Here is a 56,532-nt window from a genome sequence, read left to right as displayed (position 1 = left end):
TACCGGTCGTAGCCCTCGTCCTCGAGGCGATCGGCCAGCTCCGGCCCGCCCTCCTCGGCGATCCGGCCCTTGACCATGACGTGCACGAAGTCGGGCTTGATGTAGCGGAGGATGCGCGTGTAGTGCGTGATGAGGAGCACGCCGAGGTCGGTCTCGCCCTTGGCGCGGTTGACGCCCTCGGAGACGATCTTCAGGGCGTCGACGTCGAGCCCGGAGTCGGTCTCGTCGAGAACGGCGATCGCGGGGCGCAGGAGTTCCAGCTGCAGAATCTCGTGACGCTTCTTCTCGCCGCCCGAGAAACCTTCGTTGACGTTGCGGCTCGCGAACTTGGGATCCATGCGGAGGTTCTTCATCGCCCCCTTGACGTCCTTCGTCCACGTGCGGATGGCGGGAGCCTCGCCGTCGATGGCCGTCTTCGCGGTGCGCAGGAAGTTTGTGACGGTGACGCCGGGGATCTCTACCGGATACTGCATCGCGAGGAAGAGCCCCGCTCGCGCCCGCTCGTCGACGGACATCTCCAGCACGTCTTCGCCGTCGAGGGTGATCGAACCGGAGGTCACCGTGTACTTGGGGTGCCCGGCGATCGTGTACGCCAGGGTGGACTTGCCCGAGCCGTTCGGGCCCATGATGGCGTGGGTCTCCCCGGTGCGAACCGTCAGGGTCACGCCGTTGAGGATCGGGGTCGTGCCGGCGTCGGTCTCGACCGTCACGTGGAGGTCGCGGATCTCGAGAACAGCCATGTCAGTACCTTCTTCAGTTCACTTCTTTGGTGACGGTCGGGTCGATGAGGACGTCGTCGCCATCGATGGTCACCGCATAGACGGGCACCGGCTCGTAGGCCGGAAGGTTGAGGGGGCGGCCGGTGCGCAGCGAGAAGGCGGAACCGTGGGCCCAGCACTCCAACGTCTCCCCCTCGACGAAACCGTCGGCCAGGGAGATGTCGCCGTGGGTACAGGTGTCGCCGATCGCGTGCACCTCACCATTGCCGTCGAGCACGACGGCCATCGGCACGCCATCGATCTCGACGCGCACGGCGGCGTCCTGCTCCAGTTCGCTGAGCTTCAGCACCTTCTGCGCGGTCATGCCTGCACTCCCGCGGCGAGCTCGGCCTCGATCGCGGCGATGAGCTCCTCTTCGAGGGCGGGGATGCCGGTCTTCTGCACGATCTCGGAGAGGAACCCGAGCACGACCAGACGCCGCGCCTCGGTCTCGGCGATGCCGCGAGCCTGCAGGTAGAACAGCTGCTCGTCGTCGAATCGACCGGTCGCGCTGGCGTGCCCGGCCCCCTGGATGTCGCCGGTCTGGATCTCCAGGTTGGGGATCGAGTCGGCGCGGGCGCCGTCGGTGAGCACGAGGTTGCGGTTGGCTTCGTAGGAGTCGGTGCCGACGGCATCCGGCCCGATGAGCACGTCGCCGATCCAGACGCTGCGCGCGTCGGCGCCCTGCAGGGCACCCTTGTAGAGCACGTCTCCGACGGTGTGCGGACCCTTGTGGTGGAGGTAGACCTGGCTCTCGAAGTGCTGCCCCGCGTCGGCGAACGACAGCCCGTACAGCTTGCCGTCGGCGCCCGCGCCCGCGAGTTCCACCGAAGGGTTCACGCGGACGAGGCGACCACCGAGGGTCACGACGATATGCGTGAGAGACGCGTCGCGGTCGACGCGCGCCTGGTGGGATGCCAGGTGCACCGCGTCGTCGTCCCACCGCTGCACGCTGATGACCGTGAGGGCGGCACCGTCGCGGACGATGATCTCGACGTTCTGGGCCTGGTGCGCGGTGCCTTCGTGGCGGAGGACGACGGTGGCGCGGGATGCCGGCTGGGCCTCGATCACGACGTGGGCGTGGGCGAGACCGCCGCTGCCCGTGAGCCGCACGATGACGGGCTCCGCGAGCTCGACCCCGGCGGGGATGCGGATGAGCGGCGCGTCGGTCTCCTGCGTCCAGGCGATGGCGCTGGCGAGGTCTTCGGGACGGAACACCTCTCCGCGCGGTGCCTGGTCGGGACCGAGTCGGAGTTGCTCGACGCCCTCGGGTGCGGTCACCTCCACGGAGATGATCCCGTGAGGACCGGCCTCGTTCTGGAGAAGGGGCTGGGCGAGCGAGATCGGCGTGTGCTTCCAGTTCACCTCGCGCCCCGTCGGGGTGCCGAAATCGGCGGGATCGAACGAGGTGGGCCGCTCCGAGCGGGTCTGCACGGGGACGAACGCCGCCGCAGGGTCGATGTGGCCCTCTGCCGCGGCAGGGGCCTGAGTAGCGGTCGCCATCAGCCGACGGATCCTTCCATGCCCATCTCGATGAGCTTGTTGAGCTCGAGCGCGTACTCCATCGGGAGCTCCCGCGCGATCGGCTCGATGAAGCCGCGGACGATCATGGCCATGGCCTCGTCCTCCGGCATCCCCCGGCTCATGAGGTAGAACAGCTGCTCCTCGCTCACCTTCGAGACGGTCGCCTCGTGGCCGAGCTGCACGTCGTCGACGCGGATGTCGATCGCCGGGTAGGTGTCGGAGCGGGAGATGGTGTCGACGAGGAGCGCGTCGCAGCGGACGGTGTTGGCGGAGTGGTGCGCGTTGGCATCCACCCGCACTTCACCGCGGTAGCCTGCCCGGCCGCCGCCTCGCGCGATCGACTTCGAGACGATCGAGGACTGCGTATAGGGCGCCATGTGGATCATCTTGGCGCCGGCGTCCTGGTGCTGGCCCGGGCCCGCGAACGCGACGGAGAGCGTCTCGCCCTTGGCGTGCTCGCCCATGAGGTAGATGGACGGGTACTTCATCGTGACCTTGGAGCCGATGTTCCCGTCGACCCACTCCATGGTGGCGCCCTCGTGAGCGACGGCACGCTTGGTCACGAGGTTGTAGACGTTGTTCGACCAGTTCTGGATCGTCGTGTAGCGCACGCGGGCGTTCTTCTTGACGATGATCTCCACGACCGCCGAATGCAGCGAGTCGCTCTTGTAGATCGGGGCCGTGCAGCCTTCGATGTAGTGCACGTAGGAGCCCTCGTCGGCGATGATGAGCGTCCGCTCGAACTGGCCCATGTTCTCGGTGTTGATGCGGAAGTAGGCCTGCAGCGGGATCTCGACGTGCACGCCGGGCGGCACGTAGACGAAGGAGCCTCCCGACCAGACCGCGGTGTTCAGCGCCGCGAACTTGTTGTCTCCGGCGGGAATGACACTGCCGAAGTACTCCTCGAAGAACTCGGGGTGCTCCTTGAGCGCCGTGTCGGTGTCCATGAAGATGACACCCTGCTCCTCCAGCTCCTCCTGGATCTGGTGGTAGACGACCTCGGACTCGTACTGCGCGGCCACGCCGGCGACGAGGCGGGCGCGCTCCGCTTCGGGGATGCCGAGGCGCTCGTACGTGTTCTTGATGTCCTCGGGAAGGTCTTCCCACGACTGCGCCTGCTTCTCCGTCGAGCGCACGAAGTACTTGATGTTGTCGAAGTCGATGTCGGAGAGGTCGGCGCCCCACGTCGGCATGGGCTTGCGACCGAAGAGCTGGTGGCCCTTGAGTCGCGTCTTCAGCATCCACTCGGGCTCCGACTTCAGCGCGGAGATGTCGCGGACGACAGCCTCGCTCAGGCCGCGCTTCGCGCTGGCACCCGCGGCGTCCGCATCGTGCCAGCCGAACTCGTAGACACCGAGGCCCTCGAGTTCCGGACGGTCGATCAGCACATCCGACATGGTTTTCCTCCTCTTCGGCCGCAACGGTGTCATCCGCTCCGGCATTCCCCCGACCCCGTCGTTCTCACGCTGGAGGGTCGTGGACGTGGAGAGGGATGCCGCTTTCAGGGCCGTTCGTGTTGTCGCTCCTCCCGGACGGACCGGGCGGAACCGGCGCTGACGACGCGCCTAGACTTAGGGGGACAGCACGCGCATCGCGCGACTGTTCCAACCCTTCGAGTCTACAGGCAACGCCCGACCCCGTGGCGTGGCCTCACGCCCTTCCGGGCACCATCACAGGAGGCGACGCGCATGTCGGGTGCGACCAGCGGCGTGGAGATCGACCAGCGCCCCGCGGGCGAGGAACGACTCCGGAGCCGCTTCCGTCTCCCCGGACGCATCGGCCGCGCCACGCGCGTGCTGGCGTGGCTCGTGCTGGCGAGCAACGTGCTGATCGTCGGAACCGGCGGGCTCGTGCGCCTCACCGGGTCGGGCATGGGGTGCGAGACGTGGCCCTACTGCACAGCGGACTCGCTGGTGCCTACACGCGAGCTCGGCATCCACGGGCTCATCGAGTTCGGCAACCGCACGCTCACGGGCGTCCTCGTCGTGGTCGCGCTCCTCGCGTTCCTCTCCGTCGTGCGCCTGGCCGCGCCCCGCCGCGACCTCGTCGCCCTGACACTCGCCGTCGGACTCGGCATCATCCTCCAAGCGGTGATCGGCGGGATCACGGTGTGGATGCACCTGCACCCGAGCATCGTCGGCCTGCACTACCTCATCTCCGCCGCGCTCGTCGCCGTCTCCACGGTCTACGTGCACCGCGTCCACGCCGCCCCCGGGCCGCGCGTGCGTCGCGTGACTCCGGCGTACGCCGCTCTCGTCCACGCGACGAGCGCCGCCGTCCTGGTCACGGTGGTCGTCGGCATCCTGCTCACGGGGGCAGGCCCCCACGCCGGCGACGACGCCGCCGCGCGCAACGGTCTCGATCCCGTCTTCTGGCAGCACGTCCACAGTTGGCCGGCCTATGTCACCCTCGCGCTGACCCTCACGATCTTCGCGCTGTCGTTCCGGATGCCGGGAGAGCTGCGCCTGCCCCGGTGGACGGGACTGCTGCTGCTCGTCGAGTTGGTGCAGATCGGGGTCGGCCTCTGGCAGGCGCGGACGGGTCTTCCGATCGTGCTCGTCAACATCCACATGGTGCTCGCGGTGTGCCTCGTGGCCGCGATGACGGCGGTCGTCATGAACCTGAAGGCGAGCGACGAGTCGGTCGTCACCCCGAAGAGCGCGTACACAGCGGTCTCATAGGCGTCGCATCGGCCCCGCACGGGTCGGTCCCGCACAGTGTCGGAGGCCGCGAACCCGCGGCACCGGCGCTCCGCTTTCCTGCGGGGCACGGTTGCGACACCCGAGGAGCACCCATCCATGTCCACTCGTCCCCGTCTGACCCACAGCATCCCGTTCTGGGCGCTCGTCGCCTTCTCCCTGGCATCCGGTCTGACCGGCGCGTACCTGCTCGTCGAGAAGCTCGGCGGTATGGACGCCCGCCTCACCGACGGCACCGCCACGAGCAACGACGTGTATGTCGGTCAGATCTGGGCTATCCTCGGCGCGATCCTGATCGGCGCGGGTGTCGTCGGCCTCACCCTGGCGCTGACCGTCGCCGCGCTGCGCTCCTTCGTGCCTGCGCAGGCGGCCGAGGTCGTCGAGCCGCCGGCATTCGACGACGAGCACTCCGCCGACGAGTACGGCTACGACGCCCAGCTCGGGTACGAGGCCAACGAGACCACAGAGGCCACGGCGGAGAACTCTGACGCCGACCGCGAGGCCGCGCCCGCGGCACGCTGAGTCCGCCTGGAGGATCCGCGCTTCGCCGGGCCGCACCGCCCCCGCCGGTCCGGCGAAGCGCCCACTCCCGCGATCGCCGCGTCGGAACGCGAGATCAGAACGGCAGCAGCGGGTCGACGGCGATGGCGACGAAGAGCAGCGTCAGATACGTGATCGATGCGTGGAACACGCGCATGGGCTTGGTCTGCTCGCCGCGCACCGCCCGGTTGTAGAGCACGTGGGACTCGTAGATGAACCAGCCGCCGAACACCAGGGCCGACACGGTGTACACGACGCCCATGCCCCCCACGGGGATGAGCAGGAGAGAAGACGCGACGGTCGCCCACGCGTAGAGGATGACCTGCAGCCCGACCTGCGTGCCGCCGCGGGTCGCACCCAGCATCGGCACGTCGACGTCGGCGTAGTCGCCCTTGTACTTCATCGACAGCGGCCAGTAGTGCGGCGGGGTCCACAGGAAGACCAGCAGGAAGAGGATGAACGGCGTCCACGTCAGCGACGCGGTGACGGCCGACCATCCGATCAGCACGGGGAAGCATCCCGCGATGCCGCCCCACACGATGTTCTGCTCCGTACGACGCTTCAGAAGCATCGTGTAGATGACGACGTAGAAGAAGATCGCGGCGACGCTGAGCGAGGCGGCGAGCCAGTTGGTCGTGATCAGCAGCCAGACGGTGGATGCCACGGCCAGCGTCCACGCGAAGACGAGCGCTCCCCGCGGCGAGACCTCGCCCGTCACCAGCGGCCGGTTCTCCGTGCGGTGCATGTGCGCGTCGATGTCGCGGTCGAGATACATGTTGAACGCGGCGGCCGAACCCGCGCTGAGCGACCCGCCGACGACGGTCGCGAACACGAGCCACAGGTCGGGCAGACCGTTCTGCGCGAGGATCATGACCGGCACGGTCGTCACGAGCAGCAGCTCCAGCACGCGCGGCTTCGTCAACTGAACGTATGCCCGGACGGTGCGGCCGAGGGAGGGCTTCGGCGTCGTGCGCCCGCTCGTCGTCGTGATGTCCATCGCCCCCGCCGTTTTGTTCCGGTCGGTTCAGTCTATGGCATCCATTTTCCCGGCTATTCCGGGCGTGGACCCGGTTCGGAAACCGTGTCACGGAACGCGACACATGGCCGTGGACGCATGCCACAGCGATATGCTGAACACACCTGCGCGCGCGACGCCGCACTCCCCCTTCTGAGGCTCCGATGGGTCGCGCACGTGCCACGACGAAAGGCGAAGTGTGTCAGAGCTGCTGTGGGACGAGATCGATCGGCGCGCGGTGGACACCGCTCGTGTGCTGGCCGCGGATGCCGTGGAGAAGGTCGGCAACGGCCACCCCGGCACCGCGATGAGCCTGGCACCGGCGGCCTACCTCCTCTACCAGCGAGTGCTGCGCCACGATCCGACGGACGTCGACTGGCTGGGGCGCGACCGCTTCATCCTGTCGGCCGGTCACTCCTCACTCACGCAGTACGTGCAGCTCTACCTGGGCGGCTTCGGGCTCGAGCTCGATGACCTCAAGGCGCTCCGCACGTGGGGCTCGCTCACCCCGGGTCACCCCGAATACGGCCACACCAAGGGTGTGGAGATCACGACGGGTCCGCTCGGTCAGGGCCTGGCTTCGGCGGTGGGCTTCGCCTACGCCGCTCGCTACGAGCGCGGACTGTTCGATCCCGAGGCGCCCGCGGGCGAGAGCCCGTTCGACCACTTCGTCTACGTCATCGCCGGCGACGGCGACCTTCAGGAGGGTGTCACGAGCGAGGCCGGATCGCTCGCCGGTCACCAGCAGCTCGGCAACCTGATCGCCATCTACGACTCCAACCAGATCTCGATCGAGGACGACACCAACGTCGCGTTCACGGAGGACGTGCAGAAGCGCTACGAGGCCTACGGCTGGCACGTGCAGACGGTCGACTGGAAGCGCTCGGGCGAGTACGTCGAGGACGTCGCCGAACTCCACTCGGCCATCGAGGCCGCTCAGGGCGTCACCGACAAGCCCTCCCTCATCATCCTGAAGACGATCATCGGATGGCCCTCGCCCGGCAAGCAGAACACGGGCAAGATCCACGGGTCCGCGCTCGGCGCCGACGAACTGGCCGCCACGAAGAAGGTCCTCGGCTTCGACCCGGAGCAGACCTTCGCGGTCGCCGACGACGTCATCGCCCACACGCGCGCCCTCGCGGAGCGTGCCGCCGACGCGCGTGCGGCCTGGCAGACGTCATTCGACGCGTGGGCCGCGGCGAACCCCGAGCGCAAGGCGCTGCTCGACCGGCTCGAAGCCGCCGAGCTCCCCGCCGACCTGTCGGCCCCCGTCTTCGAGTCGGGCAAGGAGGTGTCGACGCGCGCGGCATCCGGTCAGGTCATCAACGCGCTCGCCGCGCAGCTCCCCGAGCTGTGGGGCGGGTCGGCCGACCTCGCCGAGTCGAACCTCACGACGATCAAAGACGCCAAGAGCTTCATCCCCGCCGAGTGGTCGACGCACGAGTGGTCAGGAGACCCCTACGGGCGCGTGCTGCACTTCGGCATCCGCGAGCACGCCATGGGCGCCATCGTCAACGGCATCAAGCTCCACGGGCCCACCCGCCCATTCGGCGGCACGTTCCTGATCTTCAGCGACTACATGCGCCCTGCCGTGCGGCTGGCCGCACTCATGGACATCCCGTCGATCTTCGTCTGGACGCACGACTCCGTCGCCCTCGGCGAGGACGGCCCGACGCACCAGCCGATCGAGCAGCTCGCCACGCTGCGGCTGATCCCGAACTTCACGGTCGTCCGGCCCGCCGATGCGAACGAGACCTCTGCGGCCTGGCTGGAGATCGTGCGCCGCACGAGCGGCGGCCCGGTGGGTATCGCCCTCACGCGCCAGAACATCCCCGTGTTCCCCCGCGGTGAAGACGGCTTCGCCACGGTCGACGGCGTCGCGAAGGGCGCCTACGTGCTCGTGGATGCCGCCGGCGGCACTCCCGACGTGATCCTCATCGCGACGGGCTCCGAGGTCCAGCTGGCCGTCTCCGCCCGCGAGACCCTTGCCGCCGATGGCATCGACGCGCGCGTCGTCTCGGCCCCGTCGCTGGAGTGGTTCGCGGAGCAGGACGACGCATACCGCGAGTCGGTGCTCCCCGCAGCGGTCACCGCTCGCGTCTCCGTCGAAGCCGGCGCGACGCCCCTGTGGCGCAGCATCGTCGGCGACCGCGGTCGCTCGGTCGGCATCGATCACTTCGGCGCATCCGCCGACTACAAGACCCTGTTCGAGAAGTTCGGCGTCACCGCCGAAGCGGTCGTCGAAGCGGCTCGCGCAACTGTCAAGGAGAACGCATGACCACGCCCACGCAGCAGCTGTCCGACGCCGGCGTCAGCATCTGGCTCGACGACCTGTCGCGCTCGCGCATCACCTCCGGCAACCTCGCCGAGCTGATCGAGAGCCGCACGGTCTCGGGTGTGACGACCAACCCGTCGATCTTCCAGGCGGCGATCGGCAACAAGGAGGACGACTCGTACCAGTCGGCCCTCGAGGCGCTGGCCGCGCAGGGCGCCGACGCGGATGCCGCGATCTTCGCCCTGACGACCGACGACGTGCGCAACGCCGCCGACATCTTCCGTCCCGTGTACGACGCGACGAACGGCGTCGACGGTCGCGTGTCGATCGAGGTCTCCCCCGACCTCGCTCACGACACCGAGGCGACGGTCACCGAGGCGAAGAAGCTGTGGGAGACGGTCGCCCGCGAGAACGCGCTCATCAAGATCCCCGCGACGAAGGCGGGCCTTCCCGCGATCACCGAGGTCATCGCCGCCGGCATCTCCGTCAACGTGACGCTGATCTTCTCGCTGGAGCGCTACGCCGAGGTCATCGACGCCTACCTCGCGGGGCTCGAGCGCGCCGACGCCGCCGGGATCGACCTGTCCGGCATCCACTCGGTGGCCTCCTTCTTCGTGTCTCGCGTCGACACCGAAGTGGACAAGCGTCTCGTCGCGATCGGCTCCGACGACGCCCTCGCGCTGAAGAGCCTCGCCGGGGTCGCCAACGCCCGCCTTGCGTACGAGCTGTTCGAGAAGGCGTTCGCCGATGCGCGCGCGACCGACCTTCTCGCCCGCGGCGCTAACGTCCAGCGGCCGCTGTGGGCCTCGACGGGTGTCAAGGACCCGGCCCTGCCCGACACGCTCTACGTCACCGAGCTCGTCGCCCCCGGCACGGTCAACACCATGCCCGAGAAGACCCTCGAGGCGACGTTCGACCACGGCGTGGTCAGCGGCGACACCATCACCGGCGCCTACGCCGGAGCCCACGACGTCTTCGATCGCCTCGCGGCGGTCGGTGTCGACTTCGCCGACGTCACCCAGGTGCTCGAAGACGAGGGCGTCGAGAAGTTCATCGTCTCCTGGCACGACCTCCAGACCACCGTCTCCGCCGCACTCTCGGCGACGCCGGAGGGCTCGCGTTGAGCTTCGAGATCCACGTCTCGGGGCGCGTCGCGCGGGTGGTCGAACAGACCCTGCCCGGTCTCGTCGATGACCTCGTGGCCAGCGGAATCACGGCCGGCGACGCCGACCTGTGGGGTCCCGCGGCTGCGGACGAGGCGTCGCGGCGCCTCGGCTGGGTGCAAGCGGTCTCCGTCTCGCGGCCGCTCGTCGGCGAGATCGAGGCGCTCCGCGCGGAGCTGCACTCGCGCGGTGTGAGCCGCATCGTTCTCGCCGGCATGGGAGGGTCCTCTCTCGCGCCGGAGGTCATCGCCCAGACCGCCGGCGTTCCGCTGGTCATCCTCGACTCGACCTCGCCCGGCCAGGTGCTCGCCGCGATCGACGGCGACACGGCGACGGGCGGTCTCGCCCAGACCGCGCTGGTCGTGTCCTCCAAGTCGGGTTCCACCATCGAGACCGACTCGGCACGCCGCGCGTTCGAGGCGGCGTGGCGCGACCTGGGGATCGACCCCGCGGAGCGCATCGTCGTCGTGACCGACCCCGGCTCGCCCCTCGAGGCCTCGGCGCGTCAGGCCGGCTATCGCGTGTTCACCGCCGACGCCTCGGTGGGCGGCCGATACTCGGCCCTCACGGCCTTCGGGCTGGTCCCCGCCGGCCTCGCAGGCGTCGACATCGCCGAACTCCTCGACGAAGCGGAAGCCACGCTGCTGGAGGTCGCCATCGACGACCCCCGCAACCCGGCGCTCGTGCTCGCGGCGGCGATCGCGGGCACGGATGCCACGGGCGTCCGCCGCGACAAGCTCGCGCTCGCGAGCGACGGCACCCACATCGTCGGCCTCCCGGACTGGATCGAGCAGCTCGTCGCAGAGTCCACCGGGAAGGAAGGCACCGGCATCCTGCCCGTCGTCCTCCTCCCCGTCTCGCCCGAGGTCGAGCAGACCCCCGACGACGTCCAGGTGCTTCGCATCGTCGACGACGCGGAGCACTTCCGTCTTCTCGAACAGAACCCCGACGAGATCCTCATCAGCGGCTCGCTCGGCGCACAGTTCATCGTGTGGGAGTACGCGACGGCCATCGCCGGACGCCTGCTGGGCATCAACCCGTTCGATCAGCCCGACGTCGAGTCGGCGAAGGTGGCCACCCGCGGCCTCCTCGACGCCCGCCCCGATGCGGGCGCCCCCGTCTTCACGCAGGACGGCGTCGAGGTGCGCGTGACCGACCCCGCGCTGGCGGCGTCCGGCACGCTCGAGGGCGTGTTCGATGCCCTCTGGGCGCGCGTTCCCGCCGACGGCTACGTCGCCGTACAGGCCTACGTCGACCGGGGTACGCTCCCGCAGCTGTCCGGCTTGCGAGAACTCATCGCCGCCGACAGCGGACGCCCGACGACCTTCGGCTGGGGACCGCGGTTCCTCCACTCGACGGGCCAGTATCACAAGGGCGGACCGGCCCAGGGGGTCTTCGTCCAGATTCTCGAGTCCACCGACGTCGACCTCGAGATCCCGGGTCGTCCGTTCACCTTTGGGGAGCTCATCCGCGCCCAGGCCGCCGGCGACGCGCAGGTCCTGGCCGCGCACGGCCGCCCCGTCGTCACCCTGACCTTGACCGACCCGCAGGTCGAGGTCCTCGCGCTGTTCGAAGCAGCCCAGTAGGAAGCACCCATCCGATGACTGTCGAGATCTCGCGCGGCCACAATCCGCTGCGCGACCCCGATGACCGCCGCCTGAACCGCATCGCCGGACCGAGCGCCCTGGTCATCTTCGGTGTGACGGGAGACCTGTCGCGCAAGAAGCTCATGCCTGCCGTGTACGACCTCGCCAACCGTGGGCTTCTCCCGCCGGGCTTCGCCCTCGTCGGGTTCGCGCGCCGCGACTGGGAGGACCAGGACTTCGCGCAGGTGGTCTACGACGCCGTGCGGCAGCACGCGCGCACCCCGTTCCGCGAGGAGACATGGAAGCAGCTTCTGCAGGGCATCCGCTTCGTCTCGGGCGAGTTCGGCGACGCCGATGCGTTCCGACGGCTGCGCGAGACGGTGGAGCGGCTCGACACCGAGCGCGGCACGATGGGAAACCACGCCTTCTATCTGTCGATCCCGCCCAAGGACTTCCCGATCGTCGCGCGGCAGCTCAAGGACTCCGGCCTCGTCGACGACACGGCAGATGAGGACAGCTGGCGCCGCGTCGTCATCGAGAAGCCGTTCGGCAGCGACCTCCAGACCGCACGGGAGCTGAACGCTGCGCTCGAGGTCGCCTTCCCCGCCGACTCGATCTTCCGCATCGACCACTATCTCGGCAAGGAGACGGTGCAGAACATCCTCGCGCTGCGCTTCGCGAACGAGCTGTACGAGCCGATCTGGAACGCGAACTACGTCGACCACGTGCAGATCACGATGGCCGAAGACATCGGGGTCGGCGGCCGCGCCGGGTACTACGACGGCATCGGTGCCGCCCGCGACGTCATCCAGAACCACCTGCTGCAGCTTCTGGCGCTCACCGCGATGGAGGAGCCGATCTCGCTCGACGCGACGCACCTCCGCGCGGAGAAGGAGAAGGTTCTCGCGGCCGTCCGCGTGCCAGACGACCTCTCGACGGCGACGGCCCGCGGACAGTATGCGGGCGGTTGGCAGGGCGGCGAGCAAGTCACCGGCTTCCTCGACGAGGACGGCATGAACCCGTCGTCGACGACCGAGACCTACGCCGCGGTGAAGCTCGAGATCGCGACGCGCCGGTGGGCCGGGGTTCCCTTCTACCTCCGCACCGGCAAGCGCCTCGGACGACGCGTCACCGAGATCGCCGTGGTCTTCAAGCGCGCGCCTCAGCATCTGTTCCTGCGGAATCAGACCACCGAGCTCGGCCAGAATGCGCTCGTCATCCGCGTGCAGCCCGACGAGGGCGTGACGATCCGATTCGGATCGAAGGTGCCGGGCGCGGCGACGGAAGTGCGCGACGTCACGATGGACTTCGGCTACGGCCACGCGTTCACGGAGTCGAGCCCCGAGGCCTACGAGCGACTGATCCTCGACGTGCTGCTCGGAGACCCGCCCCTGTTCCCGCGTCATGAGGAGGTCGAGCTGTCCTGGCGCATCCTCGACCCCATCGAGCAGTACTGGGCGAACCTCGACGAGCCGCTCGAACAGTACTCCCCCGGCTCCTGGGGCCCCTCGTCAGCCGATGAACTCTTGGCCCGCGATGGCCGCGTCTGGAGGCGCCCGTGATCGTCGACCTGCCCGACACCACTGTGTCGAAGATCGCCCGCTCGCTCGTGAACGTGCGCGAGGAGGGCGGCGCCGTCGCGCTCGGCCGTGTCCTCACCCTCGTGATCGTCACCACGCACGGACTGGAGGAGGAGGCGATCGAAGCGGCCAACGACGCGTCGCGCGAGCACCCGATGAGGGTCATCGTGCTCATGACGCAGCCAGAAGGCCCTTCGAAGCTCGACGCACAGATCCGCGTGGGCGGCGACGCCGGCGCCAGCGAGGTCGTCGTCCTCCGCGCCTCGGGCGACGCCGCCAGCAACGACGAGAGCCTCGTCACGGGTCTCCTGCTCCCCGACGCGCCCGTCGTGGCTTGGTGGCCCGATAACCCGCCGGCTGAGCCCGCCTCCTCGCCCATCGGCCGCATGGCGCAACGGCGCATCACGGATGCCGCGACGAAGCCCTACTCGAAGGACCGTCTGTCGCTGCTCGGCCCTCACCACGCCCCCGGCGACACCGACCTGGCGTGGACGCGTCTCACGCACTGGCGCGAGCAGCTCGCCGCCGTGCTGGACCAGCCCCCGTACGAACCCGTCACCGCCGTCGAGGTCGTCGGCAGCGGCAGCTCCCCCTCGACGGGACTGCTCGCCGCCTGGCTCCGCCTCAAGCTCGACGTGCCCGTCGACTGGCGCTACGCGCCCCGGGAGGAGTGGCCGCACGGCATCCAACGTGTGCGGCTGACCCGCGCCTCCGGAGACATCCTCCTCGAGCGCAGCAACGACACCGACGCCACGCTGACGCAGCCGGGTCAGCCGTCCCACGACATCGTCCTTCCGCGCCGAACCCTTCGGGAGTGCCTCGCCGAGGAGCTGCGCAGACTCGATCCCGACCTCCTGTATGGTCGAGTGATCACCGAGGGCTGGGAGCTTCTCGGACCGCCCGAGTCGTCGTCCGGGGAGTCCCCCGTTCCGACCGCGTAGACGACGAAGGAGTCACGATGGCAGTGTTCTCGACCGAGAAGCGAGTAGTCATCAGTGCGGATGCCGGCACTCTGGCCGCCGCCGTTGCACGTCGCTTCCTCGACCGCTTGGTGCGTCGGGGCGCGGCCGGGAAGACGAGCCACGTTGCGCTGACCGGCGGTCACATCGGCACCGACGTGCTGCGTGCCGCCGGTGCTGACCCTCGGCGCGAAGACGTCGACTGGACACGGGTGCACTTCTGGTGGGGTGACGAGCGGTTCGTCCCGCGCGACGACGAAGAACGGAACGAGCGTGCCGCGCGTCAGGCGCTGCTCGACCACATCGCCGTGCCCCCGGAGAACGTGCACGCCATGGCGTCGACGGAGGACGGCCTCGATCTGGATGCCGCCGCGCAGGCCTACGCCGACGAGCTCGCTCGCTTCGGCACCGATGAGCAGGCATGGCCGACGTTCTGGGTCTGCTTCCTGGGCGTCGGGCCCGACGGCCACATCGCCTCGCTGTTCCCCGATCGTGCGGAGATCCAGGTGACCGACCGCTCAGTGGTCGCGGTGCGGGACTCCCCCAAGCCGCCCGCGGATCGCATCACCCTGACACGGCCCGTGATCAACTCGTCCCGCTGCGTGTGGATGGTCCTCTCGGGCGTCGACAAGGCGGCGGCGTTGGGCCTCGCCCTCGCGGGTGCGAGCTACGACAGTGTGCCGGCGGCAGGGGCTAAGGGTCAGAAGCGCACGATGCTGTTCGTCGACGAAGCGGCAGCACAGCACGTTCCGCCGGAGCTCATCGATCCCGAGTTCTGAGCGGCACGACTCGCGTCACGCAGCGATCCGTACCGTCCGCCGGAGAGAGTGGGCAGTCCCGGTTCGCCTCATCGGTGACGACGGTGTCGTCGCGACGAAACCGTCCGGACCGTTCGGCGGCGGCCGTCAGTCTTGACCGCGACGCTCGCGCAGCTGCTGCAGCGCGTCTCCCAGGAGGGCTTCCGCCTCTTCCTCGGTGCGACGCTCCTTCACATAGGCGAGGTGCGTCTTGTAAGGCTCGGTCTTCGCGACGGCCGGCGGGTTCGCCTTGTCGCGCCCGGCCGGAAGCCCGGAGTGGGGAGAGTCGATGACCTCGGGGATCTCCTCCTCGGCGATGCCCGCCGCGAAGTAGCGGACGGTCTCGTTGCCGAGAGCGTCCCAATAGGACACCGCCACACGGTCAGCGTGATGCCCGTGGTCCTGCTCGCCCATCGGTCCCGCACCGACACGGGTGCCGCGGATCGCATTTCCTCCGGTAGCCATCAGAGACCCTGGAACTTCGTGATGAGGCCGAGGGAGACGATCGCGACGAACCATACGAGGGCGAGCACGATCGTGAACCGGTTGAGGTTGCGCTCCGCGAGGCCCGACGAACCGAGCGCGGAGCTCATGCCACCGCCGAACATGTCGGAGAGGCCACCGCCGCGGCCCTTGTGCAGGAGGATCAGGAGCGTCAGCAGGAGGCTGGTGATTCCCAGCAGCACCTGCAGCACGAGCGCGATGATGTCCACAGTCGAAGAGCCTTTCGTGGCGCCCACGGGAGGCGCACAAGGGTCGAGTATACCGGCTGGTGCGGCACGAGACGGCGCCGCACCAGCCGGTGGCCGGGATCAGACCCCGACGTGCTTCTGGTAGCGGATGATCGCGGCGAACTCGTCGGCGAGGAGGCTGGCTCCCCCGACGAGTGCGCCGTCGACGTCGGGTTCGCGCATGAAGCTCGCGATGTTGCCCGACTTCACCGAACCGCCGTACAGCACGCGCGTGCGCTCGGCCGCATCGGCACCGAGCGTTTCGGCGATGACGGCGCGCAGCGCGACGCAGACCTCCTGGGCCTGCTCGGGCGAGGCGACCTGGCCGGTGCCGATCGCCCAGACCGGCTCGTAGGCCACGACGATGTCGGCATCCGCGGCCACGCCCTCCAGCGCCGCACGGAGCTGGGCCACGGAGACGGCCGTGGGACCGGACTCCTCGCGCTGCTCGAGAGTCTCGCCCACGCAGATCACGGGGACGAGACCGTGCTTCAGCGCGGCCTTGACCTTGGCGGCCACGACCTCGTCGGTCTCGTGGTGATACTCACGCCGCTCGGAGTGGCCGATGATCACGTAGTGGACGTCCAGCTTCTTCAGGAAAGCGCCGGACACCTCCCCCGTGTATGCACCGGCATCCTGTGTCGAGACGTCCTGCGCGCCGAGCGCGAACGGGATCTTGTCCGCGTCGAGAAGCGTCTGCACCGTGCGGATGTCGGTGAAGGGCGGGAAGACCGCCACCTCCACCGAGTCGTCGTCGTGCTTGGCATCCTTCAGGGTCCAGTGCAGCTTCTGCACGAACGCGACCGCCTGAAGGTGGTCGAGGTTCATCTTCCAGTTGCCGGCGATGAGGGGCGTACGCGTCACTGCCATCCGAGGATCTCCAATCCGGGGAGCTTCTTGCCTTCCAGGAACTCGAGGCTGGCACCGCCACCCGTCGAGATGTGTCCGAACGCGTCGTCGGCGAAGCCGAGTTGACGCACAGCCGCGGCCGAGTCACCACCGCCGACGACGGACAGTCCCTCCACCTGGGTGAGAGCCTCGGCGACGGTGCGGGTGCCTGCCGCGAAGGCGGGCATCTCGAACACTCCCATGGGGCCGTTCCAGAACACCGTCTTCGAGCCGCGCACGGCGTCCGCGAACAGCATCGCGGTCTCGGGACCGATGTCCAGGCCCATGCCGTCGGCGCCGAAGGGCGTCTCCTCCAGCGCGTCTGCGCGCGCCACCACGTGATCCGCATCTGCGGCGAACCCGGATGCCATGACCGCGTCGACCGGCAGCAGCAGCTCGACGCCGCGCTCCTCCGCCGTCGCGATGTAGCGCTTCACGGTCTCGATCTGGTCGGCTTCGAGAAGGCTCTTGCCCACCTTGTGACCGAGCGCCGCGAGGAACGTGAACAACATTCCGCCGCCCACCAGGATCTTGTCCGCGCGCGGAAGCAGGTGCTCGATGACGCCCAGCTTGTCGCTGACCTTCGAGCCGCCGAGCACCACGGCGTACGGACGCTCGGGGTTCTCGGTCAGGCGGTCGAGCACGTCGACCTCCTTCTCGATGAGGTAGCCGGCGGCGGACGGCAGGAGCTCGGCGAGGTCGTAGACCGACGCCTGCTTACGGTGGACGACGCCGAAGCCGTCGGAGACCAGAGCGTCGCCGAGAGCCGCGAGCTCTTCGGCGAAGGCGCGACGCGCAGCATCGTCCTTGGCCGTCTCCCCGGCGTTGAAGCGGAGGTTCTCGATCACAGCGATGTCGCCGTCTTCGAGGGCATCCACAGCCTCGTGCGCCGAAGTTCCGACCGTGTCGCGCGCGAACGCGACCGGCTTGCCCAGCAGTTCGGACAGCCGCTGCGCGACGGGCTCGAGGCTGTACTTCGCGTCCGGCGCCCCGTCGGGACGGCCGAGGTGGGAGCAGGCGATGACGCGCGCCCCCTGATTGAGCAGATGGTTCAGGGTCGGGAGAGCTGCCCGGACACGACCATCGTCCGTGATGACGCCGTCCTTGAGAGGAACGTTGAAGTCAACACGGACGATGACGCGTTTTCCGGCCAGCGAACCCAGCGAATCGAGGGTGCGCAGAGCCACGGGTCTACCTCAGAGCTTTTCGGCGACGAGCTCGGTGAGGTCGACGAGGCGGTTGGAGTAGCCCCACTCGTTGTCGTACCAGGACGACACCTTGACGAGGTTGCCGCTCACGTTGGTCAGACCGGCGTCGAAGACCGACGAGTGCGGGTCGAGCTGGATGTCGCTGGAGACGATCGCGTCCTCGTTGTACTTGAGGTATCCGACGAGCTCGCCCTCCTCGGCCGCCTTCTTGTAGGCGGCGTTGATGACCTCCGCCGTCAGGCCCTCGGTCGGCGTGACGATCGTCAGGTCGACGATCGAGCCGGTGGGAACCGGGACGCGGTACGACGAGCCGCTGAGCTTGCCGTTGAGCTCCGGGAGGACGAGGCCGATAGCCTTGGCCGCACCGGTGGAGGCCGGCACGATGTTGATCGCGGCGGCGCGGGCGCGGTGCAGGTCGCCGTGCGGGCCGTCCTGCAGGTTCTGGTCGGCCGTGTAGGCGTGGGCCGTCATCATGAAGCCTCGCTCGATGCCGAAGTTGTCGTTGAAGACCTTGGCGAGCGGGGCGAGGCAGTTGGTCGTGCACGACGCGTTGGAGATGACGTGCATCGTCTCCGAGTCGTACGTGTCGTCGTTCACGCCCATGACGAACGTGCCGTCGACATCGGTGCCGGGAGCCGAGATGATGACCTTCTTGGCGCCGCCGTCGATGTGCTTCTTGGCGTCGACCGCCTTGGTGAAGCGGCCGGTGGACTCGATGACGATGTCGACGCCGAGCTCGCCCCAGGGCAGGTTCGCGGGGTCGCGCTCTTCGAACACCTTGATGGACTTACCGTTCACGGTGATCGAGTCCGCGTCGTAGGAGACCTCGGCGTCCAGGCGGCCGCCGACGGAGTCGTACTTGAGCAGGTGCGCGAGCGTCTTGTTGTCGGTGAGGTCGTTCACCGCCACGATGTCGAGGTCCGCACCCTGCTCCAGCGCGGCGCGAAGGAAGTTACGTCCGATGCGGCCGAAGCCGTTGATTCCGATCTTGACAGCCACGGAAATTCTCCTGAGTGTGTCGTGCGCGAGTGCGCGGTTGTTGCGATTCGAACAGTGGACAACGGCGTCCGGCCAGGTCGTCAGGAAGCGACGACCGTGACGATCATGACAGTACCAGCAGCCCCGAGGTCTTCTCCCGAGCCGTGTCAAAGCGGGCCTGGACGTTGCCCCAGTTGGCGATGTTCCAGGCGGCCTTGACGTAGTCGGCCTTGACGTTCAGGTAGTCCAGGTAGAAGGCGTGCTCCCACATGTCGAGCTGGAAGATCGGAACCGTGCCCTGAGCGGTGTTCGACTGCTGGTCGAACAGCTGCTGGATGATCAGCCGGGCCCCGATCGGGTCCCAGCTCAGCACGGCCCAGCCGGAGCCCTGGATGCCGGTCGCGGCCGCGGTGAAGTGCGCCTGGAACTTCTCGAAGCTTCCGAAGAACTCGTCGATAGCCGCCTTCAGCTCGCCCTCGGGCTGGCCGCCTCCCCCGTTGCCGGCCGGCGCAAGGTTGGTCCAGAAGATGGAGTGGTTGACGTGACCGCCGAGGTTGAACGCGAGGTCCTTCTCGAGCTTGTTGACGTTGGCGAGGTTGCCCGAGTCACGGGCCTCCGCCAGCTGCTCGAGAGCGGTGTTCGCCCCGGTGACGTACGCCTGGTGGTGCTTCGAGTGGTGAAGCTCCATGATCTTGCCGCTGATGCTGGGCTCCAGCGCCGCGTAGTCGTAGGGGAGCTCGGGAAGCGTATAGGTCGCCATGTTCTCTTCTTCCTGTCGTGCCGCGCCGTAGCGCGACGAGGTGACACTGTGTCGGACTGGGCTTATCTCAATCCTATTGAGGATTGGACCGGTCGGCACCGGGTTGCGCCCTCTGTGACGCGGGTGTAATCGCCTCAGTCCTCGAGACCGGCGGGCACCGCGGACTCGGTGTCGGGGATGCCGTCGGCGGCGGCCTTCTTGTCGGCCATCGCGAGGAGGCGGCGAATGCGACCCGCGACGGCATCCTTCGTCAGCGGGGGGTCGGCGTGGTGACCCAGTTCGTCCAGGCTGGCGTCGCGATGGGCGAGTCTGAGGTCGCCGGCTTCGCGCAGATGATCGGGGACCTCGTCGCCCAGGATCTCGAGGGCGCGCTCGACGCGTGCGCACGCCGCGACGGCGGCCTGCGCCGATCGCCGCAGGTTCGCGTCGTCGAAGTTCACGAGACGGTTGACGCCCGCACGCACCTCGCGGCGCTGGCGCAGCTCTTCCCACGCACTCGCGGTGCGCGCCGCACCCATCTCGGCGAGGGCGGCGCGGATCGCTTCTCCGTCGCGCACCACGACGCGGGGTGCGCCACGCACCTCGCGCGCCTTCGCAGCGATACCCAGACGGTGCGCCGCTCCGACGAGCGCCATCGCCGCTTCGGGGGACGGGCACGCGATTTCGAGGGCCGCCGACCGGCCGGGTTCCGAGAGCGCGCCGGCCGCGAGGAATGCCCCGCGCCAGATGGCGGCGAGGTCGCCGCGGGAGCCGGTCGTCAGACGGTTGGGAAGCCCTCGCACCGGGCGACGACGCTGATCGAGAAGACCCGTCTGCCGGGCGAGTGTCTCGCCGCCCTCGATGACACGCACGGCGAAGTGCCCGCCCGCGCGTCCCCCCGACGCCTGCACATGGGCGAGCTCCGGACGTACGCCGTAGATCTCCATGAGTTCACGCGCGACACGGCGAGCGAGGCCTTCGCTCTCGAGTTCCGCCTCGACCGCGACGCGTCCAGCGATGGAGTGGAGGCCGCCGGAGAACCGGAGCAGGGCCGTCAGTTCGGCCACACGGGCCGTCGGCCGGGGGTCGCGCACCGCCGCCAACTCGATCTTCACGTCAGCGGTCAGGGGCACGGCGGTCCTTCGGTCGAGGGGTGGGGAAAGGGGGCGCGGGATCCTCCGCGACGATGTTCCAGCCTACTCGCGGCCCAGGTCGCGATGTTTCACGCGGACGGCCACACCGGGCACGTCGGCGAGCCGTGCCGCGAGCTCCTTCACCGTCACGACCGACCGGTGCTTGCCTCCCGTGCAGCCGACGGCGACGACCGAGTGCTGCTTGTTCTCCCGCTGGTAGCCCTCCAGCACCGGACGCAGCGCGAGCGCGTACGCGTCGATGAACGCCACCGCGCCCTCCTGGGCGAGCACGTAGTCGCGCACGTCCGGGTCCTCCCCCGTCAGCGCCTTGAGCTCGGGAACCCAGAACGGATTGGGCAGGAACCGCATGTCGGCGACGAGGTCCACGTCGGTGGGGAGTCCGTACTTGAATCCGAAGCTCATCACGGTCACGGTGTGACGAGCCTGATCCTCGGCTCGGAAGATGTCGAGGATGCGCGTGGCGAGCTGGTGGATGTTGAGGTCGCTCGTATCGACGATCAGATCGGCTCCCTCGCGGACGACGGCGAGCCGTTCCCGCTCACGACGGATGCCATCGAGGATCGTTCCGTCGCCCTGCAGCGGATGAGGACGGCGCACGGACTCGAACCGCCTCACCAGGACGTCGTCGGACGCGTCGAGGAACAGCACGCGGAGCGAGCGCCCCCCACGCAGAGCCTGGGTGACCGCGGGCAGCGCGGAGAACAGATCGCGCCCGCGGACGTCGACGACCGCCGCCACCTTCGGCAGTGCTCCGGCCGCGGCCTCCGACATCTCGAGGAGGGGTCGCAGCATGAGGGGCGGGAGATTGTCGACGACGTACCAGCCGATGTCTTCGAGCGCGTTGGCCGCTGTCGTGCGGCCCGCCCCGGACATCCCGGTGACGATCAGGACCTCGCCTGCCACGTCCGCCACGTGCGCCCCTTCTCTCGTGAGATCCAGCCTAGCGACTGGTCGCAGGCCCGTGGCGGCCCCTCACCCCGCGGACAGGTGGCCGCGGATGGCCGCCGCGAGCGTCGGGCCGATGCCCGGGAGCTCCGCGATCTCCTCGGGGCTCGCATTGCGCAGCGCAGTCACGGAGCCGAAGTGACGAAGGAGTGCTTTGATCCGTGCGTCGCCGAGACCCGGCACCTCGCTGAGCACCGAGCTGATGTCACGCTTGCGCCGCTTGCGCTGGTGGGTGATGGCGAACCGGTGCGCCTCATCGCGCAGGCGCTGCAGCAGGTAGAGCGCCTCCGAGGTGCGCGGCAGGATGACGGGGAAGTCGTCGCCGGGGAGCCACACCTCTTCGAGCCGCTTCGCAATGCCGCAGAGCGCGATGTCCTGGTGTCCGGCGTCGCGGAGCGCTCGTGCGGCGGCTTCGACCTGCGGCTGCCCGCCGTCGACGACGAGCAGCTGCGGCCGATACGCGAACCGCGGCCTCTTGCGGGCGGTCACGACGGGTTCGTCGTCGCCGTCCGCCGTCGGATCGGGCAGGTCTTCGCGCTCGTCCGCATCGATGTGCGCGAGCCGGCGACGAAGGACCTGGTAGAGGGAATCCGTGTCGTCGGTGGTCTCCGGGACGCCGAACGAACGGTACTGGTCCTTGCGCGGGAGCCCGTCTTCGAAGACGACCATGGATGCCACGACGTTCGTGCCGCCGAGGTGTGACACATCGAAGCACTCGATGCGCAGGGGCGCTTCGGACATCCCCAGTGCTTCCTGCAAGTCGGTGAGTGCGCGCGTCCGAGCCGTGTAGTCGCTCGTCCGGCGGGTCTTGTGCAGCATCAGCGCCTGTCGGGCATTGAGCGTCGCCGTCTTCATCAGCTCGGCCTTGCGCCCGCGCTGCGCCACCTGCACGGTGACCCGCTTGCCCCGGCGTGACTGCAGCCACGCCTCCAGCTCGCTCGCGTCGTCGGGAAGCGTGGGCACCAGCACCTGCCGGGGAATGTCCGCCGGACTCGCGTCGCCGTAGGTGCGCTGGAGGACCTGGTCGACGAGCTCAGCTCCCGAGATGTCGAGCTCTTTGTCGATCGTCGTCGCGCGGACACCGCGAACACGACCACCACGGATGACGAAGTGCTGCACCGCAGCGGAGAGCTCGTCTTCGTCGATGCCGAACAGGTCGGCATCCGTGTCCTCCGCCAAGACGAGCGCGCTCCGGTTGAGCACGGCGTCGATCGCCTGCAGCTTGTCGCGGTAGACGGCGGCGGACTCGTAGTCCATCGCCGCCGCGGCTTCTTTCATACGCGCGGTGAGGGTGCGGGTGAAGCGCTGGTCGCCACCGGACATGAAGGCGACGAAGTCGTCGACGATGGCCCGGTGCTCCGCCACGGTGACCGTCATGGAGCACGGGCCCCCGCAGCGGCCGATCTGCCCGGGGAAACAGGGGCGTCCCGTGGCCATCGCCTTCTTGTAGGAGGCGTCGCTGCACGTGCGGATGGGGAACACCTTGATCATGAGATCGATCGTGTCGTGGACGGCCCAGACCTTCGGGTACGGGCCGAAGTACTTCGCTCCCGGGATCCGACGATTTCGTGTGACGATCACGCGCGGAGCCTCGTCGGCCAGCGTGACGGCGAGATACGGGTACGACTTGTCGTCTTTGTATCGCACGTTGAACGGCGGCGAGAACTCCTGGATCCACATGTACTCGAGCTGCAGGGAGTCGACGTCGGTCGCGACGACGGTCCATTCGACCGACGCCGCCGTCGTGACCATGCGCCGCGTGCGTTCGTGGAGCGTATGCAGGGGTGCGAAGTAGTTCGACAGTCGGGCGCGCAGGTTCTTCGCCTTGCCGACGTAGAGCACGCGACCGTCGGCGTCGCGGAAGCGGTAGACGCCGGGGTTGGTGGGGATCTCGCCCGGCTTCGGCTTGTACGGGAGCGCGGACGCCACCTCAACCTGCCTTGCGCGCAGTGGCCGCTCTCGTCGCCGGGAGAATCTCGGCCAGGAATGCGCCGGTGTGGCTCTCGCTGACCGCCGCCACCTGCTCGGGGGTGCCCGTCGCGACGATCTGGCCGCCGCCGGCGCCGCCCTCGGGCCCCAGATCGATCACCCAGTCGCTCGACTTGATGACATCGAGGTTGTGCTCGATCACGATCACCGTGTTCCCCTTGTCGACGAGTCCGCCGAGCACTTCGAGCAGGCGGCTGACGTCCTCGAAGTGGAGACCTGTCGTCGGCTCGTCGAGCACGTAGATGCTGCGGCCGTTGGACCGCCGCTGCAGCTCGGTGGCGAGCTTGACCCGCTGTGCTTCACCGCCGGAGAGAGTCGTGGCCGATTGCCCCAGCCGCACGTAGCCGAGACCCACATCGACCAGCGTCTTCAGGTAGCGGTGAATGGCTTGGATGGGTTCGAAGAACTCCGCCGCCTCGGCGATCGGCATGTCGAGCACCTCGGCGATGTTCTTGCCCTTGTAGTGCACCGCCAGGGTGTCACGGTTGTACCGCTTGCCGTGGCAGACCTCGCAGTCGACGTACACGTCGGGCAGGAAGTTCATCTCGATCTTGATCGTGCCGTCACCCGAGCACGCCTCACACCGACCGCCCTTGACGTTGAAGCTGAACCGCCCGGGCTGATATCCGCGGACCTTCGCCTCGGGGGTTTCGCTGAACAGCGTGCGCACCCGGTCGAAGACGCCCGTGTATGTCGCCGGGTTCGAGCGCGGAGTGCGCCCGATGGGAGCCTGATCGACGTGGACCACCTTGTCGAGGTTGTCCAGCCCCGTCACCCGCGTGTGCTTGCCCGCCACGCGTCGAGCACCGTTCAGCTTCGTCGCCAGGACTTCGTACAGGATGCCGTTGACCAGCGTCGACTTGCCCGATCCGCTCACTCCCGTCACGGCTGTCAGCACGCCGAGCGGGAAGTCGACCGTCACGTTCTTGAGGTTGTTCTCCCGTGCCCCGACGACGGTGACGACGCGCTTCTTGTCGATCTTGCGACGGCGCGCGGGCGTCTCGATCGCGCGGCGTCCGCTGAGGTAGGCGCCGGTGATCGAACGCTCATCGTCGAGGAGCGAGGACAGGGGCCCGGAGTGCACGACCTCTCCCCCGTGCACGCCCGCGCGCGGTCCGATGTCGACCACCCAGTCGGCCGCGTCGATGGTCTCCTCGTCGTGCTCGACCACGATGAGCGTGTTGCCGAGGTCTTTCAGCCGCACCAGCGTCTCGATGAGGCGACGGTTGTCGCGCTGATGGAGCCCGATCGAAGGTTCGTCGAGCACGTACAGGACTCCGGTCAGGCCGGAGCCGATCTGGGTCGCGAGGCGGATGCGTTGGGCTTCGCCGCCCGAGAGAGACCCGGCCGACCGACTCAGGCTGAGGTAGTTCAGTCCCACCTGGATGAGGAAGTCGAGGCGTGCGCGGATCTCCCGCAGCACCGCCGCGGCGATCTGCGCCTCGCGATCGGTGAGCTCGAGGTCGGCGAAGTAGGTCTGCGCTTCGCCGAGACTCATGCGAGAGGCATCCGCGATGGAGCGTCCGTGCACCTGGACGGCGAGAACTTCCGGCTTGAGTCGATCGCCCTTGCACACAGGGCACGGCACCTCGCGCAGATACTCCGACCAGCGCTGACGCTGCGTGTCGGACTCCGCCTGCGTGTACTGCCGCTCGATGTACGGGATGACGCCTTCGAACCCGGACGTGTAGCGCATCTCACGGCCGTAGCGGTTCTTCCAGCGGACGGTGACCTTGAAGTTCTCGCCGCGCAGCACGGCATCCTGCACGCGATCGGGAAGGTCGCGCCACGGGGTGTCGAGGGAGAAGTCGAGATCATCGGCGAGACCCACGAGCAGGCGCTCGTAGTACTGGAAAAGCCCCTTCCCCTGCGTCGTCCAGGGCAGGATCGCCCCCTCGTTGATCGACAGCTCCTCGTCACCGAGGAGCAGGTCGACGTCGACGGACATGCGGGTGCCGAGCCCGGAACAGGCCGGGCAGGCACCGAACGGCGCGTTGAAGGAGAACGTGCGGGGCTCGATCTCGGTGAGCTGGAGCGGGTGACCGTTCGGACACGCCAGCTTCTCCGAGTAGTTCTGCCACGCGTCGTCGCCCTCTTCGTCGACGAAGTTGACCTGCATGGTCCCGCCCGCGAGCCCGAGCGCCGTCTCGACCGAATCGGTGATCCGCCCGAGCAGATCCGGCGCGGCGACGAGGCGGTCGACGACGACGGCGATGTCGTGCTTGTAGCTCTTCTTCAGTGTCGGCGGCTCGGCCAGCTGCACGAGCTCACCGTCGACGACGGCGCGCGCGTAGCCCTTCGCGGAGAGCTCCTTGAAGAGGTCGACGAACTCGCCCTTCTTCTGGGTGACGACGGGCGCGACGATCTGATATCGCGTGCGCTCGGGCAGTTCCGCCAGCTGATCGGCGATCTGCTGGACGGTCTGTCGCTGGATACGCTCGCCGCACTCGGGACAATGCGGCACACCGATCCGCGCCCAGAGGAGGCGCATGTAGTCATGGATCTCGGTGATCGTGCCCACCGTCGAGCGCGGATTGCGGTTGGTCGACTTCTGATCGATCGACACCGCCGGGCTCAGCCCTTCGATGAAGTCGACGTCGGGGCGGTCGACCTGCCCCAGGAACTGACGCGCATAGGAGCTCAGCGACTCGACGTAGCGACGCTGCCCTTCGGCGAAGATCGTGTCGAACGCGAGACTCGACTTTCCGGACCCTGACAGGCCCGTGAACACCACGAGCGCATCGCGCGGGAGGTCGAGGTCGACGTCTTTCAGGTTGTGGACGCGGGCACCGCGGACACTGAGTTTCGACGGGGAGGCGACGGGGACAATGGGCACCGGACAAGTCTAGGTCGGGCCTCGGACATCGGCTCCGGCAGGTGCGCGGAAGCACCCGCCGACGGGTGTCAGCGCCGGGGGCCGGCAAAGCGCACGAGGGCGTCACGCAACGCGGCGACCTCCGCGGCATCCATTCCCGTGATCTCCAGGATGCGCTCGGGGACAGCGAGCGCTTCCTCGCGCAGCGCCAGGCCTTCGGCGGTCAGACCGATCTCCAGCACGCGTTCGTCGTCGGCGCTGCGGGCGCGGACGACCCGCCCCTGCGCCTCGAGCCGCTTCACGAGGGGCGAGAGGGTGGCAGGCTCCATCGCCAGTTCGTCGGCGAGGCCGGCGAGCGAGCGCGGTGCGCTCTCCCAGAGCGCGAGCATGACGAGGTACTGCGGATGAGTGAGACCGAGCGGCTCGAGGACCGGTCGATAGAGCGCGACGACGTTGCGGGCCGCCGTCACGACAGCGAAGCAGAGCTGATTGTCGAGCTTCAGGAGGTCGGCACGCTCATCCATGCGCCGAGTGTAGCAATTACTTAGTACACTAATCATCATGACGCGAAGCGAATCACGCCCGCCGCTGCGAGAGCGGGTGCGGGAGGCCGGCGGCTGGTATGCGTACCTCAACAGCCGGCTCATCCGCGTTGCGGGCCCCGCTTCGGTCGGCCCGTACGACACTGACCCGGAGCCTGTACGCACCGAGCGGGCCTGCCCCTTGTGCGGCGCGCCGATGTCGCAGCACAGTTTCGATCGGAGCGGGCCCAAGCCGCTCATGCACTGCCCGTAAGCATTTCCGACGAGCACTGCCCGGGAAGTGTCAGGACGCAGCGCAGGTCATTGCCCGCCGAGAGAGACCGTCCCGTCTGCGGCGAGCCTCCACCCCGGATTGACGGCGACTTCCCACGGATGTCCGTCGGGGTCGACGAACACTCCGGAGTATCCGCCCCACGCGGTCCGCGCCGCTTCCCGAGCGACACGCGCCCCGGCATCCCTTGCCGTCTGCAAGATGCCGTCGACCTCCTGAGCGGTCTCCACGTTGTAGGCGAGAGTGATCCCTCCCCACCCGCCGGCGTCATCGACGCCCGAGTCGGCCGCGAGCGAGTCACGTGACCACAGGGCGAGGACCATCCCGCCCATCTGATAGAACGCGACCTCACCCGGGACGGACGCGTCGTGCGGCTCCCATCCGAGCGCCGCGTAGAACGAGCGCGAGCGCTCCAACTTCGCCACTCCGAGGGTGATGAGACTGATGCGCTGTTGCATGGAAGTTCCTTCTCCGACGAATGGCCGGGCGACGGCTCAGGCGTGCCCCGCACGCTCCATGGCGCGGAGTTCCCGCTTGAGGTCCTGCACCTCGTCGCGAAGACGCGCGGCGAGTTCGAACTTCAGCTCCCCCGCAGCGGCGAGCATCTGGTTCGACAGATCCTCGATCGTCGCCTCCAGTTGGTTCGCACCCTCCGCGGCGATGCCCTCCCGCCGGAGTCCGGGCGTGGGACTCTTCCCCTTGCCGGACTTCGTCTTCTTCGACAGCATCGCCTTCGTGTCAGACGCCTCACGGGCGAGCACATCGGTGATGTCGGCGATCTTCTTGCGAAGTGGCTGCGGATCGATGCCGTGTGCGGTGTTGTAGGCGATCTGCTTCTCGCGGCGACGGTCGGTCTCTTCGATGGCCGCTCGCATGGAGTCGGTCATGTTGTCGGCGTACATGTGCACCTCGCCCGACACGTTGCGCGCCGCGCGGCCGATGGTCTGGATGAGCGAGGTCCCGGATCGGAGGAAGCCCTCCTTGTCGGCGTCGAGGATCGCGACGAGCGACACCTCCGGCAGGTCGAGGCCTTCGCGGAGGAGATTGATGCCGACCAGCACGTCGTAGACGCCCGAACGAAGCTCGGTGAGCAGTTCCACGCGGCGGAGAGTGTCGACGTCGGAGTGCAGGTAGCGCACGCGCACACCGTGCTCACCGAGGAAGTCGGTGAGCTCTTCGGCCATCTTCTTCGTGAGCGTGGTCACCAGTACCCGCTCGTCGCGCTCGACGCGGAGGCGGATCTCTTCGAGCAGGTCGTCGATCTGTCCCTTCGACGGCTTGAGGATGATCTGCGGGTCGACGAGGCCCGTGGGGCGGATGATCTGCTCGACCACCCCGTCGGCGATCCCCATCTCATAGCGGCCGGGCGTCGCGGACAGATAGACGGTCTGTCCGATGCGCTGCTTGAACTCGTCGAAGCGCAGTGGACGGTTGTCGAGCGCGCTCGGAAGCCGGAAGCCGTGGTCGACGAGTGTGCGCTTGCGGGACGCGTCGCCCTCGTACATCGCGCCGATCTGCGGCACGGTGACGTGCGACTCGTCGATCACCATGAGGAAGTCGTCGGGGAAGAAGTCGAGCAGCGTGTGCGGGGGCTCCCCTGCACTGCGCCCGTCGAGGTGACGCGAGTAATTCTCGATGCCGGAGCAGAACCCCAGCTGCTGCAGCATCTCCAGGTCGAACGTCGTGCGCATGCGAAGACGCTGGGCCTCGAGGAGCTTGCCCTGGCCTTCGAGCTCCGCGAGCCGTGCCGCCAGCTCGGTCTCGATCGTGCCGATGGCCCGCTGCACGGTATCGGTCCCCGCGACATAGTGGGATGCCGGAAAGATCGGCACACTGTCGAGCTTCTGCACGACCTCGCCCGTGAGCGGGTGCAGCATGTACAGCGCCTCGATCTCGTCACCGAAGAGCTCGATCCGCACCGCGTACTCCTCGTACACCGGGATGATCTCGATGGTGTCGCCCCGCACACGGAAGTTGCCCCGCGAGAAGTCGACGTCGTTGCGGTTGTACTGCATCGCGATGAACTTGCGGATGAGCGCGTCGCGGTCGTACCGCTCACCCACCTGCAATGCGACCATCGCGCGCATGTACTCCTCGGGCGCGCCGAGGCCGTAGATGCAGGACACCGTCGACACCACGACGACATCGCGTCTGCTCAGCAGCGAGTTCGTCGTCGAGTGGCGCAGCCGCTCGACCTCGGCGTTGACCGAGGAGTCCTTCTCGATGAAGGTATCGGTCTGCGGAACGTACGCCTCGGGCTGGTAGTAGTCGTAGTAACTGACGAAGTACTCGACCGCGTTGTGGGGCATGAGGTCGCGGAACTCGTTGGCCAGCTGGGCGGCGAGGGTCTTGTTGTGCGCAAGCACCAGCGTCGGCCGCTGCACCTGTTCGATGAGCCATGCAGTGGTCGCCGACTTGCCCGTACCGGTGGCTCCGAGGAGGACCACATCGGTCTCGCCCGCGTTGATGCGGGCGGCCAGATCGGCGATCGCCTGCGGCTGATCGCCGCTCGGGGCGTACTCGCTGACGACCTCGAAGGGCCGGACGGATCGCGTGGGCTGCATCATTCCAGCGTAGGCCGCACCTCCGACATCGTGGGTCGGATGCGGAGGCGCCGCGTACGCTGGTGGCGTGATCGAGTTCCTCGTCGGATCGGGCTTGGCGGCCGCCGCCGGCCTGAACGCCTGGATGCCGCTCTTCCTCCTCGGCCTCGCCGATCGCTTCGTCCCCGCCGTGGAGCTTCCCACCGCCTGGGCGTGGCTGTCGAGCGACGTGGCCCTCTGGATCACCGGCGCGCTGCTGGTCGTGGAGATCGTCGCCGACAAGGTGCCCGCGGTCGATTCGATCAACGACGTCCTGCAGACGGTCGTCCGACCCGCATCGGGTGGGATCGTCTTCGGGGCCGGCGCGACCAGCGAGACCGTGCGGGCGACCGACCCGGCATCCCTGTTCGTCGACAACGCGTGGGTCCCCATCGTGGTGGGCGTCGTGATCGCGCTCGCCGTTCACGCTGTGAAGGCCTCGGTACGCCCGGTTGCGAACCTTGCGACCGCGGGCGTCGCGGCACCCGTCGTGTCCACGATCGAGGACGTCACGGCATTCGTCCTCGTCGCGGCCGCGATCTTCGTTCCGGTACTCGCCGGCGTCCTTCTGATCGCGCTCGTCGTCGCGGCGATCGCGCTGCTGCGCCGACGCCGACGCCTGCGAACCCTGCGCGCCGGCGCTCAGTCCTCGCCCGGCTGACGCCCGAGCGGCGACGCACCGCGCAGACGCTCCCACAGGCGGTCCGTCTGATCCTGCGTCGCGCTGAGCTGCCCGCCGGTGTCGATCACGACATCGGCGATCGCGAGACGACGATCGTCGGAGGCTTGCGCTCCGATGCGTGCCGCGGCATCCTCCTCTGTCATCCCGCGCACCTCCACGAGCCGGCGTCGACGAACGTCCGCCGGAGCGTGGGCGACGACCACGAGATCCCACGGGTCATCCACACGCGCCTCCACCAGCAAGGGGACGTCGTAGACGACGACCGCCGCGGGGTCGTCGGCGAACGCCGCAGCGAACCGGCGAGCCGACTCCTCGCGCACCGCAGGATGGACGATGCCGTTCAGACGGGCGAGCGCCGCCGGGTCGCCGAAGACGCGGGCTCCGAGCGCGGCCCGGTCCAGCTCGCCATCAGGCCGCAGCACGTCGTCGCCGAACTCGGCGGCGATCGCAGCGAGCACGGGTGAGCCGGCGCGCTGCACCTCGCGGACCAGCGCGTCGGCGTCGACGACGACGGCACCGAGGGCCTTCAGCCGCGCCGCGATGGTGGATTTCCCGGAGGCGATCCCGCCGGTCAGAGCGATGAGAGGCATGGCTAGAGGATGTCATGACCTTTCGCTGATGATCTCCTCTCCCAAGCCCAAGCGACGCTTGAGGGCGTCTTGAGGGAAACCTGAGACTGCCCCTCTAACGTCAGTGATGCAGGCAGAGAGACCCGAAATCGAAGCCTCACCGAAGCGGGACCCGAACCCGCCTCGGTCACATCGAAAAAATCCGGTCAGCCCGAACACGACCGACACAGCCCCGCCCCGGAGGACCCGAACCTCCGGTGGCGCGGCGCTGTTCGGCGCGCTCGAACACCGACACCATCGCCTGAAAGGCCCCCCGAAATGACCTCGAACGACATCACCACCGCTCCCGTCCAGACCGAGGAGCGCAAGAGCAAGCGCCGCGCGATCGTGGCCTTCACGCTCGCCGCCCTCGCCGTCGGCGGCATCGGCGCCGCGGCCACGAGCGCCGCCTGGACCGACAACGTCTTCTTCTCGGCCAAGGCCGAGGCGGCGACCTTCAACCTCCAGGGCTCGCTCAACGGCACCACCTGGCAGGAGTCGGACAACAGCGGCTCGATCCAGCTGGTCGTCCCCGCCTCGAGCCTCGCGAACCTGCTGCCGGGTGACACCCGCACCATCAACCTCTATGTGAAGAACCTCGGCACGGCCGCCGCCTCGCTGACCTCCTCGGTCGCCTGGGCCACGTCGCCTGCCTCCACCTTCACCACCAACCCGACCACCGCCGTCGAGGGCCTCTCGGCCACGCTGACGCCGGCCGGCGGAGCGACCGAGACCGACCAGTTCCAGCTGAAGGTGACCACCGACAGCGCCTGGGCCTCGAGCAACCAGGGCAAGTCCGGCACGATCATCGTCACGATCGCCGGCACCGCCGTCGCGCCGTAATCGCGACACCGCACACGACACCAGACCCACCGCAGCTCACACAGGAAAGAGAGGAACGACGATGAAGCTCCTGCGCCGACTCGCCGACATCACCCTCTGGATCCTCGCCGCGGTGGGTCTGGCGTGTGCCCTGGTCTGGGGCGCGACCGCCCTCGGCCTCATCAAGCCGCTCATCGTGATCTCGGGCTCCATGGAGCCGGGGATCATGACGGGTGACCTCGTTGTGGATGTTCCGGTGGCTACCGCCGACGTCGTCGTGGGAGACGTCGTGAGCTTGCCCTCGGACCTCACTCACAACCTGGTGACACATCGAGTCCAGAAGATCGTCGCCCTGGAGGACGGCCGTTTTCAGATCTCGATGAAGGGCGACAACAATGCCGCTCCGGACGCCCTCGATTACTACGTGGGCGACCGGGTGTGGCAGCCGGTGCTGCAGTTCAGCGGCTGGGGGGCCGCCGTGCAGCGTCTCACGACACCGGCTGTCGCCCTGCCTCTGGTGATCGGGCTCGTAGCACTGCTGGGGATAACTCTGCTGCTGCCCGCTCCGAAGAGCCGGCGTTCCGGTGCGGTCGCGGGGGCTCCTTCCGTGCCGGACGCCACAACGGTCACGACCACGGTCACGACCGACTCCGACCGTGCCGACGCTGAGCTGGTGCTGCGGTGACCGCGGCCCGCGCGCGCCTGGTCGCGCTCGCCGCCGTCGTCGGCGCGACCGCCGCGATGGGGATCGCCGGCGCGTCGCCTGCCAGCGCTCGCACGGTGCCTCTGACCTACGACCTCGGCGTCGTCCTGCCCGGTCAGACGCGCTCGATCGAACGCACCATCGACATCCCTCGGGATGCCACGGTGGTCGCCGCACAGTTCGCGGACAGTGCCGGCGGAACCGGCTGGGACGCCCAGCTCTGCTTGGACGATGACTGCTCCGCGGTCAACGACCTGACCGATGCGGCCCTGGCTGCGGGGAAGTATCGTCTCGTCGTGACCCTCGCCATGCCCGCCGACGCCACGGGCGTCCTGAGAACCTCTGCCGCCGGATCGTTGACTCTCGTCGACGCCGGTGTGGATGCGAACGCGATTCTCCCCGCCACGGGCGGCACGATTCCGCTCGCGGCCGGCCTGGTCGGCGGCGCTCTCGCCGCGGGCGGGATGCTCCTCCTCCTTGCGGGCGGACGACGCCGTCGGCGTCCGGCATCCGCCGAGGCCCGCTCATGACCCGCGTTCGCGCCGCCCGCACGCGCTGGGCGACCGCTGTCGTGGCGGTGCTGCTCGCTGTCGGCGGCATCGGTGTCGCGGGCGCCGTTCAGGACACGCAGGCCGCATGGACGGACCGCACGTATGTGTCGGCCGTCGCCACGGGTGGCAGCTGGGTGGCTCCGACGACGTACGGATGTACGGCGATGAACGCCAACGGCACCGAGAAGAACGGTGGCCGCTGCACCGTCACGTCGGTCACGGCCAACGAATGGGGAACTGCCCCCGACCGCCAGCGCGGCTACACCGTGACCTTCAACACGAATGCCGGCAACGGCTACGTCCAGTTCTCGATCAGCCTCGCCGTTTCCGGCGTCTCCTCGAACTTCTCCTGGAGCAACGCGGGCGTCCTCGACAACGGTCAGGTCACCCCGAACAACGGTTGGACGTGCGCGCAGCTCCCGACCCTCACGGGCAAGACCCCCACCAACTGGGGATGGGGAAGCTCGAGTCAGATCTACTTCCAGGTCACCGAGAACCGCTCCAGCGCGACGGTGACCTGCGGATGAGCCCACCGACACAGCCCTCGTCCGTCCGGTTCCGATCCGTGTTCTGGGATATCATCTCGGATGCCGGTCCCCTCACCGCCATCTCCGACCGGCAATCGGAGGGAACCCCGTTGCCGGACTCACAGGTCGCCGTCGTCGTCGAAGACGATCCGGACATCCGCACACTGATCACGGACGTCCTGGATCAGGCCGGCTTCCGCGTCTACCCTGCGGGATCGGGAGTCGAGGGTCTCGCGCTCATCGCCGAGCACCAGCCGATCGTGACGACTCTCGACGTCAGCCTTCCCGGCATGGACGGCTTCGAGACCGCTCGACGCATCCGCTCGGTCAGCGGCACGTACATCGTCATGCTGACGGCGCGCGCCGACGAGATCGACACCCTCCAGGGGCTCCAGGCAGGCGCCGACGACTACATCACCAAGCCGTTCCGCCCCCGCGAGCTGCGCGCCCGCATCGAGGCGATGCTTCGCCGCCCCCGCACGTTCGGGCTTCCCGACCTGCCGGCCGGCGTCGAGTCGACGGTACCGAGCATCCCCGCGCCCGCGCCCGATGAGGGCGGGTGGCTCGAGCACAAGGGACTGCGTCTGCACCCTGACATGCGCATCGCGTCGGCCGACGAGGAGACCCTCGACCTCACGCGCAGCGAGTTCGACATCCTTCACAACCTCTTGAGCGCAGGCCGGCGGGTCGTCGGCAAGAACGAACTCGCTCTGATGCTTCGCGGTGAGAGCCATCTGGGCATCGGGTTCGTCAGTGAGCACGACACCCGCGCGATCGAAGTCCACGTGGCGAACCTGCGCCGCAAGCTCGGCGAGTCGGCCGCGCAGCCCCGCTGGATCGAGACGATCCGCGGAATCGGCTACCGCCTTACCCTCTGAACCACTCGCGGTTCATCCGGGCGTCACTCCGCTTCCGCGAGGATCACGGACGCGTCCGGGCTCGTCGAAGACCGTCGCGCGGCGCGCTGAGCGGCCTCCACCAACGCGCTCGCGTCGTGTCCGAGGTCGTCACTCAGGGCGACACCGATCCCGATCACGGGGATGACGGCACTCCCCCGGGCGGCAAAGTCATCCAGGAGTCGACGCTGCACACGGCTCGCGATGCGTCGGGCGTCAGCGGCGGTGGGCGGCTCGAACGCGATCAACATGGCATCCTCCGCCTCCCCTACGAGGGAGAACGTCGGCGCGTAACGGCGCACTCCTCGCCGGAATCCCTCATCGATCGCCTCCTGCTCACCGGTGCCGAAGGCCACCCCGATGTGAGAGAGGTCATCGATGCGCAGCGCGACGACGCCGAAGAGCTCGCCGGAGTTCTGCGCACGGGTCAATACGCTCGGCAATGCAGCCCGGAAGGACGTCGGACTCAGGATGCCGTCCGGCGACACCTCCAGGATCGCGTGATCCCTGTCCTGACGCACAGTGACTCGGCCGCTGCGGAGCATCGTCGCGGTCGTCAGCGCGACGATCGTCAAGACGATCGAGACGAGGCCCGTGATGCTCGACGAGAACCAGGTCATGAAGATCGGGCTCTCCGGGCCTTGCGTGGCGAGGACGAACGCGCGCCCGTAGTAGTAGACCGCGACGAGTGCCAGCACGATGGTGAACCCGAGCGAGCTCAGCACGGCTCCCATCGCGCCGCGGCGGGACTCGATGGAACCGAGCAGGGAGAACGTGGCGATGCCGAGGAACATCTGCACCGATCCTGCCCAGTCCCCCGCCTGCGGACCGGGAAGGAGTGTCGCGAGGAGCTGACCCACGACGGCGGCGGCCACGAGGACGCCCGGGATGCGGATGCTGCGCCCGTTGAAACTGCGACCACCGAGCCAGAAGAATCCGCCCGTGGCGACAAGCGAGGAGTTGCCGATCGCGATGGCGATCCACGGCTCAGAGGTCGCCTGCCAGACGAGGTAGGCGGTCACCGTGAGCATGCCGCTGAGGAAAGCCAGCGCCCACACACGGCCCGCACCGACCTCCCGGCGCAGAAGCGTCTCCACGAGGTACAGCACGCCCGCCGTGAGGGTGACGATCGCCACGATCAGATTGACGGTGAACAGGTCGATCACGGAGCGCCCTCCTCGGCGTCGGGGGAATGAGCGGGTTCCGCGCTTGCAACGGTTGCCTCTTTCGGGTGCGCGAGCGGCAGGCGCACGATGAAGGTCGCGCCTTCGTTGAGTCCGGTGCGGACGGTGATCTCGCCCGCGTGAGCCCGCACGATCTCCCTACTGATCGCGAGGCCGAGTCCGCTGCCGTGTGTCGTCGAGTTGCGCACGAGACCGGAACGGAAGAACCTCTCGAACAGGCGGGGCAATTCACTCTCAGGGATGCCGGGGCCGTTGTCGCTGACGGCGAGCCACACGTGCGCCTCGTCGCTGGTGAGACCCACCGTGACCCTTCCCCCGGAGTGGCTGTACTTGATCGCGTTGGACAGCAGGTTGTCGATCACTTGGCGCATCCGCAGCGGGTCGGCGACGGTGCGGACGTCTTCGACCGCGTCGGTCTCGATCGTCATGCGGCGCTCCGTCGCGCGCGGGAGGGCCGACTCCACGGCGGCGTCCACCAGCTTGGCGAGATCGACGAGTTCCGGACGAAGCGTGAGCTCCACGCCGCGGTGCGACGCCGCCGACGCCGTCAGCAGGTCGGCGACCAGATCGAGGAGCCTGCTGGAGTTCCGCTCCACCACCTCGAGACTGCGCCGGCTCACGGGCGACAGACTCGGGTCGTCCAGCGCGAGCTCGACGTAGCCCATGATCGACGTCAGCGGGGTGCGCAGCTCGTGCGAAACGGATGCCACGAGGTCTTCCCTCGCACGCAGTGCGAGCTCTTCAGCCGTGACGTCGAGGGTGACGATGATCATGCCGGCATCCGTCAGGTCTTTGTCGACGAGACGGCGAGCGGTGGAGCGCAGCGCTCGCCGCTTCTCCTCACCGGGGTCGCCGTGCCAGACGAGGGCGTTCTCGAACTCCTCACCGCGGCGAGCACGCGCGAGCGGCAGGTCGTCGTCGCCGATGGGCGTGATGCCGTCGGCCGCGTACGCTCTCGACGCACCTGCACTCGCCCGCTGCAGGCGGCCGTGCGCCTCATTCGTGACGACGAGCGATCCATCGGTCGTGAGACGGATGACACCGAAATCGACGGCTTGCAGCACCTCCGTCACGAGATCTTCCTGGCTGCGCGCCCGATCCACGGAGCGCTGCAGGTATTGGGACTGTTTGTCCAGCAACACCCTCTGCACGAGTGCGCGACGAGAGCCGAGGGCGGCAACGGTCGCGAGACCCGCGATCATCACCGGGAAGAGGAACGTCGACGGGCTGAGCGTCTGCGACGGGTCCAACGCCATGAGCGACCAGTACGCGGCGGAGATCACGGACACACCGAGGAAGGCGCCCCACCCGCCGAACGCCGAGGCGATCCAGATCGCGGGGAACGCCCAGAGCAGTCCGAGCGCCGCCTCGGGGGCCGCGGCGCGCAGCAGCATGATGGCGCCGATGTCGACGAGAGGCAGGATGAGGATCGCGAGGGAAGGGAACCGCGTCCACGGCAGGATGAAGGCGGCGCCGGTCGCGAGGAACACGATGGTCACTCCGTACATGAGGAGCGGGCTGCTCACCACCATGTCGAAGAGCACCACGAGCACCGAAGCCAGGAGCACGACCGCGCCGAGCAGCACCTGATTCAGGAGCAGCGACCGGTCACGACCGCGCCCGATGGTGCGGGGGGTCGGCGCCGGTCGGGTGAAGCTCACATACAGACGCTACAGCCCGAAGTCCCCGCAGACGCGGAAGGGGGCCGCGACCTGACGGTCACGACCCCCTTCGGAGCGATTCGACTCAGCGGCCGGAGAGCTTCTCGCGGAGCGCCGCGAGCGCCTCGTCGTCAGCCAGCGTGCCGCCGACACTCGACGTGTCGGACGAGAAGGACGAGCCGCCGGCCTCGGCCGGGGCAGCGGCCTCGGCCTCGAGCGCCTTGGCGACAGCGGCCTTGTGAGCCTCCCAGCGACCCTGGGCCGCGGCGTACTCCTGCTCCCACTTCTCACGCTGAGCGTCGAAGCCCTCGAGCCAGGCACCCGACTCGGGGTCGAAGCCCTCGGGGTACTTGTACTCGCCGTTCTCGTCGTACTCGGTGGCCATGCCGTACAGCGCCGGGTCGAACTCGGTGCCGTTGGGGTCGACCGACTCGTTGGCCTGCTTGAGCGACAGCGAGATGCGACGACGCTCGAGGTCGATGTCGATGATCTTGACGAAGACCTCTTCACCGACGGACACGACCTGCTCGGCGAGCTCGACGTGCTTGCCCGAGAGCTCGGAGATGTGCACGAGGCCCTCGATGCCGTCGGCGACGCGGACGAACGCACCGAACGGAACGAGCTTGGTGACCTTGCCCGGCGCGACCTGACCGATCGCGTGCGTGCGGGCGAACACCTGCCACGGGTCTTCCTGCGTCGCCTTCAGCGACAGGGAGACACGCTCGCGGTCGAGGTCGACCTCGAGGATCTCGACGGTGACCTCCTGGCCCACCTCGACGACCTCGGACGCGTGCTCGATGTGCTTCCACGAGAGCTCGGAGACGTGGACGAGGCCGTCCACGCCGCCCAGGTCGACGAACGCACCGAAGTTGACGATCGACGACACGACACCCTTGCGGACCTGACCCTTGTGCAGGTTGTTGAGGAACGTGGTGCGCGACTCGGACTGCGTCTGCTCGAGCAGGGCACGGCGCGAGAGCACGACGTTGTTGCGGTTCTTGTCGAGCTCGAGGATCTTCGCCTCGATCTCCTGGCCGAGGTACGGCGTGAGGTCGCGGACGCGACGCAGCTCGATGAGCGACGCGGGCAGGAAGCCGCGGAGGCCGATGTCGACGATGAGACCACCCTTGACGACCTCGATCACGGAGCCGGTGACCACACCGTCGTTCTCCTTGATCTTCTCGACGTCGCCCCAGGCGCGCTCGTACTGCGCGCGCTTCTTGGAGAGGATGAGGCGGCCTTCCTTGTCCTCCTTCTGGAGAACGAGGGCTTCGACCTCGTCGCCGACCTTTACGACCTCGTTCGGGTCGACGTCGTGCTTGATGGAGAGCTCGCGCGAGGGGATGACACCCTCGGTCTTGTACCCGACGTCGAGGAGGACCTCGTCGCGGTCGATCTTCACGACGGTGCCTTCGATGAGGTCTCCGTCGTTGAAGAACTTGAGGGTCTTCTCGACCGCGGCCAGGAAGTCTTCAGCAGATCCGATGTCGTTGATGGCGACCTGCTTGGTGGCCGGGGCGGTCGTTGCGGTAGTCATGTAGTGGGTTGTCCTTGTTGGGTTGGGTGTCGGGCTTCGCGCCAGGACCGGGCGGTCCCGGCATCCGTTCGAGGACGAGCGGATGCCTCAGCCGAAGCGATGTGGATGGGATTGCGTGTCACGCAGACATGACGATATCGCCACGCGTGTGACACTCCAGGTTATCAGAGCACGGACGCCGCGGACAGTCGAGCCCGATCAGGTGACGTCGCCGTCCACGTACCACCATCGATCGCGCTGGAACACGAACCGACTCCGTTCCTCGAGAAAGCCGTCTGCTCCCCCGCCGGTCCACTGCGCGCGGAATTCGACGACGCCCCGTCGGTCGCCCGGCAGACCTCCCTCGACCCCTGCGACCGTCAGCCGCGTCCACTGGAGCGAGTCGTCGAGATCGACACGGGCGGGGCGAGTCGACGGATGCCAGGTCGCCTCGAGGTAGGTCGCGTCGTTCACTGCGAACGCCGTGAATCGAGAGCGCATGAGGGCGACCGACGTCGGCGCCGCTTTCCCGGCCAGGTAGGGACCGCAGCACGCTTCGTACGCGCCGCCGCCGCACGGACACGGAGCTTCCGGGGCGACCACCCGCCGCCGTCGCGCCCCGAACGCCGCACCGGTCGATGTCGTCGGATCGGATGCCACGCAACGACTCTAGGCGAGCCGGCGGCGGGCGGAGCGCCTGTGGACAACCGCCGAGCCTGCAACGCGCGGATGGCTACGGTGACCGGGTGATGATGCGGAAGACAGTAGTGACGAGCCTGGCGGCGACGGTGCTGGTTGCGGCGCTCTGCGGTTGCGCGCCCGATCCCTTCGCCGACCCGACACCCCCACCGACGCCCAGCGGCGTGGTGTCCGGCTTCGCGTCCGACGAGGAAGCCTTCGCCGCTGCCGAGGCCACCTACCGGGCCTATGTCGATGCCGGAAATGCGCAGCGTGCGGGTGATCCTTCCGCAGACCCCGCACAATACTTGTCCGGCAAGATGCTAGTTGCGGAGATCGAGTCGTATGAGACATTCGAGAACGCTGGTATCCGCCTTGAAGGCAAGATCCGACTGATCTCGTTCGAAGTAAGTAGTGCTTCGCAAGATCAGATCGACGCCACCGCGTGCATTGACGTCACCGAGACAAGGGTCTTCAACTCGAAGGACGAAGACGTTACTCCGCGGTCCCGGCAAGACGTCTTAGGTCTCGACCTCAAGCTCGAGAGCACCACGATCACGGGCAGATGGCTGATCACTTCCAGCGAACCGAACGAGGTGTCGTGTGATTGAGACCATGGTGGCCACCGCCTTCGTCGCAATGTCAGTGGGCGGATGCACCAATGATCTGCGGGCCGCCGGCGCCTGTGGCGTCAACAGCCAGGTACTGGATGGTGCGGTAGAAATCTATGCGGTCGACAACGGGAGTGAGTCCCAAAATGGGTCGGCGAAAGAGCAAGGCGAAAACCCGTCTGCCGACGACTCGACGGAGTGCACCGATCCGCTGAACCGGTGCTTGTCCTTCGAGGTCGTGATGCGCGAGGAGCCGACACTCAGCGACGTCGCCTCGTTCGCTCCGACGCTGACGCCGCTCTCGCCGGAGCCGGACGGCATCGGCCTGGCGGGGCTTCCTCTCAACGTCGTCGCCCACGCAGAAGCCCACACGCAAACGGGCGAGCTGTTCGACCTCCCGGTGACCGTGCGGTTCCGCCCGGTCTCCTTCACGTTCGACTACGGCGACGGCACCACGCGAGAATCGGCGACGGGCGGCGCCACGTGGCAACAGCTCGGGGCTGCGCAGTTCACCGCGACGGACACCAGCCACGCCTATCGACAGCGGGGCACCTACACGATCACCGCCGTCGTGCACTTCGCGGCGGACGTCGACTTCGGCAACGGTTGGCAGCGTGTGCCCGGTCTGCTCGGCATCCCGGCGGGCTCGACGACCGTCGAGATCCTGGAGGCGCGCACGGCGCTCGTCGAACGCACGTGTGCGGAAAACCCCAGCGGCATCGGATGCTGACCACCGCTCGGCGCGGCCCCCGCGACCGGGCGAGCGCGTCGTGACGACCTTCACACGGACGCGTCGCGTGCCAGGATGACAGCGTGACCGACCGACTCATGCTCCTCGACACCGCCTCGCTCTACTTCCGGGCCTTCTACGGCGTCCCCGACACGGTCAAGGCGCCCGACGGTCGTCCGGTCAACGCCGCGCGGGGCCTGCTCGACATGATCGCGAAGCTCGTCACCACCTACGAGCCCAGCCATCTCATCGCCTGCTGGGACGACGACTGGCGCCCGCAGTGGCGCGTCGACCTCATCCCCAGCTACAAGACCCACAGAGTCGCGGCGGAAGTCGAGACCGGACCCGATGTCGAAGTGATTCCCGACCCTCTCGAGATCCAGGTGCCGATCATCCGCGAGGAACTCTCCGCGCTCGGCATCCCGATCGTCGGCATCGCCGCACACGAAGCAGACGACGTCATCGGCACCCTCGCCACCACGACTCCCGGACCCGTCGACGTCGTCACCGGCGACCGCGACCTCTTCCAACTCGTCGACGACGACAGCGATGTGCGCGTCATCTACACCGGCCGCGGGATGAGCAACCTCGAGGTCCTCACCGACGCCGTCGTCGTGACGAAGTACGGCATCCTTCCGACCCAGTACGCAGACTTCGCCGTGTTGCGCGGCGATGCGTCCGATGGACTCCCCGGTGTCGCGGGTATCGGCGAGAAGACCGCCGCAACCCTCCTTGCCGCCCACGGCGACCTCGCCGGCATCATCCGCGCTGCCGAGGCCGGTGACGGCATGAGCGCCGGCGTACGCGCGAAAGTCCTCGCCGCGCTCGACTACCTGGCCGTCGCCCCGACCGTCGTCGAAGTGGTCCGGAATCTCCCCCTCGACGTCGACCCCGACGAGGCGCGGCTGGCCGCACCCGACGCCGCCACGCTCGCCGACCTCACTGACCGGTGGAACCTGGGGAGCTCGCTCGATCGCGCTGCGGCAGCGATCTCCGCGCGCGCCTGAGCCGCCGCGATCGTCCACCGGGCCGACACCAGCACGGTCCGGTTCACGCGTGCCGTGCGGTCCACTCCCGCAGCTGCTCCAGTGGCCACGTCGTCACGATCCGCTCCGGCGGAACCCCGGCGCGCTCGGCACGGGCGGCGCCCTCGCTGAGCAACGCGAGCTGTCCGGGCGCGTGCGCATCGGAATCGATGGAGAACAGGCATCCCTCCGACACCGCGACCGCGATGAGCTCGTCGGGCGGGTCCTCCCGCTCGGGCCGAGAGTTGATCTCCACCGCCACGCCATGGGCGGCGCACGCCGCGAAGACCGCCATCGGGTCGAACGTCGACGGCGGCCGTGTGCCCCGGTGCCCGCTGACAAGCCGGCCGGTCACATGGCCCAGCACGTCCACGTGCGGGCTCGACACCGCCGCTACCAACCGGCGGGTCATCGCCGCCGACTCCATCCGCAGCTTCGAATGGGCCGAGGCCACCACGACACCCAGCTCCGCCAGCAGATCCTCCTCCTGGTCGAGCGCACCGTCGTCGAGGATGTCGACCTCGATGCCGCTCAGCAGCGTGAATCCGTCCGTTGAGAAGGACGGCACGAGTCGGAGCTGCTCGCGCAGACGCTCGGGAGAGAGTCCGCGGGCTACCTTCAGGCGGGGAGAGTGGTCCGTCAGCGCGAGGTACTCATGCCCCAGTGCGCGAGCGGCATCCACCATGAGATCGATCGACGTCAACCCGTCCGACCACTCCGAATGTGCGTGCAGATCTCCACGCAAGCGGGACCGCAGGGTCGAGACAGCGGCCTCCGTAGAACCGCGAAGCTCTGCCAAGTAGCGCGGCACCCCACCCGCGAGCGCCTCCTGGATCACCGCGAGCGACGAATCGCCGATGCCTTTGCGTCGCCGCAGCGCTGCGGTGTCCGCCAACTGCTCGGCCGTCAGCCCCTCGATGGCGGCCGCCGCCGCCCGGAAGGCCTGCGAGCGGTACCGCGAGGCTCGTTCGCGCTCGAGGAGCGTCGCGATCTCGGTGAGCGCTTCTCTGGGCTCCACACAGTCCTCCGGTCGTCGACGTCTTCACCGGGCGAGTCGTGCGGAGTGCGGACACGCGAACGGGCCCGCGCCGGAGCACGGGCCCGTTGCGCTCAGGTCAGGATGCCACTGCGGAGCGGCGCACCACCACGGGCACCGACGCGAGGCGCCGGATCGCCCAGCCGAACAGGATCGAAAGGATGCCGATTCCGATGGCGAACGCCGCGACTCCGAAGGAGACGACCGAGGTGAAGAGCGATGCTCGCAGGAACGAGGCATTCATCATGACGGCGCGTACGGGGTCGTCCTGGTCGAGTTCGGCGTACGTCTTGCCGCCCGAGATGCCCATCGCGTGGTGCTGGATGATGTCGGCCTGGACGAACGCGATCAAGGGGCCGGCGACGGTCTGACCCTGGAAGGCCATCGCATCATCGGGGACCACGATGTTCTCGGCGCGCAGCTGACTCGACACCATCACCCAGACGACGACGCCCACGACGATCAGCGCGATGCCCCCCAGGATGCCGAGGACTCCGACGGCCTTCACCAGGCCGACCTTCTTGACGGGGGGCTCGACAGTGTCGGCTGTGACGACGGATTCTTCGGACATGGGGGCGTTCCTCTCTGGCATGCCGGGGTGTTGCCCACAAGGTATCGCCGCGCGCGAGCACCCCGCCAGGGTGCAAGGCCGGAGAAAACCCCTGCCGAAAGTGGGGAATCGTCAGCGAGAGGTGGCTGCAACCCAGCTGTCGAGCGTGGCCGCGGACTTTCCGGTGTCGATCGCTTCGGCCGCGAGGTCCTTCGCCGCCGACAGCCGCTCCACGATCGGAACCTGCACCTGCGCGGCGTCCCGGAACAGCTCGTAGGACACGATGCCCGCCGCGGCGTTCAGCAGCACGATGTCGCGGACGGGCCCGGCGTCACCGCTGAGCACGCGCCGCACCACCTGCGCGTTGTGCGCCGCGTCGCCGCCGAGGAGGTCGTCGATGTCTGCCAGCGGGATGCCGATGTCGCGCGGATCGAGGTCGTGCTCGTGGATGTCGCCGCGAGAGATCTCCCACAGCCGGCTGTGGCCCGTCGTGGTGAGCTCGTCGAGTCCGTCGTCGCCTCGGAAGACGAGCGCAGTGGCACCGCGGGTCTGGAACACCCCGGTGATCAGCGGCACCCGATCGAGCTGGGCCACCCCGACGGCATTGGCCTCGGCCCGCGCGGGATTGCACAACGGTCCGAGGAAGTTGAAGACGGTGGGGACGCCGAGCTCGGCGCGCGTGGCACCGGCGTGACGGAAGCCCGGGTGGAAGGCGGATGCGAACGCGAAGGTGATGCCGACCTCCGCCAGCACGTCGGCGACGCGCTCGGGGGTGAGCGACAGATCGATGCCGAGCGCGCCGAGCACGTCCGAGGACCCCGAAGCCGAACTGGCTGCCCGATTGCCGTGCTTCACGACAGGGATGCCGGTGGAGGCGGCCACGACGGCAGACATGGTCGAGATGTTCACGGTTCCGAACCGGTCACCGCCCGTTCCGACGATGTCGAGCACGTCCGCGGGTACGGGAAGGGGAAGCGCGGCCTCCAGGATCGCGTCGCGGAAGCCCACGATCTCGTCGACCGTCTCCCCCTTTGCACGCAGCCCGATGAGGAATCCCGCGAGTTGAGAGGAGGTCGCATCACCCCGCATCACCTGGCGCATCGCCCACGTCGATTCGGACACGCTGAGGTCACGTCGCGCCAGGACGTTCGTGAGGATCTCGGGCCACGAGTAGAGCTCCGCCATGGGCATCGATCCTATCGGCAGTCTCACGGCGGCTTCACGGCGCGTACCGATGCCTCTCTCAACCCCTCCGAAAGTCGAACCCACCTTCAGTGATGAGGAAACCGTGCTCCGAATCAGCCATAATGAGAGCGTGACGACCTCTCCAGCTACCTACTCCCAAGCCTTGCGATCCGTCAAGCGGCCGGATCCGGTCGCTGTCGGCACCATCGTGTGGCTCGGCAGCGAGGTCATGTTCTTCGCGGGGCTGTTCGCGATCTACTTCACGCTCCGCAACGCGTCGCCCGAACTGTGGGCCGACCGCACGGAACTGCTCAACATCCCCTTCGCCGCGGTCAACACGCTCATCCTGGTGCTCTCGTCGTTCACCGCCCAGGCCGGCGTCTTCGCCGCCGAGCGTTTCCAGCCGTACCGCAAGGGCACGATCTGGCAGTTCCGTCAGTGGGGCATGGTCGAGTGGTTCTTCCTGACCTTCATCATGGGCGCCGTCTTCGTCTCCGGTCAGGTGTGGGAGTACGCCACGCTCGTCGCGGAGGGGATGCCGATCAGTGCGGATTCCTATGCCTCGGCGTTCTACCTCACCACCGGCTTCCACGCCCTCCACGTCACGGGCGGCCTCATCGCGTTCCTCCTCGTGATCGGTCGCGCGTACGCCGTCAAGAACTTCGGACGCAAGGAGATGACTTCCTCGATCGTCGTGTCGTACTACTGGCACTTCGTCGACGTCGTCTGGATCGTCCTGTTCATCGTCATCTACTTCGTCAAGTAAGAGAGCGGAGCTGAGTACCTCCATGGCATCCAAGACAGCGCGCCGTCGCACCGGCCGCCGCAGCACCTGGGCAGCCGCCGCCCTCATCGGCATCGGCCTGCTCGTCAGCGGCGGTGTCTACGCCGGCGCGTCCGCCGCGATGGCCGCCACCGAGCCGTCCTCGGCGACCGCCTCGACCCTCACGGTCGAAGACGGCAAGAAGCTCTTCCAGGCGAACTGCGCCACGTGCCACGGCCTGAACATGGAGGGCACCCCCGACGGACCGTCGCTGTACGGTGTCGGCGAGCTGGCCGTCGAGTTCCAGATGTCGACGGGTCGCATGCCGCTGCAGATGCAGGGGCCGCAGGCGCCGCAGAAGCCGGTCCAGTTCACCGAGGACCAGATCAAGGCGATCGCCGCGTGGGTCCAGTCGACCTCCCCCGGTCCGACCTATCCCGCCGAGTCGATCCTCGACGGCGGCGGGAACGTCGCGAACGGCGCGGAGCTCTTCCGGATCAACTGCGCCATGTGCCACAACGTCGCCGCAGCCGGTGGCGCCCTGACGGAGGGCAAGTACGCCCCCGCGCTCACGAGCACGAGCCCGCTGCACATCTACGCGGCCATGGTCACCGGCCCGCAGAACATGCCGGTGTTCAACGACATGACCCTGACCACGGACGAGAAGCGCGACATCATCTCCGCGCTGATGTGGATGCAGCAGAACGAGTCTGCGGGCGGCTTCTCGCTCGGTTCGCTCGGTCCGGTGTCCGAGGGCCTGTTCATCTGGATCTTCGGCATCGGCGCACTGATCGCCCTCACCGTGTGGATCACGGCGAAGTCGAACTGATCGACACACTTCACTGACGGAACGTACGAGGAGCACCATGGCACACGAGGAAGACGCGCTCGAGCACGAGAGGGCTTCATGGAAGCCGTCTCCGGGGCTCGCGGTCGCGGTTCCCGACCCCGTGCAGAACCCCGGTCTGCCGCCGCACCGGGCGCGCACGACCGACAAGGACCCGGCCGCCATGAAGCGCGCCGTGCGCACGGTCTACACGCTCTTCTATCTGTCGCTCGCCGGGAGCATCTGGGCGGTCGCCGCCTACATGCTCTTCCCGATCGAGAGCGGCCAGATCATCGACATCCGGCACAACAACCTCTTCATCGGACTCGGTATCGCCCTGGCGCTCTTCGCGCTCGGGGTCGGCGCCATCCACTGGTCGAAGGCGGTGATGTCGGACAAGGAGTACATCGAGCCCCGACACGCCACCCGTGGTCGCGACGCCACCCGTGAGGGTGCCATCCAGGCGTTCCGCGATGCCAACGAGGAGTCGGGTTTCGGCCGTCGTGCCGTCATCCGCAACTCTCTGATCGCCGCCCTCGTGGCATCCGTCGCTCCGGGCATCGTGCTGTTCCGCGGACTCGCGCCGGAGAGCTCGGAGGAGAACCCGATTGCGGGCGACCCCGTCGCTCTCCTCAGCCACACCATGTGGAAGAAGGGGATGCGTCTCGCGCACGACCCCAGCGGCGAGCCGATCCGCGCCGCCGACCTCACGCTGGGCTCCGCGGTTCACGTCATCCCTGAGCCGCTCGCCGAACTGAGCCACCACGAGGGCTACCTCGAGGAGAAGGCCAAGGCCATCGTCCTTCTGATGCGCCTGCTCCCCGAGCAGCTCCCCGCCGAGCACAACAACCTGGAGTGGGCGTACGACGGTATCGTCGCCTACTCGAAGGTGTGCACCCACGTGGGTTGCCCGGTCGCCCTGTACGAGCAGCAGACGCACCACCTCCTGTGCCCCTGCCACCAGTCGCAGTTCGACGTGTCGCGCTCGGCCGCGGTGATCTTCGGACCCGCCGCCCGCCCGCTGCCGCAGCTGCCGATCACCGTCGACGACGAGGGTTACCTGATCGCGCAGAGCGACTTCAACGAACCTGTCGGCCCGAGCTTCTGGGAGCGCCATTGAGCACCGCGACCGTCAACCAGACACCGACGGAGAAGTCGCAGGCTGAGAAGCCTCTCGGCGGTCGATTCGTCGCCGGCGCCGCGAACTACATCGACGAGCGCACCAGCATGTCGGGCCTCGTCAAGGAGCTCGGCCGCAAGATCTTCCCCGATCACTGGTCGTTCATGCTCGGTGAGATCGCTCTGTGGAGCTTCGTCGTCGTGCTGCTCTCCGGCACGTTCCTGACGTTCTTCTTCCAGGCGTCCATGGTGGAGACCCACTACGAAGGTGCCTACCTGCCGATGGTCGGCGTCGAGATGTCCGCAGCGCTCGACTCGACGCTCCGACTGTCCTTCGATATTCGTGGCGGCCTCCTGGTGCGCCAGATCCACCACTGGGCCGCGCTCGTCTTCGTCGCCGGCATCGGCGTGCACATGCTGCGCGTGTTCTTCACGGGCGCGTTCCGCAAGCCGCGCGAGCTCAACTGGGTGATCGGCTTCGTGCTGTTCATCCTCGCGATGGGCGAGGGCTTCACCGGCTACTCCCTGCCCGACGACCTGCTGTCGGGCAACGGCCTCCGCATCATCGACGGCATGATCAAGGGCATCCCGCTGATCGGCACGTGGACCTCGTTCCTGCTGTTCGGCGGCGAGTTCCCCGGCACCGACATCGTCGGCCGCCTCTATGTGCTGCACATCCTCCTGCTGCCGGCGATCCTGGTCGCGCTGCTCGCGGTGCACCTCATGCTCATGATCGTCAACAAGCACACGCAGTTCGCCGGCCCCGGTCGTACGAACAGCAACGTCGTGGGCTACCCGATGATGCCGGTCTACATGTCCAAGATGGGCGGCTTCTTCTTCATCACCTTCGGCGTGATCGTGCTGATCGCCTCGCTGTTCACGATCAACCCGATCTGGAACTACGGGCCGTACGACCCCTCGCCGGTCTCGGCCGGAACCCAGCCCGACTGGTACATCGGATTCGCCGACGGAGCGCTGCGTCTCGTGCCGCCGCACCTGGAGTTCGTGCTGCTCGACCGCACCTGGTCGTTCAACATCCTCATCCCCCTCGGCGGTCTGGGCCTGTTCATCGTGCTGGTGATGCTCTACCCGTTCATCGAGGCGTGGATCACGGGCGACAAGCGCGAGCACCACATCGCTCAGCGTCCGCGTCACGCTCCCACCCGCACCGCCATCGGCGTCGCCGGAGTTGTCTTCTACGCCGTGCTCTGGGCGGCAGCGTCGTCGGACATCATCGCGACGCACTTCCACCTCACGATGGAAGGCGTCATCCACGCACTGCAGGCACTCCTCATCATCGGCCCTGTGTTCGGGTACTTCATCACGAAGCGCATCGCTCTCGCGCTCCAGAAGAAGGATCGTGAGATCGCCCTTCACGGCTACGAGTCCGGCCGAATCGTGCGGCTGCCGGGCGGCGAGTACATCGAGGTCCACCAGCCCGTCGACGAGTACGAGCTCGTCAAGCTCGTGGACTTCGAGACGAACGCGCCGCTCGTCGTCCGTCCGGATGACCGCGGGCGCATCGCCTGGCACCAGAACCTGCGTTCGGCGATCTCGCGCTGGTTCTTCGAAGACCGTCTCGTCCCGCTGACGCAGGCAGACATCGACGAGGCGCGTGCACATCAGCACCACACCCTCGAGCACATCGCCGAAGAGGAGGCCGCGGAGCTCCAGGGCGCCCACGAACGCGCGGGAGTCCCCGACGCTCCGCTTCACCCGATCGATGACGGGCACAACGGCGAGACCGCGAACCGTCCGTCCAACGTGATCATTCCGGACGACGACGAGGGCAAGAAGAGCAAGAAGAAGCCCACGTCCGACTGACGTCGACGAGCAGAGCGGCGAGGCGACGACCGTCAGGTCGAGCCTCGCCGCTTTCGTCATCCACTCGCGAGCGCCGGCGCACAGGCATCCGCTCACTACATGCGTGCGATGCGTGCGGGTCAGCCGGTCAAGCTTGCGAGATCGACGGCGAACCCATCGGCGGCTGCCCCCGCCCACATCGGCTCGTCCGCGTCAGGCACTCCCCTGCGCACGTCGCAGACGACAGCGGTGACATTGTCACGGGAGCCGGCTTCGAGTGCCGCGTCGACGAGGTTGCGCGCGGCGAGTTCCGCATCGGAATCAGTGCGAAGGATCTCCGCGATCACCTCATCGGGCAGGTAGTCGCTCACGCCGTCCGTGCAGAGCAGCCAGCGATCGCCGGCCACCGGCACCCGCTCCACGACACGCACGACGTCGTCCGCGTCTCCCCGCAGGGACGCCGTGATGATGTTCCGCCGCGGATGGTGCATGGCATCCTCGACGCTCACGATGCCCTGGTCGACCAAGGTTTGGACGTAGGAGTCGTCGCGGGTCTGACGGATCGAATGCCCGTCCCGGAGCAGATAGGCGCGAGAGTCGCCGGTGTGCGCGAGCAGCAATCCCCCGCTCCGGTCGAGCCACACGCCCGTGAACGTCGTCGCCATGCCCGCCAGACCTGGGTCTCGCCGCACGTGGGCCGCGAGATCGTCGTTCGCGCCGTGGAGCCTGCGTTCGAGCTCGTCGGCGTCTCTCACATCGCTTCCGCCGGAAACCAGCCGATGGAGGAGCGCTGCCGACGCCAGGTCTCCCGCCGGACCGCCGCCGACACCATCGGCCACGGCAGCGCCCCAGGATGCCACGAAGGCAGCGTCCTGGTTGGCGTCACGGTGCGGACCTATATCCGACCACACGCCGGCCTGGAGCCGGAACGTCATTCGATCAATCAGCGCGCGAAGTATCCGCGGTAGTACTCGTAGACCCAGCCGACGATGGCCACGACGAAGACGGCGACACCGATGGGAAGGAGGAACGTACCGACGGCCAGGCCGACGATCGCGAGCGCGGCGGAGAAGGCGAGCACGAGCGGCCACCACGACCAGGGGCTGAACTCACCGAGCTCAGGGTCGCCGTCGTCGATGTCGGCCGTGAGGGTGTCCTCAGGGAGCTCGCCACGCTGTGCACGGTGGACGCGGTGAACGTAGAACGCGATCATCGCGGCCATGAAGACCGTGAACAGCAGCGCGGTCGATCCCACCCACTCGATGGCGTTGTACCACGGGAGGCTGGAGTGCTCGATGATGTTCCAGCCCGTGTACAGCACGGTGCACAGCAGGAAGAAGGCGGCGAGGATCCACCACAGGTTGACGTTGGTCTTCACTTACTTCACCTCTCCCTCGGCGAGGTCGACGACGGGTGCATCGGGTGCATCCTTGGCCGGACCGACTCCCACCGGGATACCCGCTTCGGGGTGGTTCAGGTCGAACGCGGGGCGCTCGCTGCGGATGCGCGGAATCGACGTGAAGTTGTGTCGAGGCGGGGGGCAGCTCGTCGCCCATTCGAGAGACGCTCCGTAGCCCCACGGGTCGTTCACGGTCACCTTCGGTGCCGTGCGCGACGTGAGCCACACATTCAGGAAGAACGGGATCATCGAGGCGCCGAGGATCATCGCGCCGACGGTGGAGACCTGGTTACCGAGCGTCCAGCCGTCAGCGGCCGAGTAGTCTGCGTAGCGGCGCACCATGCCGTCGACACCCAGCCAGTGCTGGATGAGGAACGTCATGTGGAACCCGACGAAGAGCATCCAGAAGTGCACCATTCCGAGGCGCTCGTTCAGCATGCGGCCCGTCCACTTCGGCCACCAGAAGTAGAACCCGGCGAACATGGCGAACACGACCGTGCCGAAGACGACGTAGTGGAAGTGCGCGACGACGAAGTAGGAGTCGGACGTGTGGAACGTCAGCGGCGGCGACGCCAGGATGACGCCGGTGAGACCACCGAACACGAAGGACACGAGGAAGCCCAACGAGAAGACCATCGGCGTCTCGAACGTGACCGAGCCTCGCCAGAGCGTGCCGATCCAGTTGAAGATCTTCACGCCGGTCGGAACCGCGATGAGCATCGTCATGAGCGCGAAGAACGGAAGCAGGACGGCGCCCGTGACGTACATGTGGTGCGCCCACACCGAGACCGACAGTGCGGCGATCGCGATGGTGGCATAGACCAGCGTCTTGTATCCGAAGATCGGCTTACGGCTGAAGACCGGGAAGATCTCCGAGACGATGCCGAAGAACGGCAGCGCGATGATGTAGACCTCAGGGTGACCGAAGAACCAGAACAGGTGCTGCCACAGCAGCACGCCGCCGTTGGCGGGGTCGTAGATGTGGGCACCGAGCACGCGGTCCGCCGCGGCGGCGAAGATCGCGGCCGCCAGCACAGGGAAGGCCATCAGCACGAGGATGCTCGTGACGAGCGTGTTCCACGAGAAGATCGGCAGACGCCACATCGTCATACCCGGTGCACGCATCGTGATGATCGTCGTGACGAAGTTCACCGCACCGAGGATGGTGCCGAAACCGCTCATGCCGAGTCCGAGCATCCAGAGGTTTCCGCCGGCACCGGGCGAGAAGCTCGCGTTGGCGAGAGGCTGATACGCGAACCATCCGAAGGCCGCAGCACCCTGCGGCGTGAGGAAGCCGGCGATCGCGATGAGCGATCCGAAGATGAACAGCCAGAGCGCGAAGGCGTTGAGGCGCGGGAACGCCACATCAGGAGCGCCCAGCTGCAGCGGCAGGATGGCGTTCGCGAAGCCCGCGAACAGCGGCGTCGCGAACATCAGCAGCATGATCGTGCCGTGCATCGTGAACAGCTGGTTGTACTGATCCTTCGTCGGGATGACCTGCATACCCGGCTCGAAGAGCTCAGCGCGGATGATCAGCGCCATCACACCGCCGAGCAGGAAGAAGAGCACCGAGGCGATGAGGTACATGTACCCGATCGTCTTGTGGTCGGTCGACGTGATCCACTTGACGATCACGTTGCCCTTCTCCTCCACGCGCGATGCGCTCAAGAGAGCTGCCTGACGCGGCGGCAGAGTGGACGGACGGCCGTACGTCTCGCCCTGGAGCGGAAGCGTCGTCGCCATCAGTGGTCTCCCTCGGAGTCGGTCGGCGCGCCCGTGCCCGGCAGATTCTGCAGGCGGTCGTAGGCGTCGTTGATGTCCCCGGTCTGACCGGCATCCCGCAGCGATGCGAGGTACGCGTCGTACTCGGCCTGCTCGACCACCTTCACCTTGAACAGCATCATCGAGTGGTACTGGCCGCAGAGCTCCGCACACTTGCCGTCGTACTCGCCGACGCGGGTCGGGGTGAACGACCAGTAGTTGTCCTTCCCGATGTACATGTCCTTCTTGTACAGGAAGTCGATGATCCAGAAGGAGTGGATGACGTCGCGAGAGACGAGCTTGATCTTCACTTCCTGGTCGACCGGGAGGTAGAGGGTGGGCAGCTCGCTGGTGATGTTGCCCTGCGGGTCGGTCTGCGCCTGGACACCCATCGACCAGACGGCGTCGTCAGCCTGCTCGCAGTCGCTCTCGGTGTACTGGAAGTCCCACGCCCACTGCTTGCCGATCGCGGTGATGCAGACGTCGGGGTCGTCGTACTGGGTCTCGAGGATGGCCTGATCACGAGCCGTGAACGCGAAGAATCCGATCACCAGGATGAGCGGCACGATCGTGTAGAAGATCTCGATCGGCATGTTGTAGCGCATCTGGACGGGGAGTCCCGTCTGGCCCTTGCGGCGACGGTACGCGACCGCCGCGAAGCCCATGAGCGCCCACGTGATGACGCCCACGACGAGGAGCACGATCCAGGAGTTGACCCAGAGGCCGGAGACCATCTCGGTGCGGTTGGTCGCCTGAGTCCCGTCGTCGGTGAACCCCGGGAGGAAGCCGTTCAGCTCGGTCGGAGTGCATGCCGCAAGGGTGATCGCCGTGGCGAGTCCCAGGGGGATGACGGCCCAGCGGAGGCGACGTTTGACGCGCACGGTGCACCTTTCGGGGTCATGAAGGTCGAACACCTGCCAGTCTAGGGCAACCTCTCACTCGATTCAGGCCATCCGCCCAGGATGTCCCGACTCTCGGAGGGGGCGCACAGCCGCCTGGCCCGGTGTCAGTGGAAGCTGTCGCCGCAGGCGCAACTGCCCGCCGCGTTGGGGTTGTCGATCGTGAACCCCTGCTCCGAGATGGTGTCCTTGAAGTCGATCGTCGCACCGTCGAGATACGGCACCGACATGTCGTCGACGATGACCTCGACGCCGTCGAAGTCGACGGCCTTGTCGCCGTCGAGGAAGCGCTCGTCGAAGTAGAGCTGGTAGATCAGCCCCGAGCATCCGCCCGGCTGCACGGCGACGCGCAGACGCAGATCGTCGCGGTTCTCCTGGTGCAGCAGACTCTTCACCTTCGCGGCGGCGGCATCGGTCAGTGCCACGCCGTGGTCGGGCGTGACGGCAGCGGGCGACGTGGCGATGTCAGTCATGACTCTCCTGGAGTGTCGGGCCGTCAATGCCCTTCAGGGGCCGGGACGGCGGATGCCACGATTCTACCGCCTCCCCGGCATCCGCGGCCTGGCGTGCCGCGAGCCGCGGGACTCAGAGCGCCGTCGCGTCAAGGCTCTCCAGCAGCAGCGCCTCCGAGACGAGGGCGTGGCGGAACGTGTCGAGATGCAGGGACTCGTTCGGGCTGTGAGCGCGAGCGTGAGGATCTTCGACGCCGGTGACCAGGATCTGCGCGCCCGGGAACTCGCGCACGAGATCCGCGATGAAGGGGATCGAGCCGCCGACGCCGATGTCGACCGGTTCCACGCCGTAACCGGTCGCCAACGCGTCCCGCGCCTTCTCGACGGCCCAGCCGCTCGTATCGACGAGGAATGCGTCGCCCGAGTCGACGTCGCGGAAGGAGAGCTCCGCGCCGAACGGCGCGTGCGCGCGCAGGTGCGCCTCGATCGCGGCGAACGCCTCGGCGGCGGGCTGTCCGGGAGCAACGCGCGCGCTGATGACGACCGACAGCTCGGGCGTGAGCGTGTTGGACGCGTTCTTGACCGACGGGAAATCGATACCGGTCACGGTGATCGACGGCTTGTTCCAGATGCGGCTCAGGATGGTGCCGCGTCCGACCGGCGAGACCCCCGCAGGCAGCCCGGCCTCGCTGCGCAGCGTGTCTTCGGTGTAGTCCGGGGTCGGCGCGTCGCGCTCGGCGAGCCCGGCCACGGCGACGGCGCCCTCGTCATCCCACAGCGTCGACAGCAGCTTGACGGTCGCGAGCATCGCGTCGGGCACCGCTCCCCCGAACATGCCCGAGTGGGATGCGTGGTCGAGGGTCTTCACGCCGAGGGTGAACCGTGTGTTGCCGCGCAGCGAGACCGTGAGGGCAGGGGTGACGGCATCCCAGTTGCCGGAGTCCGCCACGACGATGACGTCGGCGCGCAGCGCGTCGGCGTTATCCTGCAGGAACTGCGCGAACGATGCGGAGCCCGCCTCCTCCTCGCCCTCGATGAACAGATTCACGCCGAGGTCGAAATCCGTGCCGAGCGCGGCGACCAGGGCGCGCAGCGCCCCGACGTGGGCCATGACGCCCGCCTTGTCGTCGGCCGCGCCGCGACCGTACAGCCTGCCGTCGCGCACCGTCGGCTCGAAGGGCGCGGACTCCCACAGCGTCTCGTCCCCCACCGGCTGCACGTCGTGGTGCGCGTAGAGGAGGATCGTGGGCCGACCATTGCGCGCGGCTCGGGTGGCCAGCACTGCCGGCATCCCCTCCTCACCGGTCGCCGGCACCACCGCCGTCTTCACCTCGACGCGGTCGAAGATGCCGAGCCCGTTCAGCAACGCTTCGACGGCGGCGGCGCTCCGTGAGACTTCCGCGCGGTCGAACCCGGGGAACGCGATCGACGGGATGCGGACGAGGGCTCCGAGATCGGCGAGGGCGGCGGGGACGGCATCGGCGGCAGCGGCGCGCACGGCGTCGGACCGGGACAGTTCGGAGGTCATGCGGGTAATCTTATGGGGCCCGCTCTCCGCCGATCCGAGGTATCCCGTGGCCAAGACACCCGCCGCCCCCGCTCCAGACACCGAGCCCGACGCTCCCGCCGGTCCCGGGAAGAACCGCCCCACGCCGTCGCGCGCCGAGCAGGAGGCCGCTCGCAAGCGTCCGCTCGTCGCAGACACGAAAGAGGCGCGGGCCCGGGCGAAATCCGACCTGGCGGCGCAGCGCGAGAAGGCGCGGATCGGCATGGCCAACGGCGAGGAGAAGTATCTGCCCGCCCGCGACAAGGGTCCGCAGCGACGCTTCGCGCGAGACTTCGTGGATGCCGGCTGGCACATCGGTGAGCTCATGATGCCCCTGATGGTGGTCGTCATCCTGTTGAGCCTGTGGCCGAACGCGGCCGTCGTCTATTACGGCTTCGTCGGTCTGTGGGTGTTCATCATGTTCGTCGTGGCCGACATGATCATCACGAGCATCCGGGTCAAGCGGGCTGCGTCGGCGAAGTGGGGCGATCGCCGCGAGAAGGGCCTCGGCTGGTACTCCGCAATGCGCACGATTCAGATGCGCTTCATGCGTCTGCCCAAGCCGCAGGTCCGGCGCGGCCAGCACCCGGCCTGACACCGCACGACGTACCGCGCCGGCACGGCAGAGGGCCCGCACCCCATCGGGTGCGGGCCCTCTCGCATGTGCGACGTCAGGACGTCGACATGACCTTGTAGGTGTACTCGATCTTCACCTTGTCGCTCGTGAAGCGCGACTTGCCCGCGAGCACGACGGCGAGATCGATGCTGCGCGCCGATCCCTTCAGCGACAGGCGGCCGAGCGACCGGTCCCCCTTGACGACGAGATCGCTCTTCCCGGTCTCGGCTCCGGTGCGGTTGTATCCCCACGCGACGGTGCCGGCGAGGTCGGTCGTGCTGAGCACGACGCGAACCGTGCCGTCGCCGTACTTGTACGAGTTCCGCACCGCAGCGGGGACGCCGAAGGTTCCGACCGCCGCGACCGAGAGGAAGCCCTCGGTCGCGCCGACGCAGCGGAAGCTCGACGAGCCGACCTCGGCGCAGCGGCTGCGCGAGTCGAACGCGATCCAGTCGTCGAACGCCCGCTGGGCCGAGTACCAGGTCGACGTGGTCTTCGTCACGAGCTTGCCCTTCTTGACGACGACCTTCGTGCTGGAGGTCTTGGTGCCGCCCTCCGGACCCTTCACCGCCACCGTGACGGTGTAGGTGCCGGGCACGAGACGGCCGGAGACGGTCCCCGCCCAGGTGGCCGACCAGGTCTTGC

At 67.9% G+C, this 56,532-nt stretch carries 56 protein-coding genes (2 of these 56 cut by a window edge); 23 read left to right on the top strand and 33 right to left on the bottom strand.

Features of this window, described 5'->3' with window-relative positions:
* The 4 genes in view from sufC to sufB are tightly spaced (at most 13 nt apart) and all read right to left on the bottom strand, a layout consistent with a single transcriptional unit that may run on beyond the window.
* A protein-coding gene (gene sufC / locus ACSQ18_RS06120) for a Fe-S cluster assembly ATPase SufC (RefSeq protein ID WP_436036250.1) crosses the window boundary here: on the bottom strand, positions 1-740 show its 5' portion. 46 nt of this gene lie to the left of the window's left edge; 740 of the gene's 786 nt are visible here — the first part of the coding sequence; the start codon lies at positions 738-740; its stop codon lies off the left edge, out of view.
* Between the two features lie 13 nt (positions 741-753).
* Positions 754-1,083, bottom strand: coding sequence for a non-heme iron oxygenase ferredoxin subunit (locus ACSQ18_RS06115; RefSeq protein ID WP_436036249.1), 330 nt, complete (start codon positions 1,081-1,083; stop codon positions 754-756).
* Entirely contained in the window at positions 1,080-2,261 is a 1,182-nt protein-coding gene (gene sufD / locus ACSQ18_RS06110) for a Fe-S cluster assembly protein SufD (RefSeq protein WP_436036248.1), read from the bottom strand. The genes ACSQ18_RS06115 and sufD overlap by 4 nt, the downstream gene beginning before the upstream one ends.
* A complete protein-coding gene (gene sufB / locus ACSQ18_RS06105; protein WP_144807708.1) occupies positions 2,261-3,679 on the bottom strand; it encodes a Fe-S cluster assembly protein SufB in 1,419 nt (472 codons plus the stop codon). Before sufB ends, sufD begins: the two co-directional genes overlap by 1 nt.
* Positions 3,680-3,970: 291 nt before the next feature.
* Between sufB and ACSQ18_RS06100 the strand changes: the two genes are divergently transcribed.
* On the top strand, positions 3,971-4,963 hold the full coding sequence (locus ACSQ18_RS06100; protein WP_436036247.1) for a COX15/CtaA family protein: 993 nt from the start codon (positions 3,971-3,973) through the stop codon (positions 4,961-4,963).
* Between the two features lie 117 nt (positions 4,964-5,080).
* A complete protein-coding gene (locus tag ACSQ18_RS06095; RefSeq protein ID WP_436036246.1) occupies positions 5,081-5,503 on the top strand; it encodes a dinucleotide-utilizing enzyme in 423 nt (140 codons plus the stop codon).
* A gap of 94 nt (positions 5,504-5,597) precedes the next feature.
* Here the strand turns inward: ACSQ18_RS06095 and ACSQ18_RS06090 are convergent, their stop codons facing one another.
* Positions 5,598-6,518 (bottom strand): heme o synthase, encoded by a 921-nt coding sequence (locus ACSQ18_RS06090; RefSeq protein ID WP_436036245.1) that lies wholly within the window; start codon positions 6,516-6,518, stop codon positions 5,598-5,600.
* A 217-nt stretch (positions 6,519-6,735) separates the two neighbouring features.
* Here ACSQ18_RS06090 and tkt point away from each other — a divergent pair, with 217 nt between their 5' ends.
* The 6 genes from tkt to pgl are packed head-to-tail and all read left to right on the top strand — an operon-like array spanning position 6,736 to position 14,878.
* Entirely contained in the window at positions 6,736-8,814 is a 2,079-nt protein-coding gene (gene tkt / locus ACSQ18_RS06085; protein ID WP_436036243.1) for a transketolase, read from the top strand.
* On the top strand, positions 8,811-9,935 hold the full coding sequence (tal, locus tag ACSQ18_RS06080) for a transaldolase (RefSeq protein ID WP_436036241.1): 1,125 nt from the start codon (positions 8,811-8,813) through the stop codon (positions 9,933-9,935). Before tkt ends, tal begins: the two co-directional genes overlap by 4 nt.
* The gene (locus ACSQ18_RS06075; protein WP_436036240.1) at positions 9,932-11,560 is read left to right on the top strand and encodes a glucose-6-phosphate isomerase; all 1,629 of its coding nucleotides are present in this window, start codon (positions 9,932-9,934) and stop codon (positions 11,558-11,560) included. The genes tal and ACSQ18_RS06075 overlap by 4 nt, the downstream gene beginning before the upstream one ends.
* 14 nt (positions 11,561-11,574) lie before the next feature.
* Positions 11,575-13,122, top strand: coding sequence for a glucose-6-phosphate dehydrogenase (zwf, locus tag ACSQ18_RS06070; protein WP_436036239.1), 1,548 nt, complete (start codon positions 11,575-11,577; stop codon positions 13,120-13,122).
* Positions 13,119-14,081, top strand: coding sequence for a glucose-6-phosphate dehydrogenase assembly protein OpcA (locus ACSQ18_RS06065; protein WP_436036237.1), 963 nt, complete (start codon positions 13,119-13,121; stop codon positions 14,079-14,081). The genes zwf and ACSQ18_RS06065 overlap by 4 nt, the downstream gene beginning before the upstream one ends.
* Positions 14,082-14,098: 17 nt before the next feature.
* Entirely contained in the window at positions 14,099-14,878 is a 780-nt protein-coding gene (gene pgl / locus ACSQ18_RS06060) for a 6-phosphogluconolactonase (RefSeq protein WP_436036236.1), read from the top strand.
* Positions 14,879-15,004: 126 nt separating this feature from the next.
* Here the strand turns inward: pgl and ACSQ18_RS06055 are convergent, their stop codons facing one another.
* The 11 genes from ACSQ18_RS06055 to ACSQ18_RS06005 form a co-directional block, all read right to left on the bottom strand.
* On the bottom strand, positions 15,005-15,361 hold the full coding sequence (locus ACSQ18_RS06055) for an RNA polymerase-binding protein RbpA (RefSeq protein WP_144807698.1): 357 nt from the start codon (positions 15,359-15,361) through the stop codon (positions 15,005-15,007).
* The gene (gene secG, locus ACSQ18_RS06050; protein ID WP_144807697.1) at positions 15,361-15,609 is read right to left on the bottom strand and encodes a preprotein translocase subunit SecG; all 249 of its coding nucleotides are present in this window, start codon (positions 15,607-15,609) and stop codon (positions 15,361-15,363) included. Before secG ends, ACSQ18_RS06055 begins: the two co-directional genes overlap by 1 nt.
* Positions 15,610-15,708: 99 nt before the next feature.
* A complete protein-coding gene (gene tpiA, locus ACSQ18_RS06045) occupies positions 15,709-16,497 on the bottom strand; it encodes a triose-phosphate isomerase (protein WP_144807696.1) in 789 nt (262 codons plus the stop codon).
* On the bottom strand, positions 16,488-17,702 hold the full coding sequence (locus ACSQ18_RS06040) for a phosphoglycerate kinase (protein WP_436036235.1): 1,215 nt from the start codon (positions 17,700-17,702) through the stop codon (positions 16,488-16,490). The genes tpiA and ACSQ18_RS06040 overlap by 10 nt, the downstream gene beginning before the upstream one ends.
* 9 nt (positions 17,703-17,711) lie before the next feature.
* Positions 17,712-18,722, bottom strand: coding sequence for a type I glyceraldehyde-3-phosphate dehydrogenase (gene gap / locus ACSQ18_RS06035; RefSeq protein WP_144807694.1), 1,011 nt, complete (start codon positions 18,720-18,722; stop codon positions 17,712-17,714).
* A gap of 103 nt (positions 18,723-18,825) precedes the next feature.
* A complete protein-coding gene (locus tag ACSQ18_RS06030; protein ID WP_436036234.1) occupies positions 18,826-19,461 on the bottom strand; it encodes a superoxide dismutase in 636 nt (211 codons plus the stop codon).
* A 134-nt stretch (positions 19,462-19,595) separates the two neighbouring features.
* The gene (gene whiA, locus ACSQ18_RS06025) at positions 19,596-20,573 is read right to left on the bottom strand and encodes a DNA-binding protein WhiA (protein ID WP_436036233.1); all 978 of its coding nucleotides are present in this window, start codon (positions 20,571-20,573) and stop codon (positions 19,596-19,598) included.
* Between the two features lie 63 nt (positions 20,574-20,636).
* A complete protein-coding gene (rapZ, locus tag ACSQ18_RS06020; protein ID WP_436036232.1) occupies positions 20,637-21,506 on the bottom strand; it encodes an RNase adapter RapZ in 870 nt (289 codons plus the stop codon).
* Between the two features lie 60 nt (positions 21,507-21,566).
* Positions 21,567-23,468, bottom strand: coding sequence for an excinuclease ABC subunit UvrC (gene uvrC / locus ACSQ18_RS06015; RefSeq protein WP_436036231.1), 1,902 nt, complete (start codon positions 23,466-23,468; stop codon positions 21,567-21,569).
* A gap of 1 nt (position 23,469) precedes the next feature.
* Positions 23,470-26,364, bottom strand: a complete 2,895-nt coding sequence (gene uvrA / locus ACSQ18_RS06010) for an excinuclease ABC subunit UvrA (RefSeq protein WP_436036230.1) — start codon at positions 26,362-26,364, stop codon at positions 23,470-23,472.
* A gap of 68 nt (positions 26,365-26,432) precedes the next feature.
* Entirely contained in the window at positions 26,433-26,867 is a 435-nt protein-coding gene (locus ACSQ18_RS06005; protein ID WP_436036229.1) for a MarR family winged helix-turn-helix transcriptional regulator, read from the bottom strand.
* Positions 26,868-26,904: 37 nt separating this feature from the next.
* Here ACSQ18_RS06005 and ACSQ18_RS06000 point away from each other — a divergent pair, with 37 nt between their 5' ends.
* Positions 26,905-27,138: a hypothetical protein gene (locus ACSQ18_RS06000; protein ID WP_301039843.1), complete on the top strand. Its 234-nt coding sequence runs from the start codon at positions 26,905-26,907 to the stop codon at positions 27,136-27,138.
* Between the two features lie 47 nt (positions 27,139-27,185).
* On the opposite strand, the gene ACSQ18_RS05995 is transcribed toward ACSQ18_RS06000, so the two are convergent.
* The gene (locus ACSQ18_RS05995) at positions 27,186-27,614 is read right to left on the bottom strand and encodes a VOC family protein (RefSeq protein ID WP_436036228.1); all 429 of its coding nucleotides are present in this window, start codon (positions 27,612-27,614) and stop codon (positions 27,186-27,188) included.
* Between the two features lie 36 nt (positions 27,615-27,650).
* A complete protein-coding gene (gene uvrB, locus ACSQ18_RS05990; protein ID WP_144807685.1) occupies positions 27,651-29,720 on the bottom strand; it encodes an excinuclease ABC subunit UvrB in 2,070 nt (689 codons plus the stop codon).
* Positions 29,721-29,787: 67 nt separating this feature from the next.
* On the opposite strand from uvrB, the gene ACSQ18_RS05985 reads away from it, so the two are divergent.
* Positions 29,788-30,399 carry a DUF4126 domain-containing protein gene (locus ACSQ18_RS05985; protein ID WP_436036227.1) on the top strand — a complete coding sequence of 204 codons (612 nt, stop codon included), beginning with the start codon at positions 29,788-29,790 and terminating at the stop codon, positions 30,397-30,399.
* On the opposite strand, the gene coaE is transcribed toward ACSQ18_RS05985, so the two are convergent.
* Complete coding sequence (gene coaE, locus ACSQ18_RS05980) at positions 30,381-31,010, bottom strand: dephospho-CoA kinase (RefSeq protein ID WP_436036226.1); 630 nt, start codon at positions 31,008-31,010, stop codon at positions 30,381-30,383. The two genes, ACSQ18_RS05985 and coaE, sit on opposite strands and share 19 nt — an antisense overlap.
* Positions 31,011-31,307: 297 nt before the next feature.
* On the opposite strand from coaE, the gene ACSQ18_RS05975 reads away from it, so the two are divergent.
* From ACSQ18_RS05975 to ACSQ18_RS05955, 5 genes are all read left to right on the top strand, one after another.
* Positions 31,308-31,871 carry a hypothetical protein gene (locus ACSQ18_RS05975; protein ID WP_301039838.1) on the top strand — a complete coding sequence of 188 codons (564 nt, stop codon included), beginning with the start codon at positions 31,308-31,310 and terminating at the stop codon, positions 31,869-31,871.
* 61 nt (positions 31,872-31,932) lie between these two features.
* Positions 31,933-32,535: a signal peptidase I gene (locus tag ACSQ18_RS05970; RefSeq protein WP_436036225.1), complete on the top strand. Its 603-nt coding sequence runs from the start codon at positions 31,933-31,935 to the stop codon at positions 32,533-32,535.
* Positions 32,532-33,083, top strand: coding sequence for a hypothetical protein (locus ACSQ18_RS05965; protein ID WP_436036224.1), 552 nt, complete (start codon positions 32,532-32,534; stop codon positions 33,081-33,083). Before ACSQ18_RS05970 ends, ACSQ18_RS05965 begins: the two co-directional genes overlap by 4 nt.
* On the top strand, positions 33,080-33,631 hold the full coding sequence (locus ACSQ18_RS05960) for a hypothetical protein (RefSeq protein WP_436036223.1): 552 nt from the start codon (positions 33,080-33,082) through the stop codon (positions 33,629-33,631). Before ACSQ18_RS05965 ends, ACSQ18_RS05960 begins: the two co-directional genes overlap by 4 nt.
* Positions 33,632-33,669: 38 nt before the next feature.
* Positions 33,670-34,509: a response regulator transcription factor gene (locus ACSQ18_RS05955; RefSeq protein ID WP_436036221.1), complete on the top strand. Its 840-nt coding sequence runs from the start codon at positions 33,670-33,672 to the stop codon at positions 34,507-34,509.
* A 23-nt stretch (positions 34,510-34,532) separates the two neighbouring features.
* Here ACSQ18_RS05955 and ACSQ18_RS05950 read toward each other — a convergent pair whose 3' ends face one another.
* From ACSQ18_RS05950 to ACSQ18_RS05935, 4 genes are all read right to left on the bottom strand, one after another.
* Positions 34,533-35,693 carry a hypothetical protein gene (locus ACSQ18_RS05950; RefSeq protein ID WP_436036220.1) on the bottom strand — a complete coding sequence of 387 codons (1,161 nt, stop codon included), beginning with the start codon at positions 35,691-35,693 and terminating at the stop codon, positions 34,533-34,535.
* The gene (locus tag ACSQ18_RS05945; RefSeq protein ID WP_436036219.1) at positions 35,690-37,372 is read right to left on the bottom strand and encodes a sensor histidine kinase; all 1,683 of its coding nucleotides are present in this window, start codon (positions 37,370-37,372) and stop codon (positions 35,690-35,692) included. Before ACSQ18_RS05945 ends, ACSQ18_RS05950 begins: the two co-directional genes overlap by 4 nt.
* 85 nt (positions 37,373-37,457) lie before the next feature.
* Positions 37,458-38,909, bottom strand: a complete 1,452-nt coding sequence (gene rpsA / locus ACSQ18_RS05940; protein ID WP_144807676.1) for a 30S ribosomal protein S1 — start codon at positions 38,907-38,909, stop codon at positions 37,458-37,460.
* Between the two features lie 198 nt (positions 38,910-39,107).
* Entirely contained in the window at positions 39,108-39,548 is a 441-nt protein-coding gene (locus ACSQ18_RS05935; RefSeq protein ID WP_436036218.1) for a YchJ family protein, read from the bottom strand.
* 86 nt (positions 39,549-39,634) lie between these two features.
* Here ACSQ18_RS05935 and ACSQ18_RS05930 point away from each other — a divergent pair, with 86 nt between their 5' ends.
* The 3 genes from ACSQ18_RS05930 (at position 39,635) to ACSQ18_RS05920 (ending at position 41,914) form a co-directional block, all read left to right on the top strand.
* Positions 39,635-40,177 (top strand): hypothetical protein, encoded by a 543-nt coding sequence (locus tag ACSQ18_RS05930; RefSeq protein WP_436036217.1) that lies wholly within the window; start codon positions 39,635-39,637, stop codon positions 40,175-40,177.
* A 241-nt stretch (positions 40,178-40,418) separates the two neighbouring features.
* The gene (locus ACSQ18_RS05925) at positions 40,419-40,907 is read left to right on the top strand and encodes a PKD domain-containing protein (protein ID WP_436036216.1); all 489 of its coding nucleotides are present in this window, start codon (positions 40,419-40,421) and stop codon (positions 40,905-40,907) included.
* An 83-nt stretch (positions 40,908-40,990) separates the two neighbouring features.
* The gene (locus ACSQ18_RS05920; RefSeq protein ID WP_436036215.1) at positions 40,991-41,914 is read left to right on the top strand and encodes a 5'-3' exonuclease; all 924 of its coding nucleotides are present in this window, start codon (positions 40,991-40,993) and stop codon (positions 41,912-41,914) included.
* 43 nt (positions 41,915-41,957) lie between these two features.
* On the opposite strand, the gene ACSQ18_RS05915 is transcribed toward ACSQ18_RS05920, so the two are convergent.
* From ACSQ18_RS05915 to trpD, 3 genes are all read right to left on the bottom strand, one after another.
* Positions 41,958-42,950 (bottom strand): PHP domain-containing protein, encoded by a 993-nt coding sequence (locus ACSQ18_RS05915; RefSeq protein ID WP_436036214.1) that lies wholly within the window; start codon positions 42,948-42,950, stop codon positions 41,958-41,960.
* Between the two features lie 97 nt (positions 42,951-43,047).
* Complete coding sequence (locus tag ACSQ18_RS05910) at positions 43,048-43,539, bottom strand: aromatic ring-opening dioxygenase LigA (RefSeq protein ID WP_436036213.1); 492 nt, start codon at positions 43,537-43,539, stop codon at positions 43,048-43,050.
* Positions 43,540-43,650: 111 nt separating this feature from the next.
* On the bottom strand, positions 43,651-44,703 hold the full coding sequence (gene trpD, locus ACSQ18_RS05905; RefSeq protein WP_436036212.1) for an anthranilate phosphoribosyltransferase: 1,053 nt from the start codon (positions 44,701-44,703) through the stop codon (positions 43,651-43,653).
* 130 nt (positions 44,704-44,833) lie between these two features.
* Between trpD and ctaE the strand changes: the two genes are divergently transcribed.
* From ctaE to qcrB, 4 genes are read left to right on the top strand one after another with little or no spacing between them, the layout of a single operon-like run.
* Positions 44,834-45,469 (top strand): aa3-type cytochrome oxidase subunit III, encoded by a 636-nt coding sequence (gene ctaE / locus ACSQ18_RS05900; RefSeq protein ID WP_144807669.1) that lies wholly within the window; start codon positions 44,834-44,836, stop codon positions 45,467-45,469.
* Positions 45,470-45,491: 22 nt separating this feature from the next.
* On the top strand, positions 45,492-46,295 hold the full coding sequence (gene qcrC, locus ACSQ18_RS05895; RefSeq protein ID WP_436036211.1) for a cytochrome bc1 complex diheme cytochrome c subunit: 804 nt from the start codon (positions 45,492-45,494) through the stop codon (positions 46,293-46,295).
* 37 nt (positions 46,296-46,332) lie between these two features.
* The gene (gene qcrA, locus ACSQ18_RS05890) at positions 46,333-47,412 is read left to right on the top strand and encodes a cytochrome bc1 complex Rieske iron-sulfur subunit (protein ID WP_436036209.1); all 1,080 of its coding nucleotides are present in this window, start codon (positions 46,333-46,335) and stop codon (positions 47,410-47,412) included.
* On the top strand, positions 47,409-49,235 hold the full coding sequence (qcrB, locus tag ACSQ18_RS05885; RefSeq protein ID WP_144807666.1) for a cytochrome bc1 complex cytochrome b subunit: 1,827 nt from the start codon (positions 47,409-47,411) through the stop codon (positions 49,233-49,235). The genes qcrA and qcrB overlap by 4 nt, the downstream gene beginning before the upstream one ends.
* Before the next feature lie 119 nt (positions 49,236-49,354).
* On the opposite strand, the gene ACSQ18_RS05880 is transcribed toward qcrB, so the two are convergent.
* The 6 genes from ACSQ18_RS05880 to ACSQ18_RS05855 all read right to left on the bottom strand — a co-directional run bounded on the left by ACSQ18_RS05880 (position 49,355) and on the right by ACSQ18_RS05855 (position 55,253).
* Positions 49,355-50,149: a PP2C family protein-serine/threonine phosphatase gene (locus ACSQ18_RS05880; RefSeq protein WP_436036208.1), complete on the bottom strand. Its 795-nt coding sequence runs from the start codon at positions 50,147-50,149 to the stop codon at positions 49,355-49,357.
* Positions 50,150-50,157: 8 nt separating this feature from the next.
* On the bottom strand, positions 50,158-50,592 hold the full coding sequence (locus ACSQ18_RS05875) for a cytochrome c oxidase subunit 4 (protein WP_144807664.1): 435 nt from the start codon (positions 50,590-50,592) through the stop codon (positions 50,158-50,160).
* On the bottom strand, positions 50,593-52,356 hold the full coding sequence (gene ctaD / locus ACSQ18_RS05870; protein WP_144807663.1) for an aa3-type cytochrome oxidase subunit I: 1,764 nt from the start codon (positions 52,354-52,356) through the stop codon (positions 50,593-50,595). It abuts the gene before it with no gap.
* Positions 52,356-53,255, bottom strand: coding sequence for an aa3-type cytochrome oxidase subunit II (ctaC, locus tag ACSQ18_RS05865; protein WP_436036207.1), 900 nt, complete (start codon positions 53,253-53,255; stop codon positions 52,356-52,358). Before ctaC ends, ctaD begins: the two co-directional genes overlap by 1 nt.
* Before the next feature lie 125 nt (positions 53,256-53,380).
* Entirely contained in the window at positions 53,381-53,746 is a 366-nt protein-coding gene (gene erpA / locus ACSQ18_RS05860; protein WP_144807661.1) for an iron-sulfur cluster insertion protein ErpA, read from the bottom strand.
* 112 nt (positions 53,747-53,858) lie between these two features.
* Positions 53,859-55,253 (bottom strand): M20/M25/M40 family metallo-hydrolase, encoded by a 1,395-nt coding sequence (locus ACSQ18_RS05855; RefSeq protein WP_436036206.1) that lies wholly within the window; start codon positions 55,251-55,253, stop codon positions 53,859-53,861.
* A 46-nt stretch (positions 55,254-55,299) separates the two neighbouring features.
* Here ACSQ18_RS05855 and ACSQ18_RS05850 point away from each other — a divergent pair, with 46 nt between their 5' ends.
* Complete coding sequence (locus ACSQ18_RS05850) at positions 55,300-55,866, top strand: DUF3043 domain-containing protein (protein WP_144807659.1); 567 nt, start codon at positions 55,300-55,302, stop codon at positions 55,864-55,866.
* 76 nt (positions 55,867-55,942) lie between these two features.
* On the opposite strand, the gene ACSQ18_RS05845 is transcribed toward ACSQ18_RS05850, so the two are convergent.
* Positions 55,943-56,532, bottom strand: the end of a protein-coding gene (locus ACSQ18_RS05845; protein WP_436036205.1) for a hypothetical protein. The gene runs 901 nt beyond the window's last position; the window shows 590 of its 1,491 coding nt (coding positions 902-1,491); its start codon lies beyond the right edge, outside the window; it ends in the stop codon at positions 55,943-55,945.

It is taken from the genome of Microbacterium sp. LjRoot45, assembly GCF_964253325.1.
Classification (GTDB): Bacteria; Actinomycetota; Actinomycetes; order Actinomycetales; family Microbacteriaceae; genus Microbacterium.
The sequence above is the reverse complement of the archived record's forward strand: the minus strand, read 5'-3'. Positions and strand labels throughout refer to the sequence as shown.

What these genes read in the sequence shown, in the direction of transcription:
- ACSQ18_RS05960 (WP_436036223.1), top strand. Translation starts at nt 33,080, where the DNA reads ATGACCCGCGTTCGCGCCGCCCGCACGCGCTGGGCGACCGCTGTCGTG.
- uvrB (WP_144807685.1), bottom strand. Translation starts at nt 29,720, where the DNA reads ATGCAGCCCACGCGATCCGTCCGGCCCTTCGAGGTCGTCAGCGAGTAC.
- ACSQ18_RS06095 (WP_436036246.1), top strand. Translation starts at nt 5,081, where the DNA reads ATGTCCACTCGTCCCCGTCTGACCCACAGCATCCCGTTCTGGGCGCTC.
- pgl (WP_436036236.1), top strand. Translation starts at nt 14,099, where the DNA reads ATGGCAGTGTTCTCGACCGAGAAGCGAGTAGTCATCAGTGCGGATGCC.
- ACSQ18_RS05995 (WP_436036228.1), bottom strand. Translation starts at nt 27,614, where the DNA reads ATGCAACAGCGCATCAGTCTCATCACCCTCGGAGTGGCGAAGTTGGAG.
- ACSQ18_RS06115 (WP_436036249.1), bottom strand. Translation starts at nt 1,083, where the DNA reads ATGACCGCGCAGAAGGTGCTGAAGCTCAGCGAACTGGAGCAGGACGCC.
- ACSQ18_RS06055 (WP_144807698.1), bottom strand. Translation starts at nt 15,361, where the DNA reads ATGGCTACCGGAGGAAATGCGATCCGCGGCACCCGTGTCGGTGCGGGA.
- ACSQ18_RS05910 (WP_436036213.1), bottom strand. Translation starts at nt 43,539, where the DNA reads ATGTCCGAAGAATCCGTCGTCACAGCCGACACTGTCGAGCCCCCCGTC.
- ACSQ18_RS06030 (WP_436036234.1), bottom strand. Translation starts at nt 19,461, where the DNA reads ATGGCGACCTATACGCTTCCCGAGCTCCCCTACGACTACGCGGCGCTG.
- trpD (WP_436036212.1), bottom strand. Translation starts at nt 44,703, where the DNA reads ATGGCGGAGCTCTACTCGTGGCCCGAGATCCTCACGAACGTCCTGGCG.
- zwf (WP_436036239.1), top strand. Translation starts at nt 11,575, where the DNA reads ATGACTGTCGAGATCTCGCGCGGCCACAATCCGCTGCGCGACCCCGAT.
- ACSQ18_RS05925 (WP_436036216.1), top strand. Translation starts at nt 40,419, where the DNA reads ATGCGCGAGGAGCCGACACTCAGCGACGTCGCCTCGTTCGCTCCGACG.
- ACSQ18_RS05855 (WP_436036206.1), bottom strand. Translation starts at nt 55,253, where the DNA reads ATGACCTCCGAACTGTCCCGGTCCGACGCCGTGCGCGCCGCTGCCGCC.
- sufB (WP_144807708.1), bottom strand. Translation starts at nt 3,679, where the DNA reads ATGTCGGATGTGCTGATCGACCGTCCGGAACTCGAGGGCCTCGGTGTC.
- sufD (WP_436036248.1), bottom strand. Translation starts at nt 2,261, where the DNA reads ATGGCGACCGCTACTCAGGCCCCTGCCGCGGCAGAGGGCCACATCGAC.
- ACSQ18_RS06000 (WP_301039843.1), top strand. Translation starts at nt 26,905, where the DNA reads ATGACGCGAAGCGAATCACGCCCGCCGCTGCGAGAGCGGGTGCGGGAG.
- coaE (WP_436036226.1), bottom strand. Translation starts at nt 31,010, where the DNA reads ATGCCTCTCATCGCTCTGACCGGCGGGATCGCCTCCGGGAAATCCACC.
- ACSQ18_RS05970 (WP_436036225.1), top strand. Translation starts at nt 31,933, where the DNA reads ATGAAGCTCCTGCGCCGACTCGCCGACATCACCCTCTGGATCCTCGCC.
- tpiA (WP_144807696.1), bottom strand. Translation starts at nt 16,497, where the DNA reads ATGGCAGTGACGCGTACGCCCCTCATCGCCGGCAACTGGAAGATGAAC.
- erpA (WP_144807661.1), bottom strand. Translation starts at nt 53,746, where the DNA reads ATGACTGACATCGCCACGTCGCCCGCTGCCGTCACGCCCGACCACGGC.
- ACSQ18_RS05880 (WP_436036208.1), bottom strand. Translation starts at nt 50,149, where the DNA reads ATGACGTTCCGGCTCCAGGCCGGCGTGTGGTCGGATATAGGTCCGCAC.
- qcrA (WP_436036209.1), top strand. Translation starts at nt 46,333, where the DNA reads ATGGCACACGAGGAAGACGCGCTCGAGCACGAGAGGGCTTCATGGAAG.
- ctaD (WP_144807663.1), bottom strand. Translation starts at nt 52,356, where the DNA reads ATGGCGACGACGCTTCCGCTCCAGGGCGAGACGTACGGCCGTCCGTCC.
- qcrC (WP_436036211.1), top strand. Translation starts at nt 45,492, where the DNA reads ATGGCATCCAAGACAGCGCGCCGTCGCACCGGCCGCCGCAGCACCTGG.
- ACSQ18_RS06090 (WP_436036245.1), bottom strand. Translation starts at nt 6,518, where the DNA reads ATGGACATCACGACGACGAGCGGGCGCACGACGCCGAAGCCCTCCCTC.
- rpsA (WP_144807676.1), bottom strand. Translation starts at nt 38,909, where the DNA reads ATGACTACCGCAACGACCGCCCCGGCCACCAAGCAGGTCGCCATCAAC.
- ACSQ18_RS05975 (WP_301039838.1), top strand. Translation starts at nt 31,308, where the DNA reads ATGACCTCGAACGACATCACCACCGCTCCCGTCCAGACCGAGGAGCGC.
- tal (WP_436036241.1), top strand. Translation starts at nt 8,811, where the DNA reads ATGACCACGCCCACGCAGCAGCTGTCCGACGCCGGCGTCAGCATCTGG.
- ACSQ18_RS06005 (WP_436036229.1), bottom strand. Translation starts at nt 26,867, where the DNA reads ATGGATGAGCGTGCCGACCTCCTGAAGCTCGACAATCAGCTCTGCTTC.
- ACSQ18_RS06100 (WP_436036247.1), top strand. Translation starts at nt 3,971, where the DNA reads ATGTCGGGTGCGACCAGCGGCGTGGAGATCGACCAGCGCCCCGCGGGC.